The organism is Rhodococcoides fascians NBRC 12155 = LMG 3623 (assembly GCF_001894785.1).
Classification (GTDB): Bacteria; Actinomycetota; Actinomycetes; order Mycobacteriales; family Mycobacteriaceae; genus Rhodococcoides; species Rhodococcoides fascians.
Genome location: NZ_BCWW01000020.1, coordinates 1 through 55,637 on the forward strand (window position 1 = coordinate 1; position 55,637 = coordinate 55,637).

Sequence of the window (55,637 nt, forward strand, 5' to 3'; positions counted from 1 at the left end):
GCCCCTGACCACCCGTGGTCAGGGGCATTTTGCATTCGAAACCATGCACAGCCGCAACAGGATTCAGGCGGTCAAGCGGAATGCGTAGGCGCCGGAATGCGCAGGCATCGACACCTGCACCCCCAGTCCCATCATCGCCATACGGACCGCCCGCCCCCTCGCCCCAGGGCCGCGAACGCGCGCGCGTTCGCCACACGCGAGCAGAACAGCGACACCAGACTGCACGCACCCGACAAACGCGCGCGCGTTCGCATAGCACCAGAGGTGCCGGCACCACGTCGCCTCCGACAGTGCCGGACGCTCACGCGCAACACCCACCCCCCGTTGCATACGCGAGCGCATCGCGCAGACAAAGGGGATCGGTGATCCCCAGCCGTGTCGGCCGCTGAGACGCCACCCCACCCCGTTCGCACACGCGAGCGCGTTCGCCACACGCGAGCAGAACAGCGACACCGGAACGCGCGTACCTGACAAACGCGCGCGCGTTCGCGTACACCGGGAAGGTCTACCGGCCGATCGAATCGAAGTAGTTGGGCCGCACTCCACCACTCGTTCGCGTGTGCCCCTGGAACGCCCAGCTGCACAACAATTCTCGAGCGCCGAATTTAATCAGTGGAGTTCGATGCCTCGGCAGTGCATGATCGTCGTACGGGTACATCGCATCGATCGTGGAGGTGGACAATGGCAGCAAATTTCGAGCTCGCAGGCCGGGGCGTCGTCTACACGCGATCCGCGGCTATTGCCGATCACGCTCTCTGAGTAGAGCTTTCGCGGATCGAGGCCGATGAGCCTCGACAACGACGCGTCGACTATTTTGCGCCGCACGGCTGTGCTCCGTGTGAGGCGTCCATTCTTTCTGTAGGAGAACAGATGTACTACGAACATGTCTCGAGTGAACATCGACAACGGGTTGCCCGGGGTGTCGAGAACTACGAACGGCGTCGCGTAGCAGCCGAGCGGGCTGCGGAAAGTGTTGCGGCACAAGAACGAATCGAACCCGTTCAGGAATCGGTCGGGAAAACCACCGGGAACGACGAGGGAACACCCGGAAACGGTGACAGTTCTGAATCCGGTATCGGGTCCGGATTCGTCTCGGTAAATCGCTGACCGGTCATCGTTTGACCAGATGTGAATATCGATCGCCGGCTGCGTCGATGAAGTCGCGCACGAACCAGCACGCAGGGACCACTTGGAGGCCCTGCGTGCTGGTGTCGTGGAGGGCGTATTCGGTGAGCGCGGCGGCCAGCCCTCGGCCGCGGAACCGAGGCAGTGTCACGGTGTGGTGGAAGGTTCGGACGCCGTTCGACTCGAAGTACTCGGAGTACCCGGCCGGCTCGGAGTCGACGTGAATCTCGAATCGGTGGGCAGCGGTGTCATGGGTGATCGTCACCGGCATTGCGGTACCTCCTGGCAGTGTTCGATGTCTCCACGGTAACCGGCAGCCGAACGGCGATCGTTCGGTAGTTACTCGAGCACGCATCGACGCAGTAGGCTGAGGGAAACCGAGTCGTGCGAGCGCCACCCGTCGCAACACCTCTCTTCATAAGTACGGGGCGCTCGAGGCTTAAGGCGGCAAACCGTGGAAGACACATCCGACCGGGGAATCAAGGCTTTCATCAGAACCGTCGCGCAGCGCGGTGGACGCGCGGAGCGTCTGACCACCTCGCGTCGCAATCCCGTTCAGGTCTGGTCGATGGACGGTAAGTCCTCGTGCATCGTGCGGGTGCGATCGAAGGTCACGGGCGACTGGAAGGCCCGCAGGCAGGACGAGTCGCTCGAGAGCGACGACACGGGGTCGTCGTACTGGGTGTTCGTGGACCTGGCAACCGAGGAACCGCGATTCTACATGGTGTCCTCCGAGGAGATGGCGTCGGACATTCGCGGTGAAGTGGATCTGTGGGTACAGGATTCGCCGCTGCGGACGCGAACCGGGCATCACGCCATTGCAGTCGACAGGGTGGCTCACGGCAGTGAGCGCTGGGAACTGCTGGGACTGAGCGCCACCTTGGACACGTCCGTCGACGTCGGACCCGAGCAGACGTGGGTTCGCACGCCCAGGGTCAAAGCAACGCGGAAGTCCAAGGTCGTCGTCGAAGAGGAAGTGATCGACAACCGGGTACGGGTGGTGGCCGATTGCGAGGGATACCGGCTCAGCGGGCGATTCGACCCGCACACTCAGCGCCTGGAAATCACGGCCGGGCCGATGGAGGGTCGACGCTTCGACAACCCGTCCGTTGCCGCCAGTGCCGTCGCCACGCACATCAGTGGAGATGTCGAGGAGCGGGACGGCTGGCAGTTCTGGCAGTTGGACACTCCTGATCGCGCCCCTCTCGGTTCCTTTCAGTAAGAACTAGCAGGTGAACGCGGTGATTTTGTGAGCTTTCACCAACTTCGCGCAACGTGCGGAAACCGTCGAAGTGTCTGATTAACCTGGCGCTTGTACGACGAGCTCCCTGTTTCAATCGCTGGGTCGAATCGATGCTCGAGAGTCCGTCTGTGCATCGGGTTTCGGGTCTCAGCGAGCTCGACGGTCGACAGTGCGAGGGGTGCTGTCGACCGTGGGGAGAGGTATTCACCATGGAGCAGTCATACCGAGCGGCATCCGCTCATTCGTCCCGCTTCCTTTTTCTCATCGCACAGTTCGTCGATCGGAGAATTCCGGCGGAGTTCTTCTCGACGCAGTTTCGAGAACTCCAGAACACGCGGGTGACGTACCTCGATGCAGAGGTGTCGTCGGTGATCGGGATGCTGTCGGTCGACGTCGGGGCGTATCTGGGAGACGTCGACCTTCGCGGCGTGGACTACATCGATGCGGAACAGCTGTGGCGTGCAGCCGGCCACGCGTTTCGTGACCTCATGACATTGCAGTCCGAGCAGTTCGAGCGCGAGGCCGGCTGATCGGCCGCCGCAGCCCGTCAGCGAAATCGATCACGGTGTCGCAGAAGGTCTTCCAGCCGGAAGCGTCGGTGGGTGCCTCGCATTTCGATCGGTAGGTCTCCGGCGTCTGCCAAGCGCCGGACGTAGGTGTCGGAGACACCGAGTACCTCTGCCGCTTGCGAGGTCGTCAGCAGTTCTTCGACGGTTCCGATGGCCACAGCCCTGGCGGTGGCCAGCTGGGTGAGCAGTTCGAGCACCGCAGCGCGCGCGGGGTCGTCCAGGTCCACCGACACTCCGCCGAGACGGACATCGACGTCCGTGTCCGTGTTCTCGTGCAGTGCCGTCGTGATTCGTGCGGCGGAGCGCGAACTCAGCGCGCGGGTGACGAATCGGAAGTCCATCCGACCAGGATAGGAGCGTCCGGTTCGCCTAGGCTCGGGACACCCACCATCCGAGGAGTGTTTCAGTGCCGCAGTTGTTGCACCTGGATTCGTCTGCCGACCTGTCCCGTTCGATCAGCCGTCGGGTGACAGCCCACTTCTCGGACGCGTGGCACACCATCGGAACCGATCATTCGGTGATTCGCCGTGATCTGCACGTCAATGCATTGCCACATCTGCCGACCTCGGCACTGCATTGGGCACCGCACCTGCGGACTGCCGACGAGACCGTGGACGCGGCAGCCGAGGCTCTTCAGGTCGAGCTGATCGAGGAACTGATCTCCGCGGACGTCGTACTGATCGGTGCGCCGATGTACAACTGGTCGATCCCGTCGACGCTGAAGGCGTGGATCGACTACGTGCACGTTCCCGGAATCACGGTGCCGTTCGACGGCGACACAGCACCACTCGTCGGCAAGCCTGCGGTTGTGGTCACCAGTCGGGGGAACGAGTACACCCCGGGCTCGGAGGCAGCGTCGATCGACCACACCACGGGGCAGCTGCGGCAGGTTCTCGGCGCTGCACTGGGCATGGACGTGCATTTCGTCCCGATCGACCTGACCCTTGCCGAGCGGGTTGCCGGTCTGGCACCGAAGATTCCGCAGGCTCGGGCCAGCCTCGACGCGGCATTCTCGGCCGTCGACGAGCTCGCGCGGCGTCTGGGCACGATCTCGCCCGTGTGAGAGCCGAGTAGCCTGTCAGGGTGCAACCGAACGGCCCTGGTAGCGGCATCGAACGTGGACCAGGACGCCACCGGTTGGCGCGTCCGTCCGGCGACCACGCTGTTGCGCTGCGGATCGGCCGGGTGCTCGTCGCGACGGCGGCGGTGGCGTCCGTCGCAGTCAGTGGCGTCGGATTCGCGGTGTACCGGGAGGCAACCACCGGACTGACCACCTCCGATGCGCTCGACGGTATCGCGAACAACGATCCGGATGTCAACGGTGCCGACACCAACATTCTGCTGATCGGGCTCGACAGTCGTAAGGACATGGACGGCAACGATCTGCCGGCCGCGTTCGTCACCGACACCCTGCATGCCGGTGACAGCGACGTCGGGGGATACAACACCAATACGCTTCTGCTGGTGCATCTTCCGGCCGGCGGTGGACGAGCGACAGCGCTGTCGATACCGCGCGACGACTACGTCGACGTTCCCGGGTACGGCAAGCGCAAGATCAAGGAGGCCTACGGGCTCGCCAAGGCCGATGCCGACACCCAATTGCTCGACGAGGGTGTCACCGACGCGGCCGAGCGTGAGCGTCGAGCACGCGAGGCGGGGCGCCGCTCGACACTGATGGCCGTTCGCGATCTCCTCGATGTGCCCATCGATCATTTCGCGGAAGTCAATCTTCTAGGATTCTACGACGTGGCGACGGCAGTCGGCCCGATCCAGGTCTGCCTGAACAACCCGGTGCACGATACGTACTCGGGTGCGGACTTCCCCGCGGGTGCGCAAGAGTTGAGCGCGACTCAGGCGTTGTCCTTCGTGCGTCAACGGCACGGACTCGACAACGGTGACCTCGACAGAACCAAGCGGCAGCAGGCGTTCGTGGCCGGGGTGATGGCCAAGCTCAGCGCATCCGGCGTGCTGGCGAACATCAGCGAATTGCGTGCGCTGATCGCGGGTACCAAGAACGACATCGTCATCGACGCGGGCCTCGACCCGATCGGCCTGGCCGGGGGAGCCGGTGCCGTCATGAAGGGTGATATCGACTTCTACACGCTGCCGATCACGGGCTACGACACCGTCGACGGTCAGGACGTCAATCTCGTCGACGTCGACGCCATCAGAGCCGAGGCAGCGCGATTGATCGGTCCTGCGCAGCCGACACCCGCAGCCCTCGATCCGACATCGGATCCGGCACCACCACCGCTCGAGGTAGCCGTACCCGAGCCGTCCCACGACCTACCGGCCGCCCCGGACCAGGGTGTGCACAGCAACGGCGGCATCCCCTGCGTCGACTGAGCCCTGCGTCGGCTAGGTCAATGGTTCGGCGTGCTCGACAGAACATCCATCAACTGCTTCTCGACAGCGGCGAACTGCGGCGTCGTGACGATCTCGAGCTCCCGGGGTCGAGGCAGCGGTACGTCGACCTGCCGTCGAACGTGGGCGGGTCGTGGCGAGAGGACCACCACCCGATCGGACAGGTAGACCGCCTCGCGGATGTCGTGGGTGATCATCAGCACCGTCCACCTGAACTCCGACCAGACCTGCTGCAGCCAGGCCTGCATGTCACTACGGGTCAACGAGTCCAATGCCCCGAAGGGCTCGTCCAACAGCAACACCGACCGTCCCTGCACCACGGTGCGCAGCAGTGCTGCTCGTTGCCGCATGCCACCGGACAGTTCGGACGGGCGAGCGGACTCGTACCCGTCGAGACCGAACACCGGGAACAACTCGCGTGCCCGCGCTCGTGCCTCCTTCTTGGCGACGCCTTGTACTTCGAGGCCGAGCGAGGTGTTGTCGAGCACCGATCGCCACGGGAACAGCAGGTCCTTCTGCGGCATGTACGCGCACGGCGGGACTCGGACCGAGCCCGAATCGGGTGTATCGAGGCCGGCGAGCATGTTGAACACCGTGCTCTTGCCCGACCCGCTCGGACCGATGATCGACACGAATTCACCGGGCCGGACTCCGAACGACACGTCGTCGAGTACCGGTTTTCCGCCGAACGATTTTCTCAGAGCCGAGATGTCGATGCTGTGCTCTACGTCAGACATTGTGGGCTCGACATCAGACATTGTGGCCCGCCGAGCCCTGACGTGCCCACGGGGCGACGACGCGTTCGACCACGAACGTCGAGACGAACAGGAGCACGCTGATCACCGCGGTGACGGCAACGGCTGCAAGTACCAAATCGGTACGGAACGAATTCTTCTGCTGACTCATGTAGATACCGAGTCCTGCGGTGGCTCCTGCGTATTCGGCAAAGATCGCACCGACGACGGCGTAGGTGATGCCGATGCGAAGCGAGGTGAAGAATCGAGGAAGTGCCGACGGCAGCCGTACGTAGCGGAACTGCTGCCAGCGGCCGGCCCCCATGGTGGCCAGGAGGGCTCGCGCGTCGCGATCTGCGGCGGCGAACCCCTCGATGAGCCCGATGGCCATGGGAAAGAACGTCGCCAGTGCGATCACGAGAATCTTCGGTAACAGTCCGAACCCGAACCAGATGATGAGCAGCGGTGCGATGGCGATGATCGGCAGTGTCTGCGAGACGACGAACAAGGGTACGAACGCGCGGCGCAGCCACGGCGAGAAGTCCACGGCGATGGCGAGCAGCCAGGCCAGCACGAGAGAGACTGCGAAACCGACGAGTGTCACCTGCAGTGTCGCTGCGGCATTCTCGGCAATCGCCTCGCGTTGGGCCCAGCCCTGCGTGAGAACGCGGCCGGGGGAGGGCAGTACCTGTGGCCTGATGCCGCTGACCTCGACATAGATCTGCCACACCGCGATCGACAGGACGACGACGGTCACCGCGGGCCATGCCCACCGCAACGAAGCTCGGACACCGCTGAGCGAGAACGTATCTCGCTCAGCGGTCACCGGCTCATCGATCGCCGAGGTAGTCATCGGTGAAATAGGTGGACCAGTCCGGTTCGGCGCTCAGCGGTGCACCGTTCTGATCGGTGAGTACCCCGCTGTCGTAGAGAAACTTCGAGTACGCGGTCCACGTCTCGATGCTCTGTCGTCCGACCTCGCCCGCGGAATCCTTCATGTACTTCTCTGCGAGCATCTTCTGACTCTCGAACACCAACGATTCGTCGGTGAACGTACCGGGATTGGCGTCGATCAGATCCTGAGCCGCCTTGTCCGGATCGTCCGCTGCGAGTTGGTAGCCACGCTGCAGCGCCTGCACGAACTTCTTCGCCTCGTCCGGATGCGCAGCCAGCCACGGCTCGTTTCCGCTGATGGTGATGGCGTAGGCGTCGGGGAACCCGTAATCGGTGTAATCGAAGTACTTCATCGGCGTTCCGCTGTGCTCTGCCTCGATGCCCTCCCACGCGAGGTAGGACACGGTGAAGTCGGCAGTGCCGGAGTACACCGCCTCGTAGGCCGATGTGCCGAGCACGACGGTCTCGTATTCGCCTGTGCCACCGTCGTTCTCGATGACCTGCCGGAGCCCGGCCTGCTCGCCGGATTCACCGAAACCGGCGTAGACCTTGCCGTCGAGTGCGCGTGGGCTCGCGATGTCGTCCCGATCCGCACGCACTCCGATGCCGGTGGCCCAGTGCTGCAGTGGTGCGAGGACGGACACGGTCCGGGCGCCGGCCGATCTGGCGAAGACCGTCGAACTCTGGGTGCTGATACCGAATTCGGCGTTGCCTGCATCGACGAGCGTGTCTGCGGCCGTGTTGTTGTACGGCAGTACTTCCACATCGAGCCCGGCGTCGGCGAAGTAGCCCTCCTGAAGGGCGACGTAGAGGCCGGTGTGATTGGTGTTGGGAGTCCAGTCGAGGGCGAAACGGATGGTGTCGGAATCCGTCGACTGCGAGCAGCCGGCCATCACCGTGGTTGCGAGGACCGTCGCCACCATCACCGTGAGCAATCGAGACGTTCTCATGCGTGCACCGCGCTCTCGGTCGATGGCCACGGAGTGGGGTGTAATGCGCTGTCCCAGAACATCAATTCGTACCTCGACGCAACGACGAAGGCGTCGATCATCTGCTCACGCTGCAGTTCCGTCGCAGAGTCGGCCGCGTCGTCGACGAAGCCCTTTGCGGCATCGACGATGGCATGGAATTCGGGTGCGTCGTAGTTGGCCACCCACTGTGCGTAGGGATGACCGGGATCGCGTGCCAGCACGGCTTTCGCCGCTCCGGCGAGCGAGCGGCCGACGTCGGCGTAGATCCAGAAGCACGGCAGAACAGCAGCCGCCGCAACGGGATACGGCTCGGTCGCGGCGACGGCCGTCAGGTAGGAGGTGTAGCCGAGGCATGCCGGTGAAGGCGTCGGCGTCTCGGCGGAGGGCGGGAGAACGTCTCCGGTGAGCATGGCCTCGTGCGAGGCGGCCTCGTCCATCGCACTCGCTGCAGCGCCGGCCCAGAAGGCTCCGGCCACCGGTGTCGGCGCGTGCGCTGCCAGCAGGGACAGCGACTTCACGTAGCCACCGAGATACAGCGAATCCTGTTCCAGATATCGACGGAACGCGTCGAGTGGAAGGGTTCCCGCACCGAGTAGGCAGAGAAATTCGAGATCGTCGATCGCGCGTCTGATGTGCGCGGATGCGTCCCAGAGTCGATCGGTGAAGCGGACCGGGTCCGCAGATACAACAGGCGTCATCGCCTTGACATCCCTTCGTCAGTATTACCTGCATCAGGTTCGGCGGGTTTGATCTCAGCATCCGCATCGGCGGACACACCCCGTGTCAGAACGTCAGTGACAGTAACACCGGTCACGATGTGCCGGTGTTACTGCCCCTTCACCTCGGCCTGGGTCTAGCCCAGCATGTCCTCGAGCTCCATGCCCTTGGTCTCGCGGATGTTGGACTTGACGAAGAGGAACGACAGCGCAGCGAAGAGCGCGAAGCCGGCGTAGATGACCCACAGTCCGACGGACGACGTCAGTGGTGGGAAAGCAAGCGTGACAGCGAAGTTGGCGATCCAGTTCGCAGCCGTACCGATGCCGAGAGCCATGGCGCGCATCCGGTTGGGGAACATCTCGCCCAGCATGACCCACATGATCGGTCCCCAGGTCGATGCGAAGAAGATGACGAACAGATTCGCCCCGACCAACGCGATCGCACCCCACGGCGACGGCAGACTGACCTCGTCGCCGCTGCCGGTCGCCTGCGAGAAGGCGACGGACGCCATGACGAGTCCGACGAACATTCCGATGGACCCCGCCATCAGCAGCTTGCGCCTGCCGATGCGATCGACGAACAGAATCGCCACGAACGTCATGGCCACGTTGATGACCGCGGTGATGACCGAGGTGGTGAACGACTGGTCCTCGGTGAACCCGACCGACCGCCACAGCGTCGTCGAGTAGTAGAAGATCGCATTGATGCCGACCAGCTGCTGCAGGACGGCCATCGTGATGCCCACCCAGACGATCGGCTGCAGACCGAACTTGGGGCCACGGATGTCGGCGAACGACGATCGGGCCTCCTTGCGCAGCGTCAGCCTGATCTCGTGCACTCGCTCGTCGGGATGCAGCTCGCCGGTGATGTTCGCCAGAACCGCGGCGGCTTCCTCGTCCAGATGCTGACCCACCAGGTAGCGGGGTGACTCCGGGATCAGGGTGGCCAGGATTCCGTAGACCAGAGCGGGGACCACACCGACGAGGAACATCCAGCGCCACGCTTCGACACCGAACCACAGGTCGTTGGAGGCTCCGTCGGCCGCACCTGCGAGAAGGGCGTCGGACAGCAGGGCAGCGAAGATACCGATTGTGATCGCCAATTGCTGCAGCGAGGCCAGCGCGCCACGCCACTTGGCGGGCGCGATTTCGGCGATGTAGGCCGGTGCGATGACCGACGCGATGCCGATGCCGAGACCGCCGAGCACACGCCAGAGCATGAGATCGGGAACGCTGAACGCGAGCCCGGAGCCGACCGAGGAAATGACGAACAGGGCCGAGCCGAGCAGCATCACCTTCTTGCGGCCCCAGCGATCGGCGAGGCTACCGGCGAACCAGGCACCGATCGCGCAGCCGATCAGGGCGATCGCAACCACGAAGCCGGTGGTGAACGAGCCGAGAGAGAAGTGGTCTTCGATCGAATCGACAGCTCCGTTGATGACCGAACTGTCGAAGCCGAACAGGAAGCCGCCTACAGCGGCGGCGACGCTGACGCCGATGACCTTCGCTGTGTGACGGTCCGAGGTCTGATTCATGTGTGATGCACCTTCTGGCCGCGCGCGGGCGCCGGCCGCTGGGGAGACCGTACGGCAGGGATTGTCGTACCGTCCTGGGACATTACGCCTGGTCTTTCGCCGCGCGAACGACGCCGTCAGCGAAGGTCGAAATCGTCGTCCGAGACGGTGAAACCGTGGCCGACCTGATCGGTGCAGGTGACTCCGGTCTGCTCGTCGACGCTGCATCGAAGCCCGTTGGTGGATCCACTACCCGCCACGGTGAGTTCTTCGCCGTACGGGAGTGCCGCCGCGGGTCCGTCGAATCGGTGGAACTTGGGATCGCCCAGGCTCTCGAACTTCGCGGGGGAGCCGGCGATGATCTGCACGGAATTGGGTTTCACCCGGTCGGAGGATGCACTGTCGGTCACCTCGGGGGCCGAGTCGGGCAGCGAGCCGTGGCAACCGGCGATCGACGTCTCTTGTACGGCTATACCGCACTCGAACTTGCCGCTGGGGCTCGTGAAGTAGTACCAGCCCGGAGCCTTGCCCGCGTATTGCGTCGGGTTCGCTTGCTGGGCAGCCGCACTCGGCGTGGTCTTCGTGGTGCTGGACGGTGTCGTGGAGGACGGTGTCGTGGAGGACGGCGTGGCAGGCACACTGCTCGACGGCAGGCCACGGTCGGTGGTCGGAACCGCGGTGATCGGCTGAGGGCGGTCGGTGATGACCGTCGCCATGGGTCCGTCACCTCCGCCGCCCGAACCGCAGGCAGACAACAGGCACACTCCGACGACCGCCGCCAGGGCGGATCCAATTCTCTTCATGACTCGTTCCTCGGTTCGATGGGAGCGCTGCCGGGGGTTTCGAGGAGGCCGGCGTCGGGGATGGAGTTGGTACGTTGAGCAACGACCCGAAGGGAGGTGCGATGGACGACACCACGTCCGACTCCACCGTGCGTGTGAGCACGCCGTACGGCGACGTTCTCGGCTACCCGGTTGCGGGCGATGCATCGCCGACCGTCGCCTGGAGGGGTATTCCGTACGCGACGCCGCCGGTGGGTGAGTTGCGGTTTCGAGCACCGCGTCCCCTGCAGCCGTGGAACGGCGTGCTCGACGGTCTGCACTTCGGTGCGATGGCACCGCAGGGCCGCGACAGCCCGGTCCCGATCGATCCGTCGTTGTCGATCTCCGAGGATTGCCTGTCGCTCAACGTGTGGGCACCACGGCCGGACGGCGAACTGCGTCCGGTGCTGGTGTGGATCCACGGCGGCGCGTATTCGCTCGGTTCGTCCGCGCAACAGGTGTACGACGGGCGACATCTGAGCGAGAACGGCGACGTGGTCGTGGTCTCGATCAACTTTCGTCTCGGCGCATTCGGCTTTCTCGATCTGTCGTCCTTCTCCACCGACGAGCACGTCTTCGAGACCAATCTCGGCTTGCGCGACCAGATTGCGGCGCTGCACTGGGTCCGGGAGTGCATCTCCGCCTTCGGTGGGGACCCCGACGAGATCACCGTCTTCGGCGAGTCCTCCGGGGGCGCGTCGGTTACCACTCTGATGACCTCGCCCAAGGCCGAGGGGCTCTTCCATCGAGCGATCGTGCAAAGTGCCCCGGCCACGTCCGTGTACGGTCCCGAACGCGGCGCTGCGGTGGCCGCCCGGTTCCTCGAGCTCGTGGGGGTCGACCGCGACGACGTCGGCGAGTTGCTCGAGATGCACTTCAGCAGACTGGTCACCGCGGGGGACACCCTCTGCTACGAGATTCCGACCACAGTGCCTGGGACACTGGGACTTTCGCCCGTCGTCGACGGAGACATCGTGCCCCGTTACCCGGTCGCGGCCTTTCAAAAAGGTCTCTCGCACAGAATTCCGTTGATCATCGGCACCAACCACGACGAGCCCTCGATCTTCCGGTTCATGAAGTCCCCGTTGATGCCGATCACGTCCGACACCGTCTCGGAGATGTTCCGGGCCATCGCGCACGATCACGCGGACATGCCCGCCTCGCGCATCGCGGAGATCATGGCCGCCTACCCGGACAGGAACAAACCCGCTGGGGCGCAGGCGATCTCGCGTGATGCAGGCTTCGTCATGCCGAGTCTGTGGATCGCCGACGGGCACAGTAGACATTCGCCGACCTGGATGTACCGTTTCGATCACGCGACGCCGATGCTCAAGGCCGCGCGAGTAGGGGCCGGCCACGCGACCGAACTGCCGTACGTGTTCGGCAATTTCGGAACTCTCAACCGAGATCCCACCTTCTGGCTGGGGGGTCGGAAACCGGCGATGGCGGTGTCGGCCCGGATGCAGCGGCGGTGGCTGGCCTTCGCGCGGTACGGAGTACCGGCCGCGCTGGACGCGTCCAAGCACTGGGCCCCGTACACCGAGAAGAATCGATGGACTCTGGTGATCGATACGTCCGACACTCTCGTCGACGATCCCGACGGAGACATGCGCGCTGCCTGGGGCGACCGGGTGGTGGGATTCAGCTGACCCGTCGCCGGCCGGCCGCCGGGTCGTTCCGCAGGCTTCACTCCTGCTCGGGACGTCACAGGCATACATCGAACGTAACAGCAAGAACACCGGCCGCTGGAGTCACAGCGGTAACAATTGAATGTCAGGCAGGAGTGGAGCCTGCGGAATGACCCGGTTGGGTAGGCCAGTCGGTGGGTGCGGTTATGTTCGATGAGTGCTGATGTCCAGGATTGTCGAAACCTCTCGGGCCGTGGCCGCGACGCGTTCGCGCAAGGTCAAGATCGAGGTGCTCGGTGCTGTGCTGTCCGAGGCTCAGGCGGCTGATATCGCGCCGGCGGTGTCGTGGTTGTCGGGCGAATTGCCACAGGGGCGAATCGGGGTCGGCTGGCGCACACTCGCAGATCTGGATGTCCCGTCCGCATCGGAGTCGACGCTGACCGTTGCCGAGGTGGACGAGAAGTTGTCCGAGGTGGCGGCGACGTCGGGCGCTGGTTCGGCTGCGCGACGTTCTGCCCTGCTGCTGGACTTGTTCTCGCGGACCACTGCCGACGAGCGTGCGTTCGTCATCAGGTTGGTCACGGGCGAGCTGAGGCAAGGTGCGCTCGAGGGCATCATGGTCGACGCTGTCGCCGCTGCCACAGCTCTGCCGCAGGCGTCGGTGCGGCGCGCGTTCATGCTGTCCGGTCGATTGTCTGCCACTGCCGTCGCCGCCATGACCGGTGGTGTCGAGGCATTGAACGCCTTTCGACTCGAAGTCGGTCGGCCGGTTCGCCCGATGCTGGCGTCGCCGGCGGAGTCTCTTCGGGGTGCCTGGGAGCAGCTGGCGGGGGACGTGACGGTCGAGTACAAGCTGGACGGTGCCCGAATTCAGGTGCATCGCTCGGGATCCGACGTGAGCATCTACACCCGCACCCTGCGCGACATCACCGCCGGTGTGCCCGAGCTGGTGGAACTGGTCCGTGCACTTCCCTGCGAGTCGGTGGTCCTCGATGGCGAAACACTCGCACTGGACGACAGTGGCAGGCCGCGTCCGTTCCAGGAGACGATGAGCCGGTTCGGTGCCGAGAGCGCACACGAATTGTTGCTGCAGCCCTACTTCTTCGACTGTCTGCATCTCGACGGCGTCGATCTGCTCGACGCTCCACTCGAAGAGCGTCTCGCAGCGCTCGACAAGGTGGCGCCGGGACATCGGATTCCGAGTGCCGTACGGCCCGACGCCGACGGGGCGGCTGCCCACTTCGATGCTGCGCTCGATGCCGGGCACGAGGGAGTCATGCTCAAGGCCCTGAGCGCCCCGTATGCGGCAGGCCGGCGCGGAAAGAGTTGGCAGAAGGTCAAACCCGAACACACTCTCGATCTCGTTGTTCTCGGCGCGGAGTGGGGATACGGTCGACGGACGGGCTTTCTGTCCAACCTGCATCTGGGGGCCCGCGATCCCGACGGCGGTGAACCGATCATGGTCGGCAAGACGTTCAAAGGCCTGACCGATGTGCTGCTGCAGTGGCAGACGGAGGAATTCCCGAAGCACGAACGCGAGCGAGATCAGCACACCGTGTACCTGCGGCCCGAGTTGATAGTCGAAATCGAACTCGACGGAGTGCAGGTCAGCTCGCGCTATCCGGGCGGGGTAGCGCTGCGTTTCGCCCGAGTGTTGCGATACCGACCGGACAAAAACCTTGCCACCGCGGACACCATCGATGCCGTCCGCGCGTTGTTGCCCAACTCGAACTCGTGAGTGCACCGAGAACTGTGCACGATTAATACATACGAAACCGGACGAACGATCCCGTAACACGGCGCAAAATACCTTGAGGGTGCAAGCCAGCGAGAGATGGAGTGCCGATGATGTCCACAGTTCGAGCTGCGTTGGTCCAGAGCACGTGGACCGGTGACAAAGAATCGATGATCGAGGCACACGAGGGGTTCGCTCGGTCAGCCGCCGAGCAGGGCGCGAAAGTTGTCTGCTTTCAAGAGCTTTTCTACGGTCCGTACTTCTGCCAGCTCCAGGATGCGAAATTCTACGAGTACGCAGAATCCGTACCGGGCCCGACGGTCGACCGGTTCGCGGCGTTGGCGAAAGAGCTCGGGATCGTCATGATCCTGCCCGTCTACGAGCAGGAGCAGCCCGGGTTGCTCTACAACACCGCTGCTGTGGTCGACGCAGACGGCACGTATCTCGGTAAATACCGCAAGCATCACATTCCCCACGTCAACGGATTCTGGGAGAAGTTCTATTTCCGTCCCGGCAACCTGGGGTGGCCGGTGTTCGATACCGCCGTCGGCCGCATCGGCGTCTACATCTGTTACGACCGGCATTTTCCCGAAGGCTGGCGTGCTCTCGGACTCGCCGGAGCCGAGATCGTCTTCAATCCCTCGGCAACCTCACGGGGTCTGTCGAATTATCTGTGGAAACTCGAGCAACCGGCCTCGGCCGTCGCGAACGAGTACTACGTGGGTGCGATCAACCGCGTCGGAATCGAATCCGAGTACGGCGACGACGATTTCTACGGCACCAGCTATTTCGTCGATCCCGAGGGCAAATTCGTCGGCGAGGTGGCGTCGGATTCCAAGTCCGAGATCGTCGTTCGAGACCTGGACATGGACCTGATCAAAGTGGTTCGTGACCGATGGGCGTTCTACCGTGACCGCAGACCCGACGCCTACGGCCCGCTGGTGCAACCCTGATGGCCACCACCTTCGTGCACGGCGGCACTGTCGTATCCACCACCGGCGCACAGGAACTGGATGTGCTCATCGACGGTGAGACCATCGTCGCAGTGCTGGCGCCCGGCTCGGTGTCCCTGGCCGCGGACCTCGAGACGTCGGCGGACGTCGTCATCGATGCCACCGGGAAGTACGTGATTCCGGGCGGCGTGGACGGACACACGCACATGGAGATGCCGTTCGGGGGCACGTTCGCCTCCGATACCTTCGAAACCGGAACTCGCGCAGCGGCGTGGGGTGGTACGACGACCATCGTGGATTTCGCCATCCAGACTCCCGGCCAATGCGTCCAGGACACTCTGGCGCAGTGGCACGACAAGGCCGCCGGTCGGTGCGCGATCGATTACGGGTTTCATCAGATCATCGGCGACGTCACCGACGATTCGCTGAAAGCCATGAGCGAGTTGGTCTCCGAGGGTGTCACCAGCTTCAAACTCTTCATGGCGTACCCGGGGGTCTTCTACTCCGACGACGGCAAGATCCTGCGAGCCATGCAGTCGGCGGCGGAAACGGGTGCGCTGTTGATGATGCACGCGGAGAACGGGATTGCCATCGATGTCCTCGTGGCCCAGTCCATCGCACGCGGCGACACGGCCCCGTACTTCCACGGGACATCGCGTCCGTGGCAGCTGGAGGAAGAGGCGACGCATCGAGCGATCATGCTGGCCGACGTCACCGGAGCGCCGCTGTACGTCGTGCACGTATCGGCAAAGCAGGCTCTCGAACAGATTGCGCAGGCTCGGGGCAACGGGCAGAACGTGTTTGCCGAGACGTGTCCGCAGTACCTCTATCTCTCGCTCGAAGAACAACTCGGTGCACCCGGCTTCGAGGGGGCCAAATGGGTCTGTTCGACGCCCCTGCGGTCGCGGGCCGAGGGCCATCAGGACGAATTGTGGCGCTACCTGCGCACCGGTGACGTGGCAACCGTCAGTACCGACCACTGCCCGTTCTGCATGAAGGACCAGAAAGAAATGGGAATCGGCGATTTCTCCAAGATTCCCAACGGAATCGGGTCGGTGGAGCATCGGATCGATTTGATGTTTCAGGGTGTGAAGAGCGGAAAGATCACCCTCGAGAAGTGGGTGGACGTCTGTTGCACCACCCCGGCCCGGATGTTCGGTATGTATCCGAGAAAGGGCGTCATCAGCCCCGGAGCGGATGCCGACATCGTGATCTACGACCCGAACGGGCACACCAGCATCGGGGTCGAGAAGACCCACCACATGAACATGGACTATTCGGCGTACGAGGGTTTCGAGATCGACGGGCACGTGGACACCGTCATGTCTCGCGGGCGCGTCATCGTCGACAGTGCTTCCTATTCCGGCACTGCGGGACACGGCCGCTTCGTTCGCCGCGACCTGTCACAGAATCTGATCTGAGCATGGACATCGGGGTGGTGCTGCAGTGCAATCCGCCGGCGTCGCGGGTGATCGATCTGGCCAGACAGGCGGAGACACATGGGTTTTCGCACGTATGGACGTTCGATTCGCATCTGCTGTGGCAGGAACCGTACGTCATCTACAGTCAGATTCTGGCCGCGACCAGGCGTGTGACCGTGGGTCCGATGGTCACCAATCCGGCTACCCGCGATTGGACCGTGACCGCGTCGACGTTCGCGACACTCAACGACATGTTCGGCAATCGAACCGTCTGCGGCATCGGTCGGGGTGATTCCGCGGTCCGCGCTCTCGGAGGGAAGCCGACAACGCTTGCCTCGCTTCGAGACTCAGTCGAGGTGATCCGAAATTTGGCCAACGGGCGCAGCGCCCGAGTGGGTGAGACGACGGTGCAGTTTCCGTGGGCGGAACACTCGACGCTGGAGGTCTGGGTCGCGGCGTACGGACCGAAAGCCCTCGAGCTCACCGGGCAGGTAGCGGACGGATTCATTCTGCAATTGGCAGATCCGGATATCGCTGCGTGGACGATCGGCCGAGTGCGTTCTGCGGCCGAGCAGGCGGGCCGAGATCCGGATTCGATCTCGATCTGCGTGGCAGCTCCCGCCTACGTCACCGACGGTACCGAGGCCGGGCTCGAACATGCCCGCGACCAATGTCGTTGGTTCGGTGGGATGGTCGGCAATCACGTCGCCGATATCGTCGCACGCTACGGCGGTAACGGCGGCGGTGTTCCGCAGGCACTCACCGACTACATCGCGGCGCGCAAAGGGTACGACTACAACGAGCACGGTCGAGCCGGAAACTCGCACGCAGAATTCGTTCCGGACGAGGTGATCGACAGGTTCTGCCTACTGGGCACCCCGGCCGATCACATCGCCAAGCTGAAAGAGCTGGAGACACTCGGCGTCGACCAGTTCTCGGTGTACCTGCAGCACGACGCCAAGGCAGCGACGCTCGAAGCGTACGGAGAGAGCATCATTCCGCAGATTCGCACATCAGTGACGGCTACGTCGTGACGGGCGACGGGACTGTTGCCGTCGGCCAGTCGTACGCTCCGGTGAGTGTCACACCGAAGAAAGGCGGCAAGTAGATGGATCACGTGTTCTACTCCTGGTCGGCGCAGGCCGAACTGAACCCGATCACCGTCGAGGGTGCCGAGGGGTCGTGGTTCTGGGACGACAAGGGCAATCGGTACCTGGACTTCTCGTCCCAGTTGGTCAACGTCAATCTCGGGCATCAACACCCCGACGTGGTGGCCGCCATCGTCGAACAGGCCCAGGTTCTGACGACCATCTCTCCGACCGTGGCCAACAACAAGCGCAGTGAACTCGCTGCTCTGATCGCCGAACGCGCTCCGGGTGATCTGAACCGGGTGTTCTTCACGACGGGCGGTGCCGAAGCCGTCGAGCACGCGGTGCGGCTGGCGCGCCAGCACACCGGACGCACGAAGATGCTTGCCGCTTACCGCTCGTACCACGGCGGAACCGGAGTCGCTATCGGTCTCACCGGCGAGCCGCGACGATGGGGCACCGAGCCGACCAACGTCGACGTCGTACGCTTTTTCGGGCCGTACCCGTACCGGTCGCCCTGGGGCACAACGACTCCCGAGGACGAGACAGCCGCAGCACTGGCACACCTCGAACAGGTCATCGTGCTCGAAGGTTCGCAGAACATCGCTGGACTGATCCTCGAATCGGTCATCGGTACCAACGGTGTGCTGATCCCGCCGCCCGGATATCTGGCCGGCGTTCGGGCACTGTGCGACAAGTACGGGATCGTCTACATCGCCGACGAAGTGATGGTCGGGTTCGGGCGAATCGGCGAATGGTTCGCGTGCCAGGCCTGGGATGTGACACCGGATCTGATCACCTTCGCCAAGGGCGTCAACTCCGGATACGTGCCCCTCGGCGGGGTCGTGATCTCGGAGAAGATCGCCTCGCAGTTCGACCACAAGCCGTATCCGGGCGGCTTGACCTACTCCGGTCACGTCCTCGGGTGTGCCGCGGGCGTCGCATCCATCGGGGTGTTCGAGCGCGACAAGATCCTTCCTCACGTGCGTCACGTCGGCGAGGACGTACTCGGTGCGGGCCTGTCCAAGCTGGCCGAATCGCATCCGAGCGTCGGTGAGGTGCGCGGCAAGGGATTCTTCTGGGCCGTCGAGCTGGTCAAGGACGGCGCGACGCGGGAGCCGCTGGTGCCCTTCGCCGCGTCGGGCAAGGATGCGGCGGCGATGGGCACCGTCACCGCCGCGGCGAAGTCACGGGGTCTGTGGCCCTTCGTCGCAGGCAACCGTCTGCAGATCGCACCGCCACTGACGACGACCGAGGACGAGATTCGTCAGGGACTGGAAATCCTCGACGAGGTATTGACGGTGGCGGACGGGTTCACCGTCTGACTCGGGGTCGTGCGCGGAAACTCGACCCCTGCTACTAGGCAGGAGTGGAGCCTGCGGAACGACCCGAAAACACTGCACGTGCGGCGTCAGCCGCTCTGATCAGAGCACAGCACCGGGGTTGAGGATTCCGGCCGGATCGAGAGCGGTCTTGATTCGCCGGGTCAGTTCCATGACGTCTTCGCCGACTTGATCGGGCAGCCAGGCCTTCTTGAGGCGACCTACGCCGTGTTCCCCGGTGATGGTGCCGCCCAACGAAATTGCCAGATCCATGATGGCTCCGAATGCGACGTTGGCGCGACGGGTCATGTCGGCGTCCTCGGGATCGAACACGATCAGCGGGTGGGTGTTGCCGTCGCCCGCGTGCGCGATGACGGCAACCAACACGTCGTACTTCTTCGACAGTTCGGCGATCCCGTCGACGAGAGCCGGGAGGGCAGGGAGCGGAACACCGACATCCTCGAGCAGTAGGCTGCCGAGTCGTTCGACCGCCGGAATGGCGAATCGCCGTGCCGCAGCGAAGGCCTCACCCTCGTCGGGGTCGTCGGTGGTGAAGACATCCGAGGCACCGGCCTCGGTGCACGCTGCGGCCATGATGTCGATCTCTCGCCCTCGATCGGCACCGGGGGAGTCGGACCGAGCGATGAGCATCGCAGCTGCCTCGCGGTCGAGTCCCATGTTCATGGCATCTTCGACGGCACCGATGGACGCACGGTCCATGAACTCGAGCATCGACGGCCGCAAGGTACGGGTGATGGCCAGAATGGCAGTCGTCGCATCGTGCACGGAGGCGAACGAGGCAACCACGGTGCTGGCCGGAGGTTGGGCCGGGATCAATCGAAGAGTGATCTCGGTGATGATGCCCAGGGTGCCCTCGGATCCCACGAAGAGCTTCGCAAGGGACAGTCCGGCAACATCTTTCAGGCGTGGTCCGCCGAGTCGGACGGCAGTCCCGTCGGCGAGGACGACCTCGAGTCCGAGAACGTAATCGGTGGTGACGCCGTACTTCACGCAGCACAGCCCGCCGGCATTGGTGGCCGCATTGCCGCCGATGGAGCACATCTCGAACGACGACGGATCCGGTGGGTACCACAGACCGTGTTCGGCGACTGCCTTCTTGACTTCGGCGTTGAGCAGTCCGGGTTGTACGACGGCTATGCGGGTCACCGGGTCGACGGTGATCTCGCGCATCAGCTCGGTGGTGAGCACGATTCCGCCGTCGACGGCCGTGGCGCCACCGGACAGGCCCGAGCCGGCCCCACGCGGGACGACCGCTACCGCGTGTTCGGTGGCCCACCGCATGACGGCTCTGACGTCGTCGGTGGACTGCGCGCGGACCACGGCCAATGGGGAACCTGCGTCGGGGTCCTTGGCCCAGTCGCGTCGGTATCCCTCGGTGATGTCGGGGTCGGTGACCACGGCACCGGCGGGAAGCAGCGCTTCGAGCTCGCTCAGGTGGGCATCTGCATCGGTAGTCACCGACATCCGGTTCTCCTCACGTCGTACATGTGACCGTCGCCACTCGAGTCTGTCACGACTCGCAGTGGGGCGTGAACGAGGACGCCGCTGGGATTGTCCGAGTCACATCAGTAACACCAGCCCCAGGCGTTACCAGATCGATGCGTCGTCGACACGCAATGTTGTAGTTCGCAGCGCTAGCGTCCAGCGCAGCGCATCTCGCACCCCATGCGGTGCGGGTCGACAAGGAGGCTGCACGATGATCGATCCCGGAAGTGACTCCTGGAACTATGTGGCGGCGATGTTCTCGTACGAATTCCTCGGGGGCGGAGTCGAATACGACACCATCGAGCGCATTCACCGCGGCGAGGTCGACGAGTGGGTGCACGCGTTGCTGAAATCCGGGATGTTCGAGAGCGCGACCGTCGCGGCCATCGCCGACTCGTGGCGTGCAGCACCCCGCCGACTGTTCGACATGCTCGTCCTCGATGCCGACGAAATGACTGCTCGCCGTTGCTCTCTCGCGTGGTCGTCCCTCGACCGGCTCGCGCCGCTCGCTCGCCTGGGCTGATCACGGGTCGCACAGCACAAATCACGGTTCACGCACCCAGAATTGTCGTCCCGGAGTCGTCGACCACGATTGCCTGGCTATCGGTCAGTCCGTGAGTTTCGATTCCCTCGCGTCGCAGACGGCGCAGCGTCGCCCACCCCGAATCCTTCTCGTCCAGCACGGAATCGAGATGCGGGACGACGGAGAAGTCGACGAGACCGAGCCCGCTCCACACCGGATCGATGCCTGCGATCGGCCGTACCTCGTTGGGGTCGTCGGCATCCTCGACTCCGGCCAGTGACGGCGCAGCGACGCACGCTCCCGCGCTGTACCCGCCGTAGGCGATGGTGTCGGCCCGAACGCGCCCGCGGATGACCTCGTCCGCACCGGAACGAGCCATCTGAGCGCGCAACACGAACGTGTTGCCACCGCGGACCCAGACTGCGTCGAACGCTGCCAGGGCGCGCTCGAATGCGGCCGGCCTCCCGGCGAAATCGCGCAGATCCAACTCCGACGGCCGGTATCCCAACGCGCGCAGGGGTCCGAACTCGCTGCGGAGCGAGGATTCGCGGGCGGTGGCGGGCCAGGCATCGGCCGCATTGGCGATGACCGCGAGATCGGCGGGCGGGCCGGTGAGGCGGGCGAACTCGTCGGAATGGCCGCCGAATCGATACGAAGACAAGAACAACCTCACGAGGTCTGCTCCCCGGCGACCCTGGCCATTCCGGATCGAATTGCCTCGGCCACCCGTTCGGGTTCACGCAGGCGACGGGTGACGAACCCCGCCGCGAACTTCAGTCGGTCGCGGTCCCAGCGCGGCACCACGTGCAGATGCAGGTGAAAGACGGTTTGGAATGCGGCGACGCCGTCGTTGATCACCAGGTTTGCACCGTCGGCGCGGAGGTCGGACTCGCGCACTGCGCGCGCCAGCGTGTGCCCGACGCGGAAAACCTCGGCAGCCGTGTCCGGTCCGGTGGAGGTCAGGTCTGCGGAATGCTCGCGCGGAACCACCAGAACATGGCCCCTGCTGATCGGTCGAATATCGAGAAAGGCGACGGTGTTGTCGTTCTCGAACACGCGGTGGGCAGGTGCGTCGCCGGCGACGATGGCACAGAAGATGCAAGATTCCACGATTGTCACTGTAAGGTCCGATCATCACGGATTGACCTGTATGGCGTGCATCACAATTGCTCGTCCTGTAGTCGCGAAATGTCGAAACGGACTCGATTCAGAACGAATCGGACTGTGTTCTGGGTTACCCGCGCTCCATTTGCTGTGGCTACTATCAGGAACCTCGTGCCTTGTCGCATGGGTTCGTCCACTCGTCGCAGATTTCGAGCCATTGGCCGATCGGTGGGCACCATTCAACGCAGGAAGACGGAGATTTGGATACATCGCAGAGCACTGAAAAGGGTTCGGGATCCACGACGGTCGTCGGTGTGGTCCGCGAATCGGGGGAAGGTGAGCGACGTGTCGCTCTGGTCCCGAAGATCGTTGCCGCGCTCACGGGCAAGGGCGTCGAGGTCGTCGTGGAATCGGGTGCCGGACTCGGCGCTCTGATCCCGGACGAGCTCTATGTCGCAGCCGGGGCCACGATCGGCGATCCCTGGGGCTCGGAGGTCGTGGTCAAGGTCGCGCCGCCCACCGAAGCAGAGATCTCGAGGCTGAAGTCGGGCTCGACGCTCATCGGTTTCCTCGCCCCACGCAATGCCGAGAACAGCATCGGCGCGCTGAAGGCCGCCGGAGTACAGGCGTTCGCGGTCGAAGCCATTCCGCGTATCTCCCGCGCTCAGGTGATGGACGCCTTGTCTTCTCAGGCGAACGTCGCCGGGTACAAGGCCGTTCTGTTGGCCGCGTCGGAGTCCACGAGGTTCTTCCCGATGCTGACCACCGCCGCCGGAACGGTGAAGCCGGCGACTGTGCTCGTTCTCGGTGTCGGTGTGGCCGGCCTGCAAGCCCTGGCCACCGCGAAGCGTCTCGGTGGTCGACCCACCGGCTACGACGTGCGACCGGAGGTAGCCGACCAGGTCCGTTCCGTCGGCGCGCAGTGGCTCGATCTGGGGATCGATGCTGCCGGCGAAGGCGGCTACGCGCGTGAGCTGACCGAGGACGAACGCGTCCAGCAGCAGCGTGCCCTGGAAGAGGCCATCAAGGGATTCGACGTCGTGATCACCACGGCGTTGGTGCCCGGCCGTCCCGCACCGCGTCTGGTGACGGCCGCCGCAGTCGAGGGTATGAAGCCCGGCAGCGTCGTGGTCGACCTGGCCGGTGAGACCGGCGGAAACTGCGAACTCACCGAGCCCGGCCAGACCGTCGTCAAGCACGACGTCACCATCTGCTCGCCGTTGAACCTGCCTGCCACGATGCCCGAGCACGCCAGCGAGCTGTACTCGAAGAACATCTCGGCTTTGCTCGAGCTCATGCTGGTCGACGGCGCACTCGCTCCGGATTTCTCCGACGAAGTGCTCGCCGGTGCCTGCGTGACACGTGAGAAGGAGAACTGATGTACACCCCGCTTCTCGCGAACATCGCGATCCTGGTGTTGTCCGGGTTCGTCGGTTTCGCGGTGATCTCCAAGGTGCCGAACACCTTGCACACCCCGCTGATGTCGGGAACCAACGCCATCCACGGCATCGTCGTGTTGGGCGCGTTGGTCGTCCTCGGAAAGGTGCACGACCCGTCCATCGGACTGCAGGTCATCCTGTTCGTCGCGCTGGTGTTCGGAACCGTCAACGTCATCGGTGGATTCGTGGTCACCGACCGCATGCTCGGCATGTTCAAGTCCAAGCCGGTGCCCGCCAAGACCTCGAAGGGTGCTGACTCCTGATGGACAATCTCGTCAACATTCTCTACATCGTCGCCTTCGGCATGTTCATCTACGGTCTGATGGGTCTGACCGGACCGAAGACAGCCGTGCGGGGCAACCAGATCGCCGCCGTCGGCATGTTCATCGCCGTGGTGGCCACGCTGATATCCATTCGCGACACCGGTAACTGGATCCTGATCATCGTCGGACTCGTCGTCGGCGTGGCGCTGGGAATCCCGCCTGCGCGACGGGTGAAGATGACGGCGATGCCGCAGCTGGTGGCTCTGTTCAACGGCGTCGGCGGTGGCACGGTCGCACTGATCGCATGGGCCGAGTTCCTCGACACGTCCGGATTCTCGAACTTCAACCACGGAGAGTCGCCGACGGTCCATATAGTCATCGGCTCACTCTTCGCGGCGATCATCGGTTCCATCTCGTTCTGGGGCTCGCTCATCGCCTTCTTGAAGCTGCAGGAAACTCTGCCCGGCTCGCCGATCACCATCGGTAAGTTGCAGCAGCCGCTCAACGCTCTGCTGCTGATCGGCGCTGTGGCCGCTGCAGTGGTCATCGGCATCAACGCCACTCCGGGCGGCGGCGTGTCGCAGTGGTGGATCGTCGCGGTTCTCGTACTGGCAGGCATCCTCGGTCTCACGGTGGTATTGCCGATCGGCGGCGCGGACATGCCGGTCGTCATTTCGCTGCTCAATGCTCTGACCGGTCTGTCTGCTGCGGCTGCGGGTCTGGCGCTCAACAACACCGCGATGATCGTGGCGGGCATGATCGTCGGCGCGTCCGGCACGATCTTGACCAACCTCATGGCCAAGGCCATGAACAGGTCCATTCCGGCGATCGTCGCAGGTGGATTCGGCGGCGGCGACGCGGCTGCAGGCCCGGCCGGTGCAGGTGGGGGAACCGCCAAGGCGACCTCGGCGGCAGACGCAGCGATCCAGATGGCCTACGCCAACCAGGTCATCGTCGTGCCCGGCTACGGCCTTGCCGTCGCTCAGGCACAGCATGCCGTCAAGGACATGGCCAAGTTGCTGGAGTCCAAGGGCGTGGAGGTCAAGTACGCCATTCACCCCGTCGCCGGTCGCATGCCGGGACATATGAACGTGCTGCTCGCCGAGGCCGACGTCGCGTACGACGCGATGAAGGAAATGGACGATATCAACGACGAGTTCTCTCGCACCGACGTCACGTTGGTCATCGGAGCGAACGACGTGACCAACCCGGCGGCGCGCAACGATCCGTCGAGCCCGATTCACGGGATGCCGATTCTCAACGTCGATCAGTCGAAGTCGGTCATCGTCCTCAAGCGGTCGATGTCGTCCGGCTTCGCCGGAATCGAGAACCCACTGTTCTTCGCGGAAGGCACGTCGATGTTGTTCGGCGACGCAAAGAAGTCGGTGTCCGAGGTGACCGAGGAGCTCAAGGCCCTCTAGTCGGTCGCCATCTCGGCCCGGATGGGACGCTTCCGTGTCAACGGAAGCGTCCCATTCTGCGTTGGGCGACGAGGGCAGCGGTATCGAACGGGTTTCGAGCCTCGCGGGCAGCGGCTGCGGGTGAGAAGAGCATCACCACCGAGCACGCCGGCCACCACACGCCCGTGATCAGCAGTGCGCTGACAATCCCGACGGGGGAGACGGACCCGACGGCCAGTTGTGCCACTCCGACAGCGAGGGCGGCGACGGTTCCGAGCCCGAGGATCATCGGCCGCCACGTGGCCGATGCCACCATCGACGCGGCCCCCACCAGCGCTGTGACAGCGACGAGCTGCCCGCTCGGAAGGTCGGTGGCCGTTGTCGACGACGCCGCGAGGTGACGCACCAGAGCTGTGGTCACTTCCGCGCCGAGGACGCAGGCAATCACCACCCCGATGCCGTAAGGCAGTTTTCGGACCAGGGCGACAACGGTGAGGGCGGCGAGGACGGTCAGCACGGCGGTGACGTCGATCGTGCTCAGCGCTCGCGAGGCCAGGGCGGCGGCCGGGCTCGTGGAGACGGGCCACACCGGTGCCAGGTTCGGCACCCACATCAGTAGTACCGACAACAGCACCGCGCAGAGGCCCGACACCGTCAGCCGGGTACGGATCGCCCGTCGGTGCGCTCGCTCGCTCGTGTTCGCCGAACGGCTCTCGTTGCCGGCTCCACGGGGTGACCGGATCGGTCCGCTGTCGAGACTCGGTGATCGCATGGACGCCAGACTGCCGCAGTCGGCTGAGCGTGAGGTGTGAGCATCGTGGGAGCCGGCTGAGCATCTGCGGTAACGGTCGGATCACGACGAAGAAGCGTCGATTGCTTGTTGTAGCCGCAACCTAGTAATGGTGATCTGTCAAATTCCTGGAGTCTGCAAACAGCCGAAAAACCAAACCAGAAGTAGAATTTGACCCTACAACCAACCGATCGGTCGGAGTGTCTGGTCCAGTGCGGTGTAGAGGAGGCTACTCGACTGCGGCTCCGAGTAGTTGCTCTCGAGTGTCGCACCTCGCCTACCTGGACTTTTGTGCGGAGTTTGTCTCCTGTCACAGTATTTTGAAATGCGAACTATGAATTCGTTGCAAGTCGTTGATCGGATGGGCCGATCTGTGTGACTATGGTCACATAGTCCAGTTCACCCTGGGCGAGACCGTCGAAAAGGGCGTAGTTTCAGCCGCATCGGAAAACCGTATTCCCCCGTTACGGCCAAGTTGGTAACGATCTGAACACGGTCTGGTCGGCTCATCGCAACTCGTGAACGGGCATTCGGCACCAACAGAAGTCGGAAACTCGAAGGAGAAGAACATGACCACAATGTCGCAGGGGCAGCTCGATATGGTCCGCGCGTTCTTTTGCAACGAGTTCCAAGCGGACTCGCTGGACCGTACGGTGATGCCGGAGCCCACGGCCGATGCCGTTGCCGAATGGATCGACGCGCTGTCCACCAGTGGACTGTTCGCGCCAGCGGAGGTGCACAACATCTCGGCCGTCTGGTGTGCCGAGCCCGAGTCGATGACCGCACTGCTCGTCGGCGAAATCGACGAAATTGCTGTCAAGCGGCACGAGGCCGCTGCCGTTGCTACTCCGGCGCTGATCTCCGCGTTCGGTCGCGCCAGCTGACCGTCTGTGCTTGTGCCACCGGCATCCGTTGGCACCGCTTCGTTACGATCACCCGAACCGGTGATGTCCGTCGGCAACGGTGCCGCACAACGAAGTGAGGGTTTTGTATGGGCGTGGTGGGCTTGGACGAAGATGCAGTGTCGACGTGGATCGCGGAGCTGGGGATAGGCGCAACATCGCCGCTCTCGTTTCAGCGCATCGGTAACGGCCAGTCCAACCTCACGTACGCGGTTCGCGACGCCGGTGGCAGTGCGTGGGTCCTTCGCCGGCCGCCGTTGGGCAAATTGTTGGCGTCGGCTCACGACGTCGTGCGCGAGCACCGGATTCTCTCCGGTCTGCAGAATTCGCCGGTCCCTGTGCCGAAAATGATTGCGATCACGCAGGATCCAGCCATTTCCGAGGTTCCGTTGGTCCTGATGAGTTTCGTCGACGGGGTCGTCGTCGACTCGGTGTCGGCTGCCGAACAGTTGGACCCCGATCAGCGTCGACGTGTCGGACTCGGTCTGACCGCGGCGTTGTCCGACATACACCGTGTCGACCTAGAGTCGTCGGGTCTTGCCGACCTCGCCGGCCGCAAGCCCTACGCTGCGCGTCAGATCGCGCGGTGGACCACGCAGTGGGACTCCTCCCGAACCCGGGAGGTTCCTGGAATCGATTCGCTCGCAGCACGATTGACGGCCAAGATCCCCGAGCAGCACGAGGTGACGCTGGTTCACGGCGACTTCCATCTGAGCAACGTCATCACCGCTCGAAACGACGGCCGCGTGGTTGCCGTCGTCGACTGGGAGTTGTGCACGCTCGGAGACCCGTTGGCGGATCTGGGTGGTCTGCTCGCCTACTGGCCTCAGGCGGACGACGGGGTTGCCGGTCCTTTCATGGCATCGACTCTGCCCGGTTTCCCTACCCGGGCGGAGCTGGTCGAGTCCTACGCGTACAACACGGGCCGCGATGTGGCCGATGCCGGATTCTGGGAAGTGCTGGCGCTGTGGAAGTTGTCGATCATCGCCGAAGGCGTCATGCGCCGGATGGAAGCCGATTCACGCAACCGCGCCGTGGGCGGCGCGCCGACCACCACGCTGATCGACGACATCGTCACCCGAGCGCTGCAGCGCGCCGACGAAATCGGGCTCTAGATTCAGGCGTCTACTGACGTTCCGATCACCAAAGTGCGTGCTGCGGTTTCGATTTCGGAGGGAATGGGGACGGGACGGCGGGAGTTCGCGTCGACGTAGACGTGAACGAACCGTCCCCGAGCGGCCAATGTCAGTGCGTCGTCCTCGGCTTCTCGGAACAAGGCCAGCGAGTAGACGATGCTGCGGGTGCCCAGCTTCTCCACCGCCAGACCGACCTGGAGGCGATCGGGAAAACTGAGCTCGGACAGATAGCGGCACGAGGTTTCGGCCACGACGCCGATCGCGGGCAGAGTCCTGATGTCCACACCCGTCGTTTCCATGAGCCACCCGTTCACTGCGGTGTCGAAGTATGCGTAATACGTCACGTTGTTGACGTGGCCGTAGTGGTCGTTGTCGTCCCATCGGGTCGACACCGGCCACAGTGCCGGGAAATCCGACGCATTCGACAATTCCACGCTGTCCTTCGGCGACTCCGTCATGGCACGACGCTAACCCGTCGCCACGTCGGCAACAAACGCGACCGGATTCGAGGCATCGGAGAGCTGAGTCCGGGCGAATGCTTCCTCGGTATCGCCGTCGTGACGTAGTCTTTGGTTGGACCGGACCAGTCCGTACCGCTGGTTCTGCGAGTGATCGAAAGGCCGGCGCAGTGGTGATGCCCGTACACCTGAGGGACAGTCAGATCCCGAAGCACGAACAGCTACGCGCAATACTGTTGCACCGCTGCACCAAGGAGCTTTCGCCGGGGGATCTGATGCCGAGCGAGCGTCGGTTGATGGAGGACTACGGCGTCAGTCGCATCACGGTACGCGAGGCGATAGGACAGCTCGTCAACGACGGACATCTGGTTCGGGTACGTGGGAAAGGGACGTTCGTTGCTTCTCGTACCGTGCAGTCGCGGTTGCACCTGGCGTCGTTCTCCGAGGAGATGCGTGCCCAGGGGCTGACGCCGACGACGGTGGTCCTGTTCGCGCGACTCGAAAAGCCCTCGGCAGCAACGATTCGTGCTCTGGGCCTGGTCGACGGTGATCGGACGTACCACATCAAACGGCTACGGCTGGCCGATGCCGAGCCGGTCAGTGTCGACGACGGGTGGTACCGGGCCGAACTCCTTCCGGGGCTGATCGACCACGATCTGAGTCAGTCGGTGTACGAGGCCGTGCGCAACCACTACGGCCTGACCATCGATCGAGCCGAGCAGACCGTCAAAGCGACAGCCGCCGACAGTGACACTTCCACGCTGCTGGGGACCAAACGCGGCGCACCGGTGCTGTACTTCGACCGAGTGTCGTTCAGCGGCGACGAGCCGATCGAGCACACGGAGAGTTGGTACCGGTGCGACCGGTACCAACTCTCGATGGAGGTGCAGGGGGAGCGGCGCACCACGCAGCGACGCTAGGCTCAGGGCAACACGAACAGCGAGTCACCCTGTGCCACCGACGTTCCGACGGCCGCGCTCGTGACGGCATCGGGCTCGGAGTCCATCAGGACCACGGGAATCACGTCGGAGTATCCGGCCTCCGCGATCGCCGCAGGGTCGTAGGTGATCACGAGATCGCCGGATTGAACCCGATCGCCCTCTGCTGCAACGAGTTCGAAACCCTGGCCCTTCATCTTCACGGTGTCGATGCCGATGTGCACCAGCACTCCCGCCTTGTCGTCGGTGAACACGACGAACGCATGTGGGTGGAGTTTGAGGATCTTGCCGGCTATCGGAGACCGCACCTCGACGGGCCCGCTACCGGCCGCTGGGCGCACGGCGACCCCGGAGCCCACCATCTGCGAAGAGAAGACCGGGTCGGGGACGTCGGCGAGCGAGATGACCTGACCGGCAACAGGACTGAAGATCGTCGAGGTCCCGCTCACAGAATGTCGCCGATGTCCTCGGCGAGGGTGTCGGCCTCCGGGCCGACGATGACCTGCACGGCTGTCCCCTTGTGGAACACTCCGTGCGCACCGGCTGCCTTGAGCGCAGCCTCGTCCACCAGCGACCCGTCCTTGACCTCGGTACGGAGCCGGGTGATGCACGCTTCGATCTCTACGATGTTGTCGGCACCGCCGAGGCCCTTCACGATCGCGTCCGCCTTGGCCATGTTCTGTTCCCGCTTCCTTCTCGTGTGCAGTGGTGTCGGCGAGGTCACATCTCCGGGTTGACATGTGGTCGTCACCTGGCCAAACTACAACTGGTAATGACCGGACAGTACCCCTGATGTCATCCGGTCACAACAGTAGAACTCCCTTGCCGGACCAGCCTCGAAGAGAAGGTCGCCATGACCCTGAAGAAGACGGACTCGGCCGAAGCCGAACCGAAGAAGGAATCCAGATCTCTCGCCGGGTTGCAGCGATTCGGGCGCAGTCTCATGCTGCCCATCGCGGTTCTTCCTGCGGCGGGAATCCTGTTGCGGCTGGGCCAGGACGACCTCCTCGGCAGATTCAGTGCTCTGGGCACCGCGGCGGCCGTCATCTCCGCTGCAGGACAGGCGGTGTTCACCTGGTTGCCCTTGATATTTGCCGTGGGCATCGCCATCGGCTGGGCCAAGAAATCGGACGGCTCGACCGCCCTCGCCGCCGTCGTCGGCTACATGGTGATGAACGGTGTCTTCACCGCGATGTCACCGGTGGTACTGGAAGGCAAAGTCGACGCGAACGGCGATCCGGCCGTGATCGACTACGGCGTGTTGGCCGGCATCGTCATCGGCTTGCTCTCCGCCATTCTGTGGCAGCGGTTCTACCGCCAGAAACTGCCGGATTACCTCGGCTTCTTCAGCGGACGACGTCTGGTTCCCATCCTGACCGCTGTCACCGGCCTCGTCGTCGCCGTCGTCATGTCGTTCGTCTATCCGCTCTTCTACAGCGCACTGAACTGGGTCGGAAACACCGTTGCCGATCACAGTGTGGTGGGTAGCGGGATCTACGGTTTCGCCAATCGCATGCTGATTCCGACGGGACTGCACCACATTCTCAATTCGGTCGTCTGGTTTCTCGTCGGTGATTATCAGGACGCGAGTGGTCAATTGGTGCGTGGCGATCTCAACCGATTCTTCGCGGGAGATCCGTCCGCGGGAGTCTTCATGACCGGCTTCTTCCCCATCATGATGTTCGCTCTGCCTGCCGCTGCATTCGCGATCTATCGCAACGCCAAGCCGTCGCAGAAGAAGATCGTCGGCGGAATCATGTTGTCCACCGGTCTGACTGCGTTCGTCACCGGCATCACCGAACCGCTCGAGTACTCGTTCATGTTCGTCGCCTGGCCGCTCTACGTCATCCACGCCGTGCTGACCGGAACCTCCATGGCACTGACCAATGCCCTGGGAATCCATGACGGCTTCTTCTTCTCTGCCGGCGGTATCGACTATCTGTTGAACTACGGAATCGCTACGAAGGCATGGCTTCTCATTCCTATCGGCCTGGTGTATGCGGTGATCTACTACTTCCTGTTCAGCTTCGTCATCAAGAAGTGGAACCTGCGCACCCCCGGCCGCGAGGACGACGCGGTGCTCGAACCCGACCGGGCATGAGCGAATCCATCACGACGGCGCTCCGGGGGCGGGTCGTCACACCCGATGCGGTCATCGACGACGCCGTCGTGGCGTTGTCGGGCGATCGAATCTCCTGGGTGGGTCCGGTGGTGGCGTGGCCCGACGAGGCCCCACCGCAATCGAACTCGACCATCCTGCCGGGGCTGGTCGACGTGCACTGCCACGGCGGCGGCGGGGCGTCGTTCCCGGATTCTGCCCGTGCCGATCTGATGAACGCGGTACGGCACCACCGTGGCCGCGGCACCACCACGATGCTCGCATCGCTGGTGTCGGCATCCCCTGGGCGACTGGTCGAGCAGACGTCGACGCTCGCCGATCTGTACGAGTCGGGGGACATCGCCGGGGTCCACCTCGAAGGGCCGTTCCTGTCTGTTGCCCGCTGCGGGGCGCAGGACCCCGCGTCACTCCGTGGCGGCGACACCGGTCTGCTGGCAGACATCATCGACGCCGGGCGGGGATCGGTACGGTCGATGACACTTGCTCCCGAAGTCGACGGCTTCACGGCCGTCGGACACATGTTGCGAGAGAACGGCATCGTCCCCAGCATCGGGCACACCGACGCCGACGCACGCACCACTCGCAGCGCAATCGACGCCCTCGGAGAGGGTGCCATCGGTGCCACGCACCTGTTCAACGGGATGCCCACCTGGCATCATCGGTCGCCGGGGCCGGTCAGCGAGTGCTTGGCTGCCGCGGCGCGAGGGTCGATGGTGCTCGAATTGATCGGCGACGGAGTACATCTCGCCGACGAGACCGTGCGAGCGGTGTTCGATCTCGTCGGCGGTGGGAACATCGCGTTGGTGTCCGACGCGATGGCCGCGGCGGGAATGGCCGACGGCCGCTACCGGCTCGGGCCGCTGGATGTCACCGTGCACGATTCGGTCGCTCGCCTGTCGCGGGAGAACGATCCCGAGTCGGCCCCGATCGCGGGCGGCACGTCGAGTGTGCTCGACCTGGTACGCCGCGCAGTGCTCGACGCCGGCGTGCCATTGCTCGACGCAGTGCGTGCCGGGGCAACCACCCCGGCAGCATTGATCGGGATCGGGGCCGAAACCGGTTCTCTCGTCGCCGGATCGAGAGCGGACGTGCTGGTGGTCGACGCATCCTTCGAGCCGGTGCAGGTCATTCGCGGCGGACGCGCGATCGAGGAGGAAAGTTAGATGGAGATCGTCGTACTCCCTACAGCTACCGACGTGGACCGAACCGCGGCCGACGTCGTCGAGCGCGTCGTGCGAACCGACTCGGTCCCGGGATCGGGCCCCGTCCTCGGGTTGGCGACCGGGTCGAGTCCCGTCGGCACGTATCGCGAGCTGGCCCGCCGACATCGCGAGGAAGGGCTGTCCTTCGCTGGGTGTCGAGCGTTTCTGCTCGACGAATACATAGGGCTACCCAGAACTGCTGAGCAGTCGTATTTTTCGTTCATTCGCGAGAACTTCGTGGACCTCGTCGACCTGGACGATTCCGCGGTGTTCTCGCCGGATGGTGAAGCCGTCGACATCGCTGCCGAAGCGCGACGATACGACGCCGCGATCGGGGAGGCCGGTGGTATCGATGTGCAGATTCTCGGCATCGGCACCGACGGACACATCGGCTTCAACGAGCCCGGATCGTCACTTCGGTCGAGAACCCGGGTCAAGACGCTCACCGAACAGACTCGGGTCGACAATGCGCGCTTCTTCCCCTCGCCGGAGGAGGTGCCGCACCACGTGCTGACGCAAGGCCTCGGCACCATCGACGAGGCGCGTCATCTCGTGCTCATCGCTACCGGAGAATCCAAGGCAGACGCGGTGGCCGCGGCCGTCGAGGGGCCGTTGTCGGCACGCTGTCCTGCGTCCGCGATTCAGTGGCATCCACACGTGACGGTACTGGTGGACGAGGCAGCTGCCGTGTCCCTCGCTCTCACGGACTACTACCGCCACGCCTACGCGAACAAGCCCGCGTGGCAACGCCTGTGAGTCAGCGACGGGAGAATTCCGACGCCCGCTGGATCTGATCGTCGGACGGGCGAACTCCGGTGTAGAGAACGAACTGTTCTGCTGCCTGCAGGGCAATGACCTGAGCGCCGGTGATCACCGGTTTGTTCGCCGCACGCGCCGCGGTGATCAGCGGTGTCTCCGACGGCATCGCGACCACGTCGAACACTGCCTGTGCCGCATGGATCTGCGACTCGGTGAAGGGAGTCGAATCGGCAGCGGGGCCGCCCGCCATTCCCACCGGGGTGACGTTCACCAGCAAGTCGGCTTCGACGGACTCGGCCGACCAGTCGTATCCGTACGCCTCGGCGAGAGCCGGACCGGTCGACGTGTTGCGGGCAACCACGGTGCCGCGGGTGAAACCCGAATCCCGCAGTGCGGCAACGACTGCCTTGGCCATACCGCCGCTGCCGGTCACGGCCACCGAACAGTCGGTCGAGATATCGCTCGACGCGAGCAGATCGGCCACAGCCTGGTAGTCGGTGTTGTAGGCGTGCAGCACGCCCGCCTCGTTGACGATGGTGTTGACCGATGCGATCGCGCTCGCAGATTCGTGCATGACGTCGACCAGCTCGATCACGTCTTCCTTGAACGGCATGGAGACCGCGCATCCCCTGATACCGAGTGCACGGACTCCACCGACCGCGGCCGCGAGATCGGTGGTGGTGAACGCCTTGTAGACGAAGTTCAATCCCAGTTCGTCGTACAGGTAGTTGTGGAAGCGGGTTCCGATATTGCTCGGCCTTCCCGACAGAGACATGCAGAGCTGGGTGTCACGGTCGAGAAAGCTGCGCGACGACGTCGTTGCCATTGGCCAGACTTTACCGCCCGCGTTCGCATCGCTGGATCAGCAGCCGGGGGCCACCGAAGCGAGGGCGCGGCGGTCGGCCTCGGTGATCGGCAGCTCGTACTGGGCCGCCACCGACAGATATTTGCCCGCGTAGAAACAGTGGTACGCCGCGTTCGGCGGCATCCACTGCGACGGCGTCTTGTCGCTCTTGCTCTGGTTGTCCGGCCCGTTGACCGCCAGCAGATTGAACGCGATGTCGTTCGCGAAACGAATGCGCTTGTCCGCTGCCCAGCTGTCGGCACCCATGTCCCAGGCGGCAGACAACGGATAGACGTGATCGATCTGGATCTTGCCGGCGTCGGACTTGGTGAACTGCAACCGTTCACCGGAGTAGGGGTCGTCCAGGGAGCCCGAGAGCACCACGCAGTCTCGGGTGCCGGCCTTGAACTCGACTTCGGTCATCGACAGTGCCAGCACGTTGTCGCGGGTTCCACACCCGTCGTGCCCGCCCGGTCCGTCGTAGTCGTCCGTCCACGCCGGTCCGAACACGCACCCTTCACCGCTCTTGCATCCGCGCTCGTACCCACGAGGATCGGGTCGTGCGGCGACGACGGCCACCCGATCCAACAGCGTTTCGATCTGGGCGCGGGTGGGGCTGCCCGGAGCCGGGGGCGGGGGAGCCAATCCCGGTATGTCGGACCGGTCACAGGATTCGAACGTCGCCATGACGATCGCGGCGATCACCAACGCCGCCGCTACCCACAGCTTCTTCACACACGCCCCATCGTGAAACTTCGATCTTGCCGACTCTCGTACCTCGCGACAGCAGTGTGCCGGACGGTACCGACACCGCCCGACACGGTCGGGTGTCAGCGGACCTCGATGACGACCTTGCCGAGTGCGTGCCCGTTCTCCACGAGCGCAAGAGCCTCGCCTGCGCGGTCGAGTGGAAACGTGTGATCGATGCGTGGACGAAGGACGCCCGTCACGACCAGATCGGCCAATCGGGTGAACGCCGCAGTGGTGCGCTCGCGCACTGCTCCAGACCCACCCCACTGGGCGGCGAGCACCGGGTCGGCCACGCTGACGATCGGAGCGCCGGTCTTCGCAGCGGCCGCGCGAAGAGTGTCGCCGCCGACCAGATCGACGATGCCGTGCACCGGCCGCGATATCGAACCGACGTACTCGGGTCCGGACTCGACGAACTCTGCACCGAGGCTCTCGATCCACTCCCGCTTGCCCGAGCTCGCCACCCCGAGAACGTCGATACCGTCGGCACGCGCCAGCTGCAGAACCGAAGAACCCACACCGCCGCCTGCGCCGAGAACGAGAACCGTGTCGCCTGCAGTCAGCGCCAACCCTCGCAGTGCGTCCAAGGCGGTCCCGGCCGCCACCGGCAGTGTCGCCGCGACCGACCAGGACACGGCCTCGGGCTTGTGTGCCGTACCGGCCGCGTTGAGCAGCGTGTACTGCGCATAGCCGCCGTGACCCGACGCCGTTGCCCCGAAGACCTCGTCACCGACCGAGAACCCGTCCACTCCCGAGCCGACGCCCACAACAGTGCCCGACACCTCCCGCCCCAGCACCGCAGGCAAAGTGATCTGCACGGTGTCCTTGCGATTACCCGCCCGCACCTTCCAATCTGCGGGATTCACCCCCGCGGCATGTACCGCCACGAGAAGCTGCCCCGATCCCGGTTCCGTCACGGGGAGGTCCAGAAATGTCTCGGTGTCGGGGCCGCCGTATTCGTCGAAGCCGTACGCGATCATGGGACCACTGTGCCTCATCGATGACACATCGGTGCCTCATCGAAGACACATCGGCGCCGGGTATGTCGGTGCGTGCTGGTTGGATGGACCGATGCTGCACGGTCTCTGGTCTCCCGGTGCCGGATTGCTGCTCTGGGACGACGAGATCAGCACCGGAGACGAACCCGACCTACCGGCGACACACTCGCACGTGCTCACCCGCACGTTCCGGCATCGCGCCCGAGTGACGTTTCCCGACTCCACTCGACGCGCCACCCCTCGGGATCCGGTCGAACTGCCGGCGATCGCGCTGGCTCCGCACGATGCGGCCGACCTGTTGCTCCGCACCCCGTCGACCCACCCGCTGATCTCCGGAGACCTCCGGTTCCTGGGCCACGTCGCCCAGGGCATCGAACGGTGGGTCCGAGCCGGACGAGTGGTGCCGGCACTGAAATTGATGGACGGCCAGTGGTGGCCGCGTTGGCGGCTGGTCGGCGGCGAGCGTCAACGCGCGTGGCTCAGCGAGCTCGCTGTTGCGATGCCGTCGGTGCAGCGGGCGAACGAACGGCCGAAGAAGCTTCTGGACGACATGGTCGAGGAGCTCACCGACCCGATCGTCAGATCGGTGCTCGGCAAGCCCGACTCCGAGCATCCGTTGCTGTCGGCCCTCGTGCGTGACGATCCGTATCTCGATGGGACGCAGAAGATCTCGACGCTGTTCGACAATTGGCGCGCCAGCCTCACCGTCGACGAACCGGCGCTGGTGCTGCGCCTGCTCGAACCGGACGACCAGGACGGCGAGACGGGTGATGCCGACGGTGCCGCGGACGATGCCGTCGAGTCGTTCTGGACACTTCAGGTGTGCCTGCGCGCGGACGGGGAGGCGCCGCGTCCGGTCCCGATGAGCCGCAAGGTCGACGCGACCTTGCTGTCGACGGCAGTGCGCAAACTCGGCGAGGCCGTGGCTGCCTACCCGAGGCTGCGTGATCTGCCCACCCAGGAGGGCACCCTCGACCTGTTGTTGCCCACGTCGGTGGTTATCGACCTCGTCGAACACGGTGCCACTGCGCTGCAGGCCACCGGCACGACGGTCCTGCTGCCGAGGGCGTGGACCAGGTTGGATCCGTCGATGCGATTGCGGGTCGAGTCACCCGCGGTGACCAAAGCTGCGGCCGATCGTGCCGTCGGTATGGACGAGCTGGTGTCGTACGACTGGCAACTGCAGCTGGGCGACATGGTGCTCACCGAGGCGGAGATGAACCGGCTTGCCGTCTCGAAGGGCGACCTCGTCCGGCTGCGCGGGCAATGGGTGCTCGCGGACGGGGGACAGCTGGCGCGGGCCGCGAAGTACGTCGCCGAGCATCACGGTGACGGGACTGCGCTCAGCACGCTGATGCGTGAGATGACGTTGGCCGATCCGCCTCCGGCTCCGGTCCAGGACATCCGAGCCACCGGCTGGGCGGCAACATTGCTCGAACCCGGGGCGGTTCCGGAAACCATCCCGGTGCCCGACGGTGTCCGTGCGACTCTGCGGCCCTACCAGCAACGCGGTCTCGACTGGCTCGCGTTCATGAGCCGGCTCGGTCTCGGTGCCGTGCTCGCCGACGACATGGGCCTGGGCAAGACACTGCAGGTGCTCACGCTGCTCGCTCACGAGAACAGTGCGACTCCGACGCTGTTGGTGGCCCCGATGTCGGTGGTCGGTAACTGGCAACGCGAGGCCGCGAAATTCACTCCTGCACTGCGTGTTCTGGTGCACCACGGTCCGACGCGGTTACGCGACGAGGAGCTCGATCGAGCGATCGCGGAGCACGACCTGATCGTCACCACGTACGCATTGATGGCCAAGGACCGCGCGCAGTTGGCCGCACAGACGTGGCGTCGGGTGGTTCTCGACGAGGCGCAGCACATCAAGAATGCAGGCACCGTGCAGGCGAAGGCGGCGCTGGCCATTCCGGCCGATCACAAACTGGCGCTCACCGGGACGCCGGTGGAGAACCGGCTGGACGAGCTGAGGTCCATTCTGGATTTCGCGAACCCGGGCATGCTGGGACGTCCGTCGGACTTCAGGAAGCGGTTCTCGGTGCCGATCGAGCGGGAGAACGACGAGAACGCCGTCTCGCGGCTGCGTGCCATCACATCTCCGTTCATTCTGCGTCGCGTCAAGACCGATCCCACGGTCATCTCGGATCTGCCGGAGAAGAACGAAATGACCGTGCGCGCCAACCTCACTGCCGAGCAGGCGGCGTTGTACAAGGCGGTCGTCGACGAGATGATGGCGCAGATCGCCGACGCGAAGGGCATGAAACGCAAGGGTGCGGTGCTCTCGGCCCTCACCCGCCTCAAACAGGTGTGCAACCATCCCGCGCATTTCCTGTCCGACGGTTCGGCGGTGCTCAAGCGAGGTCAGCACCGTTCCGGAAAGATCGGCTTGGTGGAGGACATGCTCGATTCCGTTCTCGGTGACAACGAGAAGGCGTTGTTGTTCACGCAGTTCCGCGAGTTCGGTGAGCTCGTGGCACCGTATTTCGCCGAGCGTTTCGGAGTTCAGGTGCCGTTCCTGCACGGCGGCGTGAGCAAGGGCAAGCGCGACGAGATGGTCGAGAAGTTCCAGAGCGACGACGGTCCGCCGATCATGATGCTCTCGCTCAAGGCCGGTGGTACCGGGCTCAATCTCACTGCCGCCAATCATGTTGTGCACCTCGATCGTTGGTGGAATCCGGCGGTAGAGAACCAGGCGACCGACCGCGCCTTCCGTATCGGCCAGCGCAAGAATGTGATGGTGCGCAAGCTGCTGTGTGTGGGCACAGTGGAGGAACGCATCGATTCGATGCTGGTGTCGAAGCAGGATCTGGCGGATCTGGCGGTGGGCACCGGTGAGAGCTGGGTGACCGAGATGGACACTGCGGAACTGCAGGAACTGTTTCGTCTCAGCGAAGATGCGGTGGGGGAGTGATGGCCGACTTCTCGCAGTACGGTAAGCGTCGACAAGCCAAGGGCGGCATCGAGTCTCGTAACAAGCGGGGTGCCTTCGGCCAGACGTGGTGGGGCAGGCACTTCGTGGCCGCGATGGAAGATCTGGCCGATCCGGGCCGGATCGCACGGGGCCGGACCTATGCCCGCCAGGGGCAGGTGCTCACTCTCGGCGTCGAACGCGGGCAGATCTACGGTGAGGTGCAGGGCAGTCAGCTCGAGCCGTTCTCGGCGTCGGTCAGCGTGGAGCCGCTCACCGAAGGCGAGGTGGCCGCGCTCGTCGGCCGAGTGCGATCCAACCCCGGCATGCTGGCGGAACTCGCGTCCAACGCGATTCCTCAGGCGCTGGCGTCGGTGCTGCTTCCCCACGACAAGGGGCAACTGGATTTCGACTGTTCGTGCCCCGACGACGGGTGGCCGTGCAAACATGCGGCAGCGCTGATGTACATCGCCGCCGAGCACATCGACGCGTCCGCGGGGACGATCCTGACACTGCGCGGTGTCGATCTGGATCAGTTGATCGAGGGGGTCGGCGACAGCGACGAGGAGTTCGACCCGGACGACTGGTTCGGCGATCGGGCGGCGTTCCCCGAACTTCCGAAAGTGTCGTTCGCTCCGGCGACGGACGATCTCGATCCGCTGATCCTGCGCAGAATCTTTCGCGCCGACGGTTCGACGGAGGCGGAAGTCAGCCGGGCCTGCGCTGATCTGCGCGCGTTCTACGACCGAATGTGACCGCTCCTGGACTTGCATGGACATCCGACTATAGGATGAGCGTACTTAATTCCACGCTCGAGGACGGACACCCATGGCTCGCGAACTCACGCACTTCATCGGCGGCAAGCATGTCGCCGGCACCTCCGGACAGTTCGGAGATGTGTTCGATCCCAATACCGGTGAGGTGCAGGCCCGGGTGCCCCTGGCCGACGTATCCGAGGTCGAGGCCGCCATCGCCGACGCCGAGCAGGCGCAGCGTGAGTGGGCGAAGTGGAACCCGCAGCGGCGCGCTCGGGTGCTGATGAAGTTCCTCGCGCTCGTCACCCGCGACACCGAAGAGCTCGCGCGGCTGCTCTCGTCGGAGCACGGCAAGACCATCGCCGACGCCAAGGGCGACATCCAGCGTGGCGTCGAGGTCGTCGAGTTCGCGGTCGGTGTTCCGCACCTGCTCAAGGGTGAGTACACCGAGGGTGCGGGTGGCGGTATCGACGTCTATTCGATGCGTCAGCCGCTCGGTGTCGTTGCCGGTATCACCCCGTTCAACTTCCCGGCGATGATTCCGCTGTGGAAGGCCGGCCCGGCCATTGCCTGCGGTAACGCCTTCATTCTCAAGCCGTCCGAGCGGGATCCGTCCGTGCCCCTCAAGCTCGCCGAGCTGTTCCTCGAGGCAGGTCTGCCGCCGGGCGTGTTCAACGTCGTCAACGGCGGCAAGGATGCCGTCGACGTGCTGCTCACCGACGATCGCGTCAAGGCGATCGGCTTCGTTGGATCGACGCCCATCGCGCAGTACATCTACGAGACGGCGGCGCAGCACGGCAAGCGCGCACAGTGCTTCGGTGGGGCGAAGAACCACGCTTTGGTGATGCCCGATGCCGATCTCGACGAGGTCGCCGACGCTCTGCTCGGAGCCGCATACGGTTCGGCCGGCGAGCGATGCATGGCGATTTCCGTCGCGGTTCCCGTCGGTGAGGAGACCGCCGACGCGTTGGTCGCCAAACTGACCGAGCGGGTGGCGAAACTGAAGATCGGCCGCAGCGACGACGAGACCGCGGACTTCGGCCCGCTCGTCGGTAGCGATGCGTTGAAGCGCGTCAACGATTACACCCAGATCGGTGTGGACGAGGGTGCCGAGTTGGTCGTCGATGGACGCGGATTCAGTCTCGAGGGCCACGAGGGCGGATTCTTCGCCGGCGCAACGCTGTTCGACAAGGTGACCACCGACATGCGCATCTACAAGGAAGAGATCTTCGGTCCGGTCCTGATCGTCGTGCGCGCGAAGGACTACGAGGACGCGCTGCGTCTGCCGTCCGAACACGAGTACGGAAACGGCGTCTCGATCTTCACCCGCGACGGCGACACCGCTCGCGACTTCTGCTCCCGCGTCCAGGTGGGCATGGTGGGCGTCAACGTGCCGATTCCGGTGCCGATCGCGTACCACACGTTCGGTGGTTGGAAGCGTTCGGGATTCGGCGATCTCAACCAGCACGGACCGGATTCCATCCGCTTCTACACCAAGACCAAGACCGTCACTCAGCGTTGGCCGTCGGGCACCAAGGAAGCAGCTGCGCAGAATCACTTCGTCATTCCGAACATGGACTGATCGACGATGTTCACGTTGAACGAGGACGAGCGTGCCATCAACGACACTGCTCGTGATTTCGCGGACGAGTTCCTCGCACCGAACGCCGTCGAATGGGATCAGCAGAAGCACTTTCCGGTGGACGTGCTGCGCAAGGCTGCTGCTCTCGGGATGGGCGGCATCTACATTCGTGAAGACGTGGGCGGATCGGGCCTGACCCGCGTCGACGCGGTGCGCATCTTCGAGCAACTCGCCACCGGTGACCCGTCCATCGCGGCCTACATCTCGATCCACAACATGGTCGCCTGGATGATCGACACGTACGGCGACGACGAGCAACGGCAGCGCTGGCTTCCGGGGCTGTGCTCGATGGACCAGCTCGGTAGCTACTGCCTCACCGAACCCGGCGCTGGATCCGATGCGGCAAAGCTCGGTACCAAGGCCGTCCGCGACGGTGACGAGTACGTGCTGGACGGCGTCAAGCAGTTCATCTCCGGCGCAGGCACTTCCGAGGTGTACGTCGTTATGGCCCGCACCGGAGCGCCGGGTCCCCGCGGCATCTCGGCGTTCATCGTTCCGAAGGACACGGCGGGACTGTCGTTCGGAGCGAACGAGAAAAAGATGGGATGGAACGCTCAACCCACCCGCCAGGTGATCTTCGAAGGTGCCCGCGTTCCTGCTGCCAACCTGCTCGGCGGCGAGGGCGACGGATTTCGGATCGCGATGAACGGGCTCAACGGCGGACGCATCAACATCGCCGCGTGCTCGATCGGCGGCGCACAGTCCGCTCTCGACAAGGCCGTGTCCTACCTCGCCGACCGCAACGCATTCGGCGCCAGGTTGCTCGACTCGCAGGCCCTGCAGTTTCGACTGGCGGATTTCAAGACCGAGCTCGAAGCTGCGCGAACTCTGCTGTGGCGAGCAGCGGACGGGTTGCAGAACAATGCAGCCGACAAGGTCGAGATGTGCGCGATGGCCAAGCGTTTCGGTACCGATACCGGCTTCGAGGTCGCCAACGGGGCGCTGCAGTTGCTCGGCGGATACGGTTATCTCGCCGAGTACGGTGTCGAGAAAATCGTTCGCGACCTTCGGGTCCACCAGATTCTGGAAGGTACCAACGAGATCATGCGCGTGGTCGTAGCTCGCTCCATCGTGGGTGCAGCATGAGCGATGTCCTACTGGAGGTTTCGGGCGGGATCGGTCGCATCACTCTGAACCGCCCCAAAGCCATCAATGCACTCTCGCATGCGATGGTTCAGCTGATAGCTCCGGCGTTGACGCAGTGGGCAACCGACGACAGCGTCGATGTCGTCCTGCTGACCGGAGCCGGCGAGCGCGGATTGTGCGCGGGCGGCGACATAGTCTCGATCTACCACGACGCCAAGGACGGCGGCAGCGGAAGCAAGGACTTCTGGCGCGACGAGTACGTGCTCAACGCCGCGATCGCCCGCTTCCCCAAGCCCTTCGTCGTGATCATGGACGGCATCGTCATGGGCGGTGGCGTCGGGCTCTCGGCCCACGCGAACACCCGCATCGTGACCGAACGTTCGAAGATCGCGATGCCCGAGGTCGGCATCGGATTCATTCCCGATGTCGGTGGCACCTACCTTCTTTCGCGTGCGCCCGGCGAAACCGGTACCCACTTCGCGCTCACCACGGCGCGGATGAATGCGGCCGACGCCATCGCGGTCGGATTCGCCGATCACTACATTCCGTCGGACAAGCTCGAGGAGTTCTACACCGCCCTCGAGACGGTCAGTGTCGGGGAGGCCGTCGACACGTTCAGCGAGTCGGCTCCGGAATCCACCGTCGCTGCTCAGCAGGAGTGGATCGACGAGTGCTACGCAGGTGACGACATTCAGGGCATCGTCGACGCTCTGGCTGCATCGCCGGTGCCGGAGGCGCAGCAGGCGGCAAAGGACATCGCGTCCAAATCGCCGGTGTCTCTTGCGGTGACGCTGCGGTCGCTGCGACGGGCGGCGACGCTGCCCTCCCTCGAGGCCGTGCTCGACGAGGAGTACCGCGTGTCGGTCGCGTCGCTGAGCAGTCACGATCTGGTCGAGGGAATTCGGGCGCAGGTCGTCGACAAGGATCGCAACCCCCAGTGGCAGCCGGCCACGTCGGCGGATGTCACTGCCGAGGATGTCGACCGATACTTCGCGCCCCTGGGCGACGCCGAACTCGGTCTGTCGAAAGCACTTACAGAAGGTGAGCAGTCATGAGCGAGAAGACGATCGGATTCATCGGCCTCGGGCACATGGGTGGACCGATGGCCGCCAACCTGGCTGCGGCCGGGTACACGGTGCAGGGCTTCGATCTTGTTCCCGCGGCGCTGGAGCAGGCCACGAAGGACGGCGTCACTGTGGTGGAGTCCGCGGTTGCGGCCGTCGCCGGAGCCGACATCGTGATCACGATGTTGCCGAACGGAAAACTGGTACTCGGGCTGTACGGGGACCTGCTTCCGGCCGCGGCACCGGGGACGTTGTTCATCGATTCGTCGACCATCGACGTCGCCGACGCGCATGCCGCGCACCGGCTGGTGCACGAGGCCGGACACCGTAGCCTCGACGCTCCGGTCTCGGGCGGTGTCGGGGGAGCGGCCGCAGGCACGCTCACGTTCATGGTCGGTGGTTCGGAGGACGATTTCGCCTCCGCCGCTGCCGTTCTCGACGTCATGGGCCGCAAGGTCGTGCACTGCGGGCCGGCGGGCAACGGTCAGGCCGCCAAGATCTGCAACAACATGATTCTCGGCGTATCGATGATCGCCATCAGCGAGGCCTTCGTGTTGGGCGAGAAGCTCGGCTTGAGCAATCAGGCGCTCTTCGACGTGGCATCGACTGCGTCCGGCCAATGCTGGGCGTTGACGACCAATTGCCCGGTGCCCGGTCCGGTTCCGACGAGCCCGGCGAACAACGAGTACAAGCCCGGATTCGCGGCGGCCCTCATGGACAAGGATCTGGGTCTGGCTGCGAATGCACTGCGCGACAACGGGGTCGAGGGAGTACTCGGACTTCGCGCAGCCGAGCTCTACGCTCGGTTCAAGGAAACGTCCGGCGGCGGAACCGACGTGGACTTCTCCGGCATCATCAACGACATCCGCGAACGCTCGAACGGAGCTGCTCAGTGACCGACTACGAAACCATACTGCTCGAACGCCGGGGACGCGTCGGCATCATCACGCTGAACCGTCCGAAAGCATTGAACGCGCTGAACTCTCAGTTGATGCGTGAGGTCGTGTCGGTGGTCGAGGAACTCGATGCAGATTCCGAGATCGGTGCCATTCTGATCACCGGATCCGAACGGGCTTTCGCAGCCGGGGCCGACATCAAGGAAATGCAGCCCAAGTCGTACATGGACGTGTACCTCGACGACTTCTTCGCGGCGTGGGATCGACTGGCCGCGGCGCGGACGCCCCTCATCGCGGCGGTCTCCGGTTATGCACTCGGTGGCGGCTGCGAACTCGCGATGCTGTGTGATGTGCTGATCGCCTCCGACACCGCGGTATTCGGACAACCCGAGATCAAGCTCGGCGTCATTCCGGGAATCGGTGGCTCGCAGCGCCTGACGCGTGCGGTGGGCAAGGCCAAGGCCATGGAGATGTGCCTGACCGGCCGGAACATGAAGGTCGAGGAAGCGGAGCGAGCAGGATTGGTCTCGCGCATAGTGCCGGTCGCCGATCTTCTCGACGACGCCATCGCAACCGCGACCACGATCGCCGAGATGTCGCTACCGGTTGCCATGATGGCGAAGGAAGCAGTGAACCGATCGTTCGAGTCGAGCCTTCGTGAGGGAGTTCTGTTCGAGCGCCGCGTGTTTCATTCGACGTTCGCCACGGAGGATCAGAAGGAAGGCATGTCGGCTTTCATCGAGAAGCGCACGCCCAACTTCCAGCACCGGTAGTGCTGGCCGCACTTTCGGGTCGTTCCGCGGGCTCCACGCGTGCTTTCAGGTCGTTCCGCGGGCTCCACTTCCGGGGCAGTCCTACCTGTCGGGGGACAGGAGGGCGGCCCCGCGGGCCGAGACCAGCTCGGGCATCGTCGGCACCAGGGTCGTCAGGCCGGTCCGCAGTTCGAGAGACCGCGCTATCGAGGTGATGTTCGCGCCGCCGCCGACCACGACGATGGATTGCGGCCTGGCACCGGACAATTCGATGGTCTGCTCCACCAGCATGCCCGCGTAACGGACGGGTCCCGCGATCAGATCGTCGAAGTCGCGCCGCGTCAGCACATGCCGTGCAGTGCCGGCTGGATCTGTGGTGCTGACGACGGAATCGATGCTCAGTTGCTCCTTGATGGACCGGCTGGCGTCGATTCCGACGCGAACGCCGTTGGACGAGAGCAGCCGGCGCACCGAGTGATCGAGATCGTCGCCGCAGAACGTGGCAGTGCGCCGCGTCATGAGGGTGCGAGTGGACGCGAGATCGATGACGGTGACCGTGGTGCCGGTACTCCCGATGTCGCACAGCACGGTGACGCCGTGATTGGGTACCAGCCCGATGAATCGTAGAAACCGCACTTGCGCAGCGGTTTCCGGAACCAGGGAGGCCGTTCGAGCGGTCCCTCGGGTGGCAACCGTGCCGGGATCGGTGGCGACCCGGTAGGCGATGGCAGAGAACTGCACCGGGAGCGACATCGTCGCGGCAATGGAGTGGATGGCGTCGACGCCGGTGGCGATCGTGGTGGCCAGCGACTGACCGGGAGCGCGGCGCACCGTCCGAGACACGATAGGTGTGCGATGGGGGCTGTCCAGATACGTCAGAATTGCGCGTGCACCGTGCGCACCCGCTCCGACCCCCAACACCAGCACCCCGCCCCGCCCTTCAGCAGACCGACTCCGGCCTGTTCCCGGAGCAATTGGACCACGAACGGTACGGCTGTGCCATTGTCTTGTGACGAGTCACCATCGAACTCAGAACGATGTGGTGATGTCATCACTGTCGAAATCGCCTGCATCCGAACGCAGTTCCGCGAGGATGCGCACCAGCGCCATCAGCTTGTCGCGCGCGAGCCCGGGCTTGGCGAACACCAGCGTGTTCAGGCGCTCGGTGGCTTCGACCGCCAACGTGCGCCCCTGCTCGGTGATTTCGACCAGGGTGGTCCGTCGATCGCTGGGATGGGGAATGCGGCGCACGTAGCCGACCGATTCGAGGCGGTCCACCGCGTTGGTCACACTGGTGGGGTGCACTTGCAGTCGGGCACTGGCCTTCGCCATCGGTAACGCGCCGTTCTTGGTGAACGTCAACAACGTCAGCAATTCGTAGCGCGAAAAGGTCAGTCCCGTCGGCTTGAGCGCTTCCTCGACCCGGGCCAGCATGATCTGCTGCGCGCGCATCAACGACGTCACCGCGGCCATACCGTCGGCGGCATCGGACCACCCGTGCTTGGTCCACTGACGGTGGGCCTCTGCAATGGGGTCGAGGGGAAGCGGCGACGGTGCTGGCATACACACCATCCTCCCACGATGCCCGGTTCGAGCGTCTACCGAATGACGGTGCGAAGTACCGCGAGTGGTACCCGATCGGTGATCGCTGCTCGAGTCCGCGAAATCTGCTCGCGGGCATCGACTGTGCGCGCGCTGTCTGTCTCGTCGACGGTCAGGGCGGCGTCCAACAGGCTCAATTGCGCCAGCACGGCGTCGACATCGTCGGTGGAGCGCGCAGCGCGGCCGACCCTCTCGGCGAGACGAATTCCGGCCTGGACCACCATGGGACTGCCGGTCCCGTAGATGCGCACCGCATCGAGCGCATGGTCGATCAAGATCGAGACGGGCACCCGCCGCACGATCAGTCGCACCTCTCCGTCGGTTCCACGCCGTCCGCGTGACGGTGCCGGCCGTTGGACCAGTGCAACGAGTCCGACGGAGAGATCGTCGATGGCGTTACGCGCCGTGTAGGGGTCGTTGACCCCGGTGGACAGCGCCCGGACCGCCATCTCCGTCATCTGCTCGACGGCGAACGCGATGTCGTGGCGCGGCGTCCTACTGGTACCGATGTCGAAAGAAGAGCGGACTCGGTCGATCGATGCGTCGGAGATGTCGGCCGAGCGATCGGCGAGAATGTCGACGAGCGGCTCGCCGGAGACGATGTGCTCGCCCGGGACCCGATGAATCTCGATCAGCGTGCCGTTGTCGCTCGCGATGCCCAGCAGTGCGTCCTCGTCGATGTCGATGATCACCCCGGATGTCTCGGCCAGGACCGTCACGTAGACAGGTGGTTTCGAGATGCCGTCGATCGAAGCGGCGTCGTCGGGACGATCGGTCGGGTAGAGGGAGTCGACGGATTCCGACAACTCGTCGCGGACTCTCGCGGACAGGGTGGCCACCTGAATCGACTGCGCGATGTGGTGGATGAAGTAGACGAGCACGCCCACGTCGACGACGGCGAGCGCGACTGCCACGTTGACGGCGATGTCCGGGACGAACACCGAACCATCGGATTCGATCGAACGAATCGACCGCAGCACCATCAGCGAGTACAGGAACGTCGCCCCGAAGATCCCCAGAACCACCTGATTCCCGCGGTCCGCCATGAAGTTTCGCACCAAACGGGGGCCGTACGAGGAGCTGGCCGTGGCGAGGACGGAGATGGTGATGGAGAACGACGTGGCAGCCACCCCCAGCATCGAGCCACCGATCGCCCCGAGGATGTCCCGGCTGCCACTCGCCCCGACGTGATAGAGCAACGAACCCGTCAGGTCCACGCGGGTGTCGAGTAGGTAGCGATCGAGGCTGACGAGCGCCTGCGCCAGTAGGAGTGCGAGAACTCCGAGGACGGCGGGAATGAACCAGAACGACTCCCGCAACCGCGCTATGTGTTCCTTCATGAGCGACAGTCTTCCCGCCCAGGAACGAATCGACACCGCACTTGGAATCGCGGCGCTCGCTTCGTTCGAACGAGGCCTGCCGGCACAGGCCGGCCTCGATTCGTCTCAAGCGAGCAGAGCAGGCTTTCGTGCCACGGTGACGGCCCAGTCCGCGTCGGAGCGCCAGGGCCGCAGGTCCCAGGTGGAGAACCGATGTTCGACGAAAAATCCGACGGCAGTGAGATCCTCGTGGAGTTCGTCGGCCGTGTATGCCCGATCGGTGGCGAAGCCGGTGACGAACACTCCGCCGTCCTTCAGATGTGCCCAGATGCGTTCGAGCGCAGCACGTTCGGTGCCGGGCTCCAGAAAAACCAACACGTTGCCGGCCGCGACGACCGCGTCGAACGTGCGATTCAACTCGAGCGTGGTCAGATCCGCGAGATGCACGTCGAGTTCGGGGTGACTACGCGCCTTCTCGACCAGAATCGGATCCAGATCCACAGCGGTGACACGGTGGCCACGTCGCGCCAGTTCGGCACCGAGTCGGCCGGTACCGCAGCCGGCGTCGAGAATGCTCGAGGCGGGGGAGACCACCGCGTCGACCATGCGGGCCTCACCGTGCAGATCCACGCCGCGTTCGGCCAGACGATCGAATCGCTCGATGTACCGGGCGGAATCGTCGGCGGAGTTCTCGGCTTGCCAGCGTGTGGTCATGCCGCCAGGGTAGGTCAGCTCGGTTCGTCGTGGGCCGACCGGGCTTCGGCCACGCGTGCCCGGGCCGCCTCGAGCGCCTCCGCCGTCGACTCTGCCTGTTCGACGCTTTTTCTCTCCGCGGCCCGCGCTGCCTTCGCTGTGGCTCTCGCGGCCTCCAGTTCGGCTTCGAGTCTCTCGACTTCTGCTGTCGCGCTGCGTCGTTCGGACGCAGCGCGCTCCGTGCCCTGGTCGGCAGCGTCGGCCGCATCACGTGCGGCATCGAATGCGGTTTCGGCAGAGTCGAGTTCGGCAACCAGGCGATCGTGTTCGGCCTGGCGCAGCCGCTCGGCTTCGTTCTCGGCATCGGATTCCGCTGCGGACTCGGGCGCGTCATCGGCAATGTCCGGTTCGCCGTCGTCCTCGGTCTCGGTCTCGGTCTCGGTCTCAGGAGGATCCGGAACGAGCGAGAGCAGCGCGGGGCCGAAGCCGCTGTATGTCTCGGCCACCACCGTTCGGCCCGCACGAACCCGGTCGCGGATCTCCGGATCGGCCATTGCGGCATTGAGGGTGTTGGAAACCTCGCGCGCCGCGTTGTCGCCGACGGTCACGCCACGTTCGCGACCCAATGCCACGGCTCGATCGGTGAGCGCGCGTATCGAAGCGCTTCGAGCGGTGGACAACTCACGCAGTCGATGTCCGTCGCCGCGTTGCTGAGCCCGTTCGAGTTCGGCACCGAGGTCGAACAACTCGGCGACCGCGGATTCGTCCTGACGAGCGAGTGTGTTCACCAACCAGGCCACGACAGTGGGTTTACGGAGTCCGCCGATACGAGTGGCACCGGACTTGTCTCCGGCCTTCTTGAACCGGGTCACATACGCCGATCGGTGCGACACGAAGTCGGCGGGTGCCAGTGAATACAGGTCGTCGATGACGGTGTCGATATCGGGGAGATCCTCGGACATGTGAACAGTCCGTCTCGTTCGAGCAGTCACCTCGGGGAAGTGACATGCGTGAAAGATGTGTGCCCCCGGCAGGATTCGAACCTGCGGCCTTTCGCTCCGGAGGCGAACGCTCTATCCCCTGAGCTACGGGGGCGCACCGGCTTCAGCCGGCGTGCCTGTTGGGCTGTACGAAAGACTAGCGCATGTGCGACGCGAGTCGAAATCACCCCTCGGGCAGCGGCTGCGCACCCTTCGCCGCGAGCATCTGCTTCATCAGAGTCGACTCACTCGTCTGCGTTGCCACCATGGACTTCGCCAGGTTGATCACCGCAGGAGACTGCGCGTGCGTCTGGGCGTATTCCATCATCGCCAGGCCGCCCTCGTGGTGACGCAGCATCAGCTGCAAGAACATGACGTCGACGTCGGTTCCGGTCGCTTGGCGTAGTGCGGCGAGCTCCGCGGAGCTGGCCATGCCGGGCATGGCCCTGGTGGGATCGGACGATCCCGGTTCCATCGACATGCCGCCCATCGAATGGCCGTGAGAGTCGTCGGCCGTCATCCAGGTCATGTAGCCGTCGGTCGAGATCGGCGCGCGGTCCCACAATGCGAGCCAGCCCTGCATCTGGCCCACCTGATTCTGTTGCGAGGTGAGCATGTCGAACGCCAGGCTCTTGACGGCCTGATCGGGCGCGTTGGTCAACGCGACCGCGGCCATTTCGATGGCCTGGTTGTGGTGCACCGTCATGTCCTGGGCAAATCCGACGTCGACCGAATCTGCTGCGGGGGAGTTGTCACCGTTGCGGAACGGATTCTGCGCCAGGAAGCCCAGCGCGAATCCGATCGCCAGTACGGCGATCACGGCCAAGGCGACCAGCGCAGTGCGCTGGCTCCGCTTGGTCTCGGGGACGCCGTCGACCGAGTCGACTGTCGATTCGGTCATCAGCTCGCGGGCACCTGGAGATCGCTGGGCAGCTGTGCTCCGCCGGGCAACTGTGCTCCGCCGGGCAAGCCGCTCGGCATTCCGCCTGCGCCGCTGGTCTCGCTGGCGTCGGGAGTGATGCCTGCGCCGTCCATCGGAACGGCGTCCGCACCCGGGGCCGAAGCGTCGAACAGCGGCGGGTTGTCGGGATCGAACGCGTTGTCACCGACTCCGGGCACGGATGCGCAGCTGGCACCGACCTCCGGGTAGGCGAATCGATTGAGGCGCAGAGCCGAGATGAACTGACCGATGCGCTCGTCGTCGACGCTGTCGAGCTTGAGCTGGTGGCCCCAGGACTGCAGCGAGACGGGAGTGTCGAGGCCCGGGTACGGCGACATCATCATCTGCGTTTCCCCGTCGACGCGGTCGGCGAGGGACTGAATCTGGTCTTCGTTGAGGTCGTCGGGGTTGTACGTCACCCAGACCGCTCCGTGTTCGAGGGAGTGCACAGCGTTCTCGGTGCGGATGGCCTCGGGGTAGACGATGCCGGTGCAAGTGGCCCACACCGCATCGTGCGGTCCACCGAACGGCGGCGTCTGGTCGTAGGCGACGCGTTGCGCGCGCCCGACGTGCAGGGCTGCCGGGTATTCCTTGATGGTGACGCCGTCGATTCCCGTCGATGGATCCTGATTGCTCTCGCTGGGCGCGAATTTCTGCGCCTCGGCGCGGTCCTGGTACTTGGGGTAGAGGTTGACCCCGAGGCCCACGACGAGTCCGACGACCACAACGACACCGGCAACCGTCAGCCAGGGAATCTGTCTGCCCTTGGCGGCGGGGACACCGCCCTGCTTCTTGCGAGCTGACTTCTTGTTGGCTGCACTGATGGCTTTGTCTGCCTTCGCAGCCGACTTGTTCTGACTGCCTTTGTCGGGACCCGTTGGCATCGCTGTGGTTGCTCTCTCAGTCGAGGAAAAGTGGGTGGTCGGTAGCGCTGGTGGTACGTATCTGCTGGTGACGGCCGTGCTCGACGGTCGTCCGCGCAGAGCGCCCCTACTGTACGTTCTCTGTCTGAGAGCGTGCTCAGAGCCCGTGTGGACCGCATCGGCCAGGTGGCCCCGCGCTCGGACGGGCAGTGGATGCGAGTATGCCGCACACCAGCCAATAGGATGGCTACCTGTGACTCCCGCCGATCTTGCCGAATTGCTTCACGCGACCGCCGCCAAGGTGCTTGCCGACCGCGGCCTGGACGCATCCGTTCTCCCTGCGAAGCTCACGGTCGAGCGTCCCCGCAATCCCGAGCACGGTGACTACGCCACCAACGTGGCGCTGCAGGTGGCGAAGAAGGCCGGAGCCAATCCCCGTGATTTCGCCGGCTGGCTCGCCGAGGCGCTCGCGGCCGACGCCGCGATCACCAGTGCCGACGTCGCAGGCCCCGGCTTTCTGAACATCAGGCTGGCTGCCGCAGCGCAGGGCGAGATCGTTGCCCGCGTGCTGACCGCCGGTGCCGAGTTCGGCAACGGATCCTCGATGGCAGGCAAGAAGGTCAACCTCGAGTTCGTCTCGGCCAACCCCACCGGACCGGTGCACCTCGGTGGAACCCGATGGGCTGCCGTCGGCGATGCCCTCGGACGCATCCTGACCGCGCACGGAGCCGAGGTCACTCGCGAGTACTACTTCAACGATCACGGCGCTCAGATCGATCGCTTCAGCCGGTCGCTCATCGCCGCGGCCAAGGGAGAGCCGGCACCGGAGAACGGCTATGCGGGCGAGTACATCGCCGAGATCGCACAGCAGGTGCTGGCGAAGGAGCCCGAAGCGCTGGCGCTGGCACCCGAGGCGCAGGACGAGATCTTCCGGTCGATCGGTACCCAGCTGATGTTCGACCGCATCAAGGCCAACCTGCACGAATTCGGTGTCGATTTCGACGTCTACTTCCACGAGAACTCACTCTTCGAGTCCGGTGCCGTCGAAAAATCGGTCGACTACCTCAAGGGCTCGGGGAGCCTGTACGAGGAAGACGGTGCATGGTGGCTTCGGTCCACCGAGTACGGCGACGACAAGGATCGCGTCGTCATCAAGAGCGACGGTAATGCTGCCTACATTGCAGGCGACATCGCGTACTTCCAGAACAAGCGGCAGCGCGGTTTCGACCTGTGCATCTACATGCTCGGGGCAGACCACCACGGTTACATCGGTCGACTCAAGGCCGCCGCCGCTGCATTCGGCGACGACCCCGAGACCGTCGAGGTACTGATCGGGCAGATGGTCAACCTCGTTCGCGACGGCGTCGCGGTGAAGATGAGCAAGCGTGCAGGCACCGTCATCACGCTCGACGATCTGGTCGAAGCCATCGGCGTCGACGCGTCGCGCTACGTCATGGTCCGGTCGTCCGTCGACTCGAGCATCGACATCGACCTCGCCCTGTGGGCCAGCGCCAGCAACGAGAACCCGGTGTACTACGTCCAGTACGCCCACGCCCGGTTGTCATCGCTCGCGCGCAATGCCGCCGAACTGGGGATCTCGGGCGACGATCCCGATCTGAGCCTGCTGACGCACGAGCAGGAGGGCGAGTTGATCAGGACGATCGGCGAGTACCCGCGGGTGGTGGCCAGTGCCGCCGAACTACGCGAACCACACCGGATCGCCCGCTACCTCGAAGAACTGGCGGGGGCCTACCACCGGTTCTACGGCGCGTGTCGAGTACTTCCCCAAGGAGACGAGGAGCCCGGACCTGTGAACACCGCACGACTGGCATTGGGCAACGCAACCCGGCAAGTTCTGGCCAACGGCCTCGAACTGCTCGGTGTCAGCGCACCGGAGCGCATGTGAGCGCACATCCGGCAGGGCCCAAGCACGCCGATGCCCCAGCCAAGCAGTCGATGTCCGAGCGTCCGAGCGCCGCGTCGGACATGACGACGCTTCCCGAACAGGTGTGGCCACGCAACGCGGCACGCGGCGACGACGGCACGGTTCTACTCGCTGGGGTGTCGGTCACCGACCTCGCGGCGCAGTACGGCACCCCACTGTTCGTCGTGGACGAGGACGACTTCCGCGCACGCTGCCGCGAGATGGCCGCTGCGTTCGGGGCACCCGAACGAGTTCACTACGCCTCCAAGGCATTTCTGTGTGGAGAGATCGCTCGTTGGGTGGCCGACGAGGGTCTCTCGCTCGACATCTGCTCGGGCGGTGAGCTGGCCATCGCCCTGGCTGCCGGATTCCCGGCGGATCGAATTGCGATGCACGGCAACAACAAATCCGTGGCAGAACTCGAGGCCGGAGTGAGCGCCGGAGTCGAGCACGTCGTTCTCGACTCCAATATCGAGATCGACCGTCTCGACGCCGTGGCCGGTTCGGCCGGTGTGGTGCAGGACGTGCTGATTCGTATCACCGTCGGCGTCGAGGCACACACGCACGAGTTCATCGCGACCGCTCACGAGGATCAGAAGTTCGGCTTCTCGCTCGCCGACGGCTCGGCGATCGAAGCCGTCCGGCGGGTGTTCGCCGCAGACAACCTTCGTCTCGTGGGGCTGCACAGTCACATCGGCTCGCAGATCTTCGAGGTCGACGGTTTCGAGCTGGCTGCGCACAAGGTCATCGGGCTGCTGCGCGACATCGTCGCCGAGTTCGGCGTGGACAAGACCTCGCAGATCTCGACGCTCGATCTCGGTGGCGGCATGGGTATTTCGTACGTACCGAGTGACGATCCGCCGCCCGTCGACCAATTGGCGGCCAAGCTGGCGAGCATCGTCGAGACGGAGTCGGCCGCGGCCGGTTTGCCGGTTCCGACCATTGCCGTCGAGCCGGGTCGAGCCATCGCCGGTCCGGGCACCGTGACGCTCTACGAGGTGGGCACCGTCAAGGACGTCACCGTCGACAACGCCACCCGCAGGCGGTACATCAGTGTCGACGGCGGTATGAGCGACAACATTCGTACGTCGCTGTATCAGGCCGAGTACGACTGCCGCTTGGTCTCGCGTACCAGCGACGCCGACGCCGTGATGGCTCGCGTGGTCGGAAAGCACTGTGAGAGCGGCGATATCGTTATCAAGAACACGTGGATGCCGGCCGACGTCGGGCCCGGTGATCTGCTCGCCGTCGCAGCCACCGGTGCTTACTGCTACTCCATGTCCAGCCGCTACAACCTGCTGACGCGGCCCGCTGTGGTCGCGGTCAAGGACGGGCGTTCGCGCCTGATCCTGCGGCGGGAAACCATCGAAGATCTGCTCAGCTTGGAGGTTCAGCCATGACATCGAAGCCGATAGGCGTCGCCGTACTCGGACTCGGAAACGTCGGTAGCGAGGTCGTCCGGATCCTCACCGAGAATGCAGCGGACTTCGAGGCCAGAATCGGTGCGCCACTGGAGATTCGGGGAATCGCGGTACGTCGGATCGACGGCGATCGAGGAGTACCGGCCGAGCTGCTCACCGACGACCCGGCCGAATTGGTCGGTCGCGACGACGTCGACATCGTCGTCGAGGTGCTCGGCGGTATCGACATCCCACGCAAGCTGGTGTTGTCGGCGCTCGAGAACGGCAAGTCCGTCATCACTGCGAACAAGGCCCTGCTCGCCGAATACACCGGGGAGTTGGCCGACGCGGCCGAAAAGTCGCGCGCCGATCTGTATTTCGAGGCAGCTGTCGCCGGAGCCATTCCGGTGGTGCGGCCGTTGATGCAGTCGTTGGCAGGCGACCGCGTGAACAAGGTCGCGGGCATCGTCAACGGCACCACCAACTTCATCCTCTCGGCCATGGACGAGACCGGTGCCGATTACGCCGAAACCCTCGCCGAGGCAGGGCGATTGGGATACGCCGAGGCCGATCCGACC

Annotated in this window: 55 protein-coding genes, 1 tRNA gene and 1 riboswitch (1 of these 57 running past the window's edge); of the genes, 30 read left to right on the forward strand and 26 right to left on the reverse strand. The window is 64.5% G+C overall.

Translation table 11 applies throughout. From position 1 onward, the window contains the following. Positions 1-1,111 precede the first annotated feature (1,111 nt). Positions 1,112-1,396 (reverse strand): GNAT family N-acetyltransferase, encoded by a 285-nt coding sequence (locus tag RFA01S_RS26015; protein ID WP_032406306.1) that lies wholly within the window; start codon positions 1,394-1,396, stop codon positions 1,112-1,114. 183 nt (positions 1,397-1,579) lie between these two features. On the opposite strand from RFA01S_RS26015, the gene RFA01S_RS26020 reads away from it, so the two are divergent. Continuing rightward, entirely contained in the window at positions 1,580-2,347 is a 768-nt protein-coding gene (locus RFA01S_RS26020) for a hypothetical protein (RefSeq protein WP_032365542.1), read from the forward strand. Positions 2,348-2,577: 230 nt separating this feature from the next. Further along, on the forward strand, positions 2,578-2,898 hold the full coding sequence (locus RFA01S_RS26025; protein WP_027497963.1) for a colicin immunity domain-containing protein: 321 nt from the start codon (positions 2,578-2,580) through the stop codon (positions 2,896-2,898). 17 nt (positions 2,899-2,915) lie between these two features. On the opposite strand, the gene RFA01S_RS26030 is transcribed toward RFA01S_RS26025, so the two are convergent. Beyond that, positions 2,916-3,278, reverse strand: coding sequence for a helix-turn-helix domain-containing protein (locus RFA01S_RS26030; protein WP_032389982.1), 363 nt, complete (start codon positions 3,276-3,278; stop codon positions 2,916-2,918). 65 nt (positions 3,279-3,343) lie between these two features. Here RFA01S_RS26030 and RFA01S_RS26035 point away from each other — a divergent pair, with 65 nt between their 5' ends. Further along, positions 3,344-4,000 (forward strand): FMN-dependent NADH-azoreductase, encoded by a 657-nt coding sequence (locus RFA01S_RS26035; protein WP_027497962.1) that lies wholly within the window; start codon positions 3,344-3,346, stop codon positions 3,998-4,000. 20 nt (positions 4,001-4,020) lie between these two features. Then, on the forward strand, positions 4,021-5,283 hold the full coding sequence (locus RFA01S_RS26040) for an LCP family protein (protein WP_052055061.1): 1,263 nt from the start codon (positions 4,021-4,023) through the stop codon (positions 5,281-5,283). A 17-nt stretch (positions 5,284-5,300) separates the two neighbouring features. Here RFA01S_RS26040 and RFA01S_RS26045 read toward each other — a convergent pair whose 3' ends face one another. The 6 genes from RFA01S_RS26045 to RFA01S_RS28020 form a co-directional block, all read right to left on the reverse strand. After that, complete coding sequence (locus tag RFA01S_RS26045; RefSeq protein WP_032374005.1) at positions 5,301-6,038, reverse strand: ABC transporter ATP-binding protein; 738 nt, start codon at positions 6,036-6,038, stop codon at positions 5,301-5,303. 13 nt (positions 6,039-6,051) lie between these two features. Continuing rightward, complete coding sequence (locus RFA01S_RS26050) at positions 6,052-6,888, reverse strand: ABC transporter permease (protein ID WP_027497959.1); 837 nt, start codon at positions 6,886-6,888, stop codon at positions 6,052-6,054. Then, positions 6,866-7,852 (reverse strand): ABC transporter substrate-binding protein, encoded by a 987-nt coding sequence (locus tag RFA01S_RS26055; protein ID WP_052055064.1) that lies wholly within the window; start codon positions 7,850-7,852, stop codon positions 6,866-6,868. Before RFA01S_RS26055 ends, RFA01S_RS26050 begins: the two co-directional genes overlap by 23 nt. 23 nt (positions 7,853-7,875) lie before the next feature. Beyond that, positions 7,876-8,598, reverse strand: a complete 723-nt coding sequence (locus RFA01S_RS26060) for a TenA family protein (protein ID WP_032383717.1) — start codon at positions 8,596-8,598, stop codon at positions 7,876-7,878. Next, positions 8,592-8,691: riboswitch (TPP riboswitch) on the reverse strand. It overlaps the preceding gene by 7 nt. A gap of 62 nt (positions 8,692-8,753) precedes the next feature. Further along, on the reverse strand, positions 8,754-10,151 hold the full coding sequence (locus tag RFA01S_RS26065; protein ID WP_027497956.1) for a sugar porter family MFS transporter: 1,398 nt from the start codon (positions 10,149-10,151) through the stop codon (positions 8,754-8,756). Between the two features lie 116 nt (positions 10,152-10,267). Continuing rightward, positions 10,268-10,933, reverse strand: coding sequence for a hypothetical protein (locus RFA01S_RS28020; protein ID WP_032383716.1), 666 nt, complete (start codon positions 10,931-10,933; stop codon positions 10,268-10,270). Between the two features lie 101 nt (positions 10,934-11,034). On the opposite strand from RFA01S_RS28020, the gene RFA01S_RS26075 reads away from it, so the two are divergent. The 6 genes from RFA01S_RS26075 (at position 11,035) to RFA01S_RS26100 (ending at position 19,101) form a co-directional block, all read left to right on the forward strand. Further along, the gene (locus RFA01S_RS26075; RefSeq protein ID WP_032406313.1) at positions 11,035-12,600 is read left to right on the forward strand and encodes a carboxylesterase/lipase family protein; all 1,566 of its coding nucleotides are present in this window, start codon (positions 11,035-11,037) and stop codon (positions 12,598-12,600) included. Between the two features lie 196 nt (positions 12,601-12,796). Then, the gene (locus RFA01S_RS26080) at positions 12,797-14,317 is read left to right on the forward strand and encodes an ATP-dependent DNA ligase (protein WP_032383715.1); all 1,521 of its coding nucleotides are present in this window, start codon (positions 12,797-12,799) and stop codon (positions 14,315-14,317) included. 110 nt (positions 14,318-14,427) lie between these two features. After that, positions 14,428-15,267: a nitrilase-related carbon-nitrogen hydrolase gene (locus RFA01S_RS26085; protein WP_201011551.1), complete on the forward strand. Its 840-nt coding sequence runs from the start codon at positions 14,428-14,430 to the stop codon at positions 15,265-15,267. Next, entirely contained in the window at positions 15,267-16,688 is a 1,422-nt protein-coding gene (gene hydA / locus RFA01S_RS26090) for a dihydropyrimidinase (protein ID WP_032406305.1), read from the forward strand. Before RFA01S_RS26085 ends, hydA begins: the two co-directional genes overlap by 1 nt. Positions 16,689-16,690: 2 nt before the next feature. Then, positions 16,691-17,722: a TIGR03842 family LLM class F420-dependent oxidoreductase gene (locus RFA01S_RS26095; protein WP_032406304.1), complete on the forward strand. Its 1,032-nt coding sequence runs from the start codon at positions 16,691-16,693 to the stop codon at positions 17,720-17,722. A 74-nt stretch (positions 17,723-17,796) separates the two neighbouring features. Then, positions 17,797-19,101 (forward strand): aspartate aminotransferase family protein, encoded by a 1,305-nt coding sequence (locus tag RFA01S_RS26100; RefSeq protein WP_032406303.1) that lies wholly within the window; start codon positions 17,797-17,799, stop codon positions 19,099-19,101. A gap of 99 nt (positions 19,102-19,200) precedes the next feature. On the opposite strand, the gene RFA01S_RS26105 is transcribed toward RFA01S_RS26100, so the two are convergent. Next, the gene (locus tag RFA01S_RS26105) at positions 19,201-20,583 is read right to left on the reverse strand and encodes an FAD-binding oxidoreductase (RefSeq protein ID WP_027497948.1); all 1,383 of its coding nucleotides are present in this window, start codon (positions 20,581-20,583) and stop codon (positions 19,201-19,203) included. A 232-nt stretch (positions 20,584-20,815) separates the two neighbouring features. Between RFA01S_RS26105 and RFA01S_RS26110 the strand changes: the two genes are divergently transcribed. Next, positions 20,816-21,127, forward strand: coding sequence for a hypothetical protein (locus tag RFA01S_RS26110; RefSeq protein ID WP_027497947.1), 312 nt, complete (start codon positions 20,816-20,818; stop codon positions 21,125-21,127). A gap of 28 nt (positions 21,128-21,155) precedes the next feature. Here RFA01S_RS26110 and RFA01S_RS26115 read toward each other — a convergent pair whose 3' ends face one another. Together RFA01S_RS26115 and RFA01S_RS26120 are read right to left on the reverse strand one after the other, a co-directional pair. Beyond that, positions 21,156-21,800, reverse strand: coding sequence for a Type 1 glutamine amidotransferase-like domain-containing protein (locus tag RFA01S_RS26115; RefSeq protein WP_027497946.1), 645 nt, complete (start codon positions 21,798-21,800; stop codon positions 21,156-21,158). Further along, positions 21,797-22,237, reverse strand: a complete 441-nt coding sequence (locus RFA01S_RS26120) for an HIT family protein (protein ID WP_027497945.1) — start codon at positions 22,235-22,237, stop codon at positions 21,797-21,799. Before RFA01S_RS26120 ends, RFA01S_RS26115 begins: the two co-directional genes overlap by 4 nt. A 254-nt stretch (positions 22,238-22,491) precedes the next feature. On the opposite strand from RFA01S_RS26120, the gene RFA01S_RS26125 reads away from it, so the two are divergent. Genes RFA01S_RS26125 through RFA01S_RS26135 form a run of 3 tightly spaced genes read left to right on the forward strand, consistent with a single transcriptional unit; the run spans position 22,492 to position 25,354 of the window. Continuing rightward, positions 22,492-23,610 (forward strand): Re/Si-specific NAD(P)(+) transhydrogenase subunit alpha, encoded by a 1,119-nt coding sequence (locus RFA01S_RS26125; protein ID WP_027497944.1) that lies wholly within the window; start codon positions 22,492-22,494, stop codon positions 23,608-23,610. After that, on the forward strand, positions 23,610-23,933 hold the full coding sequence (locus tag RFA01S_RS26130) for an NAD(P) transhydrogenase subunit alpha part 2 (RefSeq protein ID WP_027497943.1): 324 nt from the start codon (positions 23,610-23,612) through the stop codon (positions 23,931-23,933). The genes RFA01S_RS26125 and RFA01S_RS26130 overlap by 1 nt, the downstream gene beginning before the upstream one ends. After that, positions 23,933-25,354 carry an NAD(P)(+) transhydrogenase (Re/Si-specific) subunit beta gene (locus tag RFA01S_RS26135; protein WP_027497942.1) on the forward strand — a complete coding sequence of 474 codons (1,422 nt, stop codon included), beginning with the start codon at positions 23,933-23,935 and terminating at the stop codon, positions 25,352-25,354. Before RFA01S_RS26130 ends, RFA01S_RS26135 begins: the two co-directional genes overlap by 1 nt. Before the next feature lie 37 nt (positions 25,355-25,391). Here RFA01S_RS26135 and RFA01S_RS26140 read toward each other — a convergent pair whose 3' ends face one another. After that, positions 25,392-26,105, reverse strand: a complete 714-nt coding sequence (locus RFA01S_RS26140; protein ID WP_052060462.1) for a hypothetical protein — start codon at positions 26,103-26,105, stop codon at positions 25,392-25,394. A gap of 587 nt (positions 26,106-26,692) precedes the next feature. Between RFA01S_RS26140 and RFA01S_RS26145 the strand changes: the two genes are divergently transcribed. Beyond that, positions 26,693-27,007 (forward strand): hypothetical protein, encoded by a 315-nt coding sequence (locus RFA01S_RS26145; RefSeq protein WP_139278557.1) that lies wholly within the window; start codon positions 26,693-26,695, stop codon positions 27,005-27,007. 107 nt (positions 27,008-27,114) lie between these two features. Further along, on the forward strand, positions 27,115-28,140 hold the full coding sequence (locus RFA01S_RS26150; protein ID WP_032406302.1) for a phosphotransferase family protein: 1,026 nt from the start codon (positions 27,115-27,117) through the stop codon (positions 28,138-28,140). Between the two features lie 2 nt (positions 28,141-28,142). Here the strand turns inward: RFA01S_RS26150 and RFA01S_RS26155 are convergent, their stop codons facing one another. Then, a complete protein-coding gene (locus RFA01S_RS26155; protein WP_027497940.1) occupies positions 28,143-28,619 on the reverse strand; it encodes an acyl-CoA thioesterase in 477 nt (158 codons plus the stop codon). Between the two features lie 173 nt (positions 28,620-28,792). Between RFA01S_RS26155 and RFA01S_RS26160 the strand changes: the two genes are divergently transcribed. Further along, on the forward strand, positions 28,793-29,539 hold the full coding sequence (locus RFA01S_RS26160; RefSeq protein ID WP_027497939.1) for a GntR family transcriptional regulator: 747 nt from the start codon (positions 28,793-28,795) through the stop codon (positions 29,537-29,539). A 2-nt stretch (positions 29,540-29,541) separates the two neighbouring features. On the opposite strand, the gene RFA01S_RS26165 is transcribed toward RFA01S_RS26160, so the two are convergent. Both RFA01S_RS26165 and RFA01S_RS26170 read right to left on the reverse strand, forming a co-directional pair. After that, positions 29,542-30,006, reverse strand: a complete 465-nt coding sequence (locus RFA01S_RS26165) for a PTS sugar transporter subunit IIA (protein WP_032365560.1) — start codon at positions 30,004-30,006, stop codon at positions 29,542-29,544. Continuing rightward, positions 30,003-30,233, reverse strand: a complete 231-nt coding sequence (locus tag RFA01S_RS26170; protein WP_027497937.1) for a PTS sugar transporter subunit IIB — start codon at positions 30,231-30,233, stop codon at positions 30,003-30,005. Before RFA01S_RS26170 ends, RFA01S_RS26165 begins: the two co-directional genes overlap by 4 nt. Positions 30,234-30,410: 177 nt before the next feature. Here RFA01S_RS26170 and RFA01S_RS26175 point away from each other — a divergent pair, with 177 nt between their 5' ends. The 3 genes from RFA01S_RS26175 to nagB are packed head-to-tail and all read left to right on the forward strand — an operon-like array spanning position 30,411 to position 33,634. Continuing rightward, positions 30,411-31,658: a PTS transporter subunit EIIC gene (locus RFA01S_RS26175; protein WP_032406301.1), complete on the forward strand. Its 1,248-nt coding sequence runs from the start codon at positions 30,411-30,413 to the stop codon at positions 31,656-31,658. Then, positions 31,655-32,839, forward strand: coding sequence for an N-acetylglucosamine-6-phosphate deacetylase (locus tag RFA01S_RS26180; protein WP_032406300.1), 1,185 nt, complete (start codon positions 31,655-31,657; stop codon positions 32,837-32,839). The genes RFA01S_RS26175 and RFA01S_RS26180 overlap by 4 nt, the downstream gene beginning before the upstream one ends. After that, positions 32,840-33,634, forward strand: a complete 795-nt coding sequence (gene nagB, locus RFA01S_RS26185) for a glucosamine-6-phosphate deaminase (protein ID WP_032406299.1) — start codon at positions 32,840-32,842, stop codon at positions 33,632-33,634. Between the two features lies 1 nt (position 33,635). On the opposite strand, the gene RFA01S_RS26190 is transcribed toward nagB, so the two are convergent. The 3 genes from RFA01S_RS26190 to RFA01S_RS26200 all read right to left on the reverse strand — a co-directional run bounded on the left by RFA01S_RS26190 (position 33,636) and on the right by RFA01S_RS26200 (position 36,211). Then, entirely contained in the window at positions 33,636-34,463 is an 828-nt protein-coding gene (locus tag RFA01S_RS26190) for a shikimate 5-dehydrogenase (RefSeq protein ID WP_032373985.1), read from the reverse strand. Positions 34,464-34,499: 36 nt separating this feature from the next. Beyond that, positions 34,500-35,216, reverse strand: a complete 717-nt coding sequence (locus tag RFA01S_RS26195) for an HNH endonuclease family protein (RefSeq protein WP_032406298.1) — start codon at positions 35,214-35,216, stop codon at positions 34,500-34,502. 95 nt (positions 35,217-35,311) lie between these two features. After that, positions 35,312-36,211, reverse strand: coding sequence for an NADP-dependent oxidoreductase (locus RFA01S_RS26200; RefSeq protein ID WP_032406297.1), 900 nt, complete (start codon positions 36,209-36,211; stop codon positions 35,312-35,314). A gap of 91 nt (positions 36,212-36,302) precedes the next feature. Between RFA01S_RS26200 and RFA01S_RS26205 the strand changes: the two genes are divergently transcribed. From RFA01S_RS26205 to RFA01S_RS26235, 7 genes are all read left to right on the forward strand, one after another. After that, positions 36,303-39,146, forward strand: coding sequence for a DEAD/DEAH box helicase (locus RFA01S_RS26205; protein ID WP_032406311.1), 2,844 nt, complete (start codon positions 36,303-36,305; stop codon positions 39,144-39,146). Then, entirely contained in the window at positions 39,146-39,898 is a 753-nt protein-coding gene (locus RFA01S_RS26210) for an SWIM zinc finger family protein (RefSeq protein WP_032368786.1), read from the forward strand. The genes RFA01S_RS26205 and RFA01S_RS26210 overlap by 1 nt, the downstream gene beginning before the upstream one ends. A 73-nt stretch (positions 39,899-39,971) precedes the next feature. Next, complete coding sequence (locus RFA01S_RS26215) at positions 39,972-41,480, forward strand: CoA-acylating methylmalonate-semialdehyde dehydrogenase (protein ID WP_032406296.1); 1,509 nt, start codon at positions 39,972-39,974, stop codon at positions 41,478-41,480. A 6-nt stretch (positions 41,481-41,486) separates the two neighbouring features. Beyond that, the gene (locus RFA01S_RS26220; RefSeq protein WP_032383699.1) at positions 41,487-42,626 is read left to right on the forward strand and encodes an isobutyryl-CoA dehydrogenase; all 1,140 of its coding nucleotides are present in this window, start codon (positions 41,487-41,489) and stop codon (positions 42,624-42,626) included. Next, positions 42,623-43,681 (forward strand): enoyl-CoA hydratase/isomerase family protein, encoded by a 1,059-nt coding sequence (locus RFA01S_RS26225; RefSeq protein ID WP_032406295.1) that lies wholly within the window; start codon positions 42,623-42,625, stop codon positions 43,679-43,681. The genes RFA01S_RS26220 and RFA01S_RS26225 overlap by 4 nt, the downstream gene beginning before the upstream one ends. Beyond that, complete coding sequence (gene mmsB / locus RFA01S_RS26230) at positions 43,678-44,586, forward strand: 3-hydroxyisobutyrate dehydrogenase (RefSeq protein ID WP_027497925.1); 909 nt, start codon at positions 43,678-43,680, stop codon at positions 44,584-44,586. Before RFA01S_RS26225 ends, mmsB begins: the two co-directional genes overlap by 4 nt. Then, the gene (locus RFA01S_RS26235; protein ID WP_027497924.1) at positions 44,583-45,359 is read left to right on the forward strand and encodes an enoyl-CoA hydratase; all 777 of its coding nucleotides are present in this window, start codon (positions 44,583-44,585) and stop codon (positions 45,357-45,359) included. The genes mmsB and RFA01S_RS26235 overlap by 4 nt, the downstream gene beginning before the upstream one ends. 81 nt (positions 45,360-45,440) lie before the next feature. Here RFA01S_RS26235 and RFA01S_RS26240 read toward each other — a convergent pair whose 3' ends face one another. The 8 genes from RFA01S_RS26240 to RFA01S_RS26275 form a co-directional block, all read right to left on the reverse strand. After that, positions 45,441-46,265: a DUF7159 family protein gene (locus tag RFA01S_RS26240; RefSeq protein ID WP_032365572.1), complete on the reverse strand. Its 825-nt coding sequence runs from the start codon at positions 46,263-46,265 to the stop codon at positions 45,441-45,443. Positions 46,266-46,367: 102 nt separating this feature from the next. Beyond that, on the reverse strand, positions 46,368-46,901 hold the full coding sequence (locus tag RFA01S_RS26245; protein ID WP_032365573.1) for a MarR family winged helix-turn-helix transcriptional regulator: 534 nt from the start codon (positions 46,899-46,901) through the stop codon (positions 46,368-46,370). Positions 46,902-46,936: 35 nt separating this feature from the next. Next, the gene (locus RFA01S_RS26250) at positions 46,937-48,280 is read right to left on the reverse strand and encodes a DUF2254 domain-containing protein (protein WP_052060463.1); all 1,344 of its coding nucleotides are present in this window, start codon (positions 48,278-48,280) and stop codon (positions 46,937-46,939) included. A 105-nt stretch (positions 48,281-48,385) separates the two neighbouring features. After that, positions 48,386-48,973, reverse strand: a complete 588-nt coding sequence (locus RFA01S_RS26255; RefSeq protein WP_032406294.1) for a class I SAM-dependent DNA methyltransferase — start codon at positions 48,971-48,973, stop codon at positions 48,386-48,388. 14 nt (positions 48,974-48,987) lie between these two features. Continuing rightward, on the reverse strand, positions 48,988-49,914 hold the full coding sequence (locus tag RFA01S_RS26260; RefSeq protein ID WP_032406293.1) for a hypothetical protein: 927 nt from the start codon (positions 49,912-49,914) through the stop codon (positions 48,988-48,990). Positions 49,915-49,974: 60 nt separating this feature from the next. Beyond that, positions 49,975-50,047 (reverse strand) — tRNA-Arg (locus tag RFA01S_RS26265). 69 nt (positions 50,048-50,116) lie between these two features. After that, positions 50,117-50,833: a DUF305 domain-containing protein gene (locus RFA01S_RS26270; RefSeq protein WP_032368779.1), complete on the reverse strand. Its 717-nt coding sequence runs from the start codon at positions 50,831-50,833 to the stop codon at positions 50,117-50,119. After that, positions 50,833-51,756, reverse strand: coding sequence for a thioredoxin-like domain-containing protein (locus RFA01S_RS26275; RefSeq protein WP_027497918.1), 924 nt, complete (start codon positions 51,754-51,756; stop codon positions 50,833-50,835). The genes RFA01S_RS26270 and RFA01S_RS26275 overlap by 1 nt, the downstream gene beginning before the upstream one ends. A gap of 232 nt (positions 51,757-51,988) precedes the next feature. On the opposite strand from RFA01S_RS26275, the gene argS reads away from it, so the two are divergent. The 3 genes in view from argS to RFA01S_RS26290 are tightly spaced (each overlapping or abutting the next) and all read left to right on the forward strand, a layout consistent with a single transcriptional unit that may run on beyond the window. Continuing rightward, complete coding sequence (gene argS, locus RFA01S_RS26280) at positions 51,989-53,641, forward strand: arginine--tRNA ligase (RefSeq protein ID WP_032406292.1); 1,653 nt, start codon at positions 51,989-51,991, stop codon at positions 53,639-53,641. After that, a complete protein-coding gene (gene lysA / locus RFA01S_RS26285; RefSeq protein ID WP_032406291.1) occupies positions 53,638-55,059 on the forward strand; it encodes a diaminopimelate decarboxylase in 1,422 nt (473 codons plus the stop codon). The genes argS and lysA overlap by 4 nt, the downstream gene beginning before the upstream one ends. Then, on the forward strand, positions 55,056-55,637 hold the beginning of the coding sequence (locus RFA01S_RS26290) for a homoserine dehydrogenase (protein ID WP_032368776.1). 720 nt of this gene lie beyond the right edge of the window; 582 of the gene's 1,302 nt are visible here — the first part of the coding sequence; its start codon is at positions 55,056-55,058; the stop codon falls past the right edge of the window. The genes lysA and RFA01S_RS26290 overlap by 4 nt, the downstream gene beginning before the upstream one ends.

What these genes read in the sequence shown, in the direction of transcription:
- RFA01S_RS26015 (WP_032406306.1), bottom strand. Translation starts at nt 1,396, where the DNA reads ATGCCGGTGACGATCACCCATGACACCGCTGCCCACCGATTCGAGATT.
- RFA01S_RS26025 (WP_027497963.1), top strand. Translation starts at nt 2,578, where the DNA reads ATGGAGCAGTCATACCGAGCGGCATCCGCTCATTCGTCCCGCTTCCTT.
- RFA01S_RS26030 (WP_032389982.1), bottom strand. Translation starts at nt 3,278, where the DNA reads ATGGACTTCCGATTCGTCACCCGCGCGCTGAGTTCGCGCTCCGCCGCA.
- RFA01S_RS26045 (WP_032374005.1), bottom strand. Translation starts at nt 6,038, where the DNA reads ATGTCTGACGTAGAGCACAGCATCGACATCTCGGCTCTGAGAAAATCG.
- RFA01S_RS26050 (WP_027497959.1), bottom strand. Translation starts at nt 6,888, where the DNA reads ATGACTACCTCGGCGATCGATGAGCCGGTGACCGCTGAGCGAGATACG.
- RFA01S_RS26055 (WP_052055064.1), bottom strand. Translation starts at nt 7,852, where the DNA reads ATGGTGGCGACGGTCCTCGCAACCACGGTGATGGCCGGCTGCTCGCAG.
- RFA01S_RS26060 (WP_032383717.1), bottom strand. Translation starts at nt 8,598, where the DNA reads ATGACGCCTGTTGTATCTGCGGACCCGGTCCGCTTCACCGATCGACTC.
- RFA01S_RS26065 (WP_027497956.1), bottom strand. Translation starts at nt 10,151, where the DNA reads ATGAATCAGACCTCGGACCGTCACACAGCGAAGGTCATCGGCGTCAGC.
- RFA01S_RS28020 (WP_032383716.1), bottom strand. Translation starts at nt 10,933, where the DNA reads ATGAAGAGAATTGGATCCGCCCTGGCGGCGGTCGTCGGAGTGTGCCTG.
- RFA01S_RS26075 (WP_032406313.1), top strand. Translation starts at nt 11,035, where the DNA reads ATGGACGACACCACGTCCGACTCCACCGTGCGTGTGAGCACGCCGTAC.
- RFA01S_RS26085 (WP_201011551.1), top strand. Translation starts at nt 14,428, where the DNA reads ATGTCCACAGTTCGAGCTGCGTTGGTCCAGAGCACGTGGACCGGTGAC.
- hydA (WP_032406305.1), top strand. Translation starts at nt 15,267, where the DNA reads ATGGCCACCACCTTCGTGCACGGCGGCACTGTCGTATCCACCACCGGC.
- RFA01S_RS26095 (WP_032406304.1), top strand. Translation starts at nt 16,691, where the DNA reads ATGGACATCGGGGTGGTGCTGCAGTGCAATCCGCCGGCGTCGCGGGTG.
- RFA01S_RS26100 (WP_032406303.1), top strand. Translation starts at nt 17,797, where the DNA reads ATGGATCACGTGTTCTACTCCTGGTCGGCGCAGGCCGAACTGAACCCG.
- RFA01S_RS26105 (WP_027497948.1), bottom strand. Translation starts at nt 20,583, where the DNA reads ATGTCGGTGACTACCGATGCAGATGCCCACCTGAGCGAGCTCGAAGCG.
- RFA01S_RS26110 (WP_027497947.1), top strand. Translation starts at nt 20,816, where the DNA reads ATGATCGATCCCGGAAGTGACTCCTGGAACTATGTGGCGGCGATGTTC.
- RFA01S_RS26130 (WP_027497943.1), top strand. Translation starts at nt 23,610, where the DNA reads ATGTACACCCCGCTTCTCGCGAACATCGCGATCCTGGTGTTGTCCGGG.
- RFA01S_RS26135 (WP_027497942.1), top strand. Translation starts at nt 23,933, where the DNA reads ATGGACAATCTCGTCAACATTCTCTACATCGTCGCCTTCGGCATGTTC.
- RFA01S_RS26140 (WP_052060462.1), bottom strand. Translation starts at nt 26,105, where the DNA reads ATGCGATCACCGAGTCTCGACAGCGGACCGATCCGGTCACCCCGTGGA.
- RFA01S_RS26145 (WP_139278557.1), top strand. Translation starts at nt 26,693, where the DNA reads ATGACCACAATGTCGCAGGGGCAGCTCGATATGGTCCGCGCGTTCTTT.
- RFA01S_RS26150 (WP_032406302.1), top strand. Translation starts at nt 27,115, where the DNA reads ATGGGCGTGGTGGGCTTGGACGAAGATGCAGTGTCGACGTGGATCGCG.
- RFA01S_RS26155 (WP_027497940.1), bottom strand. Translation starts at nt 28,619, where the DNA reads ATGACGGAGTCGCCGAAGGACAGCGTGGAATTGTCGAATGCGTCGGAT.
- RFA01S_RS26170 (WP_027497937.1), bottom strand. Translation starts at nt 30,233, where the DNA reads ATGGCCAAGGCGGACGCGATCGTGAAGGGCCTCGGCGGTGCCGACAAC.
- RFA01S_RS26175 (WP_032406301.1), top strand. Translation starts at nt 30,411, where the DNA reads ATGACCCTGAAGAAGACGGACTCGGCCGAAGCCGAACCGAAGAAGGAA.
- RFA01S_RS26180 (WP_032406300.1), top strand. Translation starts at nt 31,655, where the DNA reads ATGAGCGAATCCATCACGACGGCGCTCCGGGGGCGGGTCGTCACACCC.
- nagB (WP_032406299.1), top strand. Translation starts at nt 32,840, where the DNA reads ATGGAGATCGTCGTACTCCCTACAGCTACCGACGTGGACCGAACCGCG.
- RFA01S_RS26190 (WP_032373985.1), bottom strand. Translation starts at nt 34,463, where the DNA reads ATGGCAACGACGTCGTCGCGCAGCTTTCTCGACCGTGACACCCAGCTC.
- RFA01S_RS26200 (WP_032406297.1), bottom strand. Translation starts at nt 36,211, where the DNA reads ATGATCGCGTACGGCTTCGACGAATACGGCGGCCCCGACACCGAGACA.
- RFA01S_RS26205 (WP_032406311.1), top strand. Translation starts at nt 36,303, where the DNA reads ATGCTGCACGGTCTCTGGTCTCCCGGTGCCGGATTGCTGCTCTGGGAC.
- RFA01S_RS26210 (WP_032368786.1), top strand. Translation starts at nt 39,146, where the DNA reads ATGGCCGACTTCTCGCAGTACGGTAAGCGTCGACAAGCCAAGGGCGGC.
- RFA01S_RS26215 (WP_032406296.1), top strand. Translation starts at nt 39,972, where the DNA reads ATGGCTCGCGAACTCACGCACTTCATCGGCGGCAAGCATGTCGCCGGC.
- RFA01S_RS26220 (WP_032383699.1), top strand. Translation starts at nt 41,487, where the DNA reads ATGTTCACGTTGAACGAGGACGAGCGTGCCATCAACGACACTGCTCGT.
- RFA01S_RS26225 (WP_032406295.1), top strand. Translation starts at nt 42,623, where the DNA reads ATGAGCGATGTCCTACTGGAGGTTTCGGGCGGGATCGGTCGCATCACT.
- mmsB (WP_027497925.1), top strand. Translation starts at nt 43,678, where the DNA reads ATGAGCGAGAAGACGATCGGATTCATCGGCCTCGGGCACATGGGTGGA.
- RFA01S_RS26245 (WP_032365573.1), bottom strand. Translation starts at nt 46,901, where the DNA reads ATGCCAGCACCGTCGCCGCTTCCCCTCGACCCCATTGCAGAGGCCCAC.
- RFA01S_RS26250 (WP_052060463.1), bottom strand. Translation starts at nt 48,280, where the DNA reads ATGAAGGAACACATAGCGCGGTTGCGGGAGTCGTTCTGGTTCATTCCC.
- RFA01S_RS26255 (WP_032406294.1), bottom strand. Translation starts at nt 48,973, where the DNA reads ATGACCACACGCTGGCAAGCCGAGAACTCCGCCGACGATTCCGCCCGG.
- RFA01S_RS26260 (WP_032406293.1), bottom strand. Translation starts at nt 49,914, where the DNA reads ATGTCCGAGGATCTCCCCGATATCGACACCGTCATCGACGACCTGTAT.
- RFA01S_RS26270 (WP_032368779.1), bottom strand. Translation starts at nt 50,833, where the DNA reads ATGACCGAATCGACAGTCGACTCGGTCGACGGCGTCCCCGAGACCAAG.
- RFA01S_RS26275 (WP_027497918.1), bottom strand. Translation starts at nt 51,756, where the DNA reads ATGCCAACGGGTCCCGACAAAGGCAGTCAGAACAAGTCGGCTGCGAAG.